General features: G+C 59.4%; 41 protein-coding genes and 3 tRNA genes (1 of these 44 only partly in view). 30 read left to right on the forward strand and 14 right to left on the reverse strand.

Translation table 11 applies throughout. The features are described 5' to 3' along the window. Window positions 1-140: 140 nt before the first annotated feature. Window positions 141-2,741: a bifunctional aconitate hydratase 2/2-methylisocitrate dehydratase gene (acnB, locus tag B3N48_RS07055; protein WP_296181170.1), complete on the reverse strand. Its 2,601-nt coding sequence runs from the start codon at window positions 2,739-2,741 to the stop codon at window positions 141-143. Window positions 2,742-3,147: 406 nt separating this feature from the next. Here acnB and B3N48_RS07060 point away from each other — a divergent pair, with 406 nt between their 5' ends. From B3N48_RS07060 to B3N48_RS07085, 6 genes are all read left to right on the forward strand, one after another. Beyond that, window positions 3,148-3,621 (forward strand): DUF1289 domain-containing protein, encoded by a 474-nt coding sequence (locus B3N48_RS07060; protein WP_296181173.1) that lies wholly within the window; start codon window positions 3,148-3,150, stop codon window positions 3,619-3,621. Window positions 3,622-3,833: 212 nt separating this feature from the next. Further along, window positions 3,834-4,439: a tRNA-(ms[2]io[6]A)-hydroxylase gene (locus B3N48_RS07065; protein WP_296181656.1), complete on the forward strand. Its 606-nt coding sequence runs from the start codon at window positions 3,834-3,836 to the stop codon at window positions 4,437-4,439. 259 nt (window positions 4,440-4,698) lie between these two features. Continuing rightward, window positions 4,699-5,172 carry a MarR family winged helix-turn-helix transcriptional regulator gene (locus B3N48_RS07070; protein WP_296181176.1) on the forward strand — a complete coding sequence of 158 codons (474 nt, stop codon included), beginning with the start codon at window positions 4,699-4,701 and terminating at the stop codon, window positions 5,170-5,172. After that, the gene (locus B3N48_RS07075) at window positions 5,169-6,665 is read left to right on the forward strand and encodes an efflux transporter outer membrane subunit (RefSeq protein WP_296181179.1); all 1,497 of its coding nucleotides are present in this window, start codon (window positions 5,169-5,171) and stop codon (window positions 6,663-6,665) included. The genes B3N48_RS07070 and B3N48_RS07075 overlap by 4 nt, the downstream gene beginning before the upstream one ends. Before the next feature lie 10 nt (window positions 6,666-6,675). After that, window positions 6,676-7,974 carry an efflux RND transporter periplasmic adaptor subunit gene (locus B3N48_RS07080; protein ID WP_296181182.1) on the forward strand — a complete coding sequence of 433 codons (1,299 nt, stop codon included), beginning with the start codon at window positions 6,676-6,678 and terminating at the stop codon, window positions 7,972-7,974. Window positions 7,975-8,037: 63 nt separating this feature from the next. Next, on the forward strand, window positions 8,038-9,570 hold the full coding sequence (locus tag B3N48_RS07085; RefSeq protein ID WP_296181185.1) for a DHA2 family efflux MFS transporter permease subunit: 1,533 nt from the start codon (window positions 8,038-8,040) through the stop codon (window positions 9,568-9,570). A 225-nt stretch (window positions 9,571-9,795) separates the two neighbouring features. On the opposite strand, the gene lpxH is transcribed toward B3N48_RS07085, so the two are convergent. Together lpxH and B3N48_RS07095 are read right to left on the reverse strand one after the other, a co-directional pair. After that, window positions 9,796-10,569, reverse strand: a complete 774-nt coding sequence (lpxH, locus tag B3N48_RS07090; RefSeq protein ID WP_296181188.1) for a UDP-2,3-diacylglucosamine diphosphatase — start codon at window positions 10,567-10,569, stop codon at window positions 9,796-9,798. Further along, window positions 10,566-11,069, reverse strand: a complete 504-nt coding sequence (locus tag B3N48_RS07095; protein ID WP_296181191.1) for a peptidylprolyl isomerase — start codon at window positions 11,067-11,069, stop codon at window positions 10,566-10,568. Before B3N48_RS07095 ends, lpxH begins: the two co-directional genes overlap by 4 nt. A 273-nt stretch (window positions 11,070-11,342) precedes the next feature. Between B3N48_RS07095 and B3N48_RS07100 the strand changes: the two genes are divergently transcribed. Both B3N48_RS07100 and cysS read left to right on the forward strand, forming a co-directional pair. Further along, complete coding sequence (locus B3N48_RS07100; RefSeq protein WP_296181195.1) at window positions 11,343-13,040, forward strand: glutamine--tRNA ligase/YqeY domain fusion protein; 1,698 nt, start codon at window positions 11,343-11,345, stop codon at window positions 13,038-13,040. A 24-nt stretch (window positions 13,041-13,064) separates the two neighbouring features. Continuing rightward, on the forward strand, window positions 13,065-14,447 hold the full coding sequence (gene cysS / locus B3N48_RS07105; RefSeq protein WP_296181197.1) for a cysteine--tRNA ligase: 1,383 nt from the start codon (window positions 13,065-13,067) through the stop codon (window positions 14,445-14,447). 184 nt (window positions 14,448-14,631) lie between these two features. On the opposite strand, the gene B3N48_RS07110 is transcribed toward cysS, so the two are convergent. After that, a complete protein-coding gene (locus B3N48_RS07110; RefSeq protein WP_296181199.1) occupies window positions 14,632-16,464 on the reverse strand; it encodes a sigma-54-dependent Fis family transcriptional regulator in 1,833 nt (610 codons plus the stop codon). 325 nt (window positions 16,465-16,789) lie between these two features. Here B3N48_RS07110 and B3N48_RS07115 point away from each other — a divergent pair, with 325 nt between their 5' ends. The 6 genes from B3N48_RS07115 to B3N48_RS07140 all read left to right on the forward strand — a co-directional run bounded on the left by B3N48_RS07115 (window position 16,790) and on the right by B3N48_RS07140 (window position 22,822). Next, window positions 16,790-17,884, forward strand: a complete 1,095-nt coding sequence (locus B3N48_RS07115; RefSeq protein ID WP_296181202.1) for an ABC transporter ATP-binding protein — start codon at window positions 16,790-16,792, stop codon at window positions 17,882-17,884. Next, window positions 17,884-19,014, forward strand: a complete 1,131-nt coding sequence (locus tag B3N48_RS07120; RefSeq protein WP_296181205.1) for an ABC transporter ATP-binding protein — start codon at window positions 17,884-17,886, stop codon at window positions 19,012-19,014. Before B3N48_RS07115 ends, B3N48_RS07120 begins: the two co-directional genes overlap by 1 nt. After that, window positions 19,007-19,873, forward strand: coding sequence for a carbohydrate ABC transporter permease (locus B3N48_RS07125; RefSeq protein ID WP_296181208.1), 867 nt, complete (start codon window positions 19,007-19,009; stop codon window positions 19,871-19,873). The genes B3N48_RS07120 and B3N48_RS07125 overlap by 8 nt, the downstream gene beginning before the upstream one ends. A gap of 9 nt (window positions 19,874-19,882) precedes the next feature. Further along, the gene (locus B3N48_RS07130) at window positions 19,883-20,683 is read left to right on the forward strand and encodes a carbohydrate ABC transporter permease (protein ID WP_296181211.1); all 801 of its coding nucleotides are present in this window, start codon (window positions 19,883-19,885) and stop codon (window positions 20,681-20,683) included. 12 nt (window positions 20,684-20,695) lie between these two features. After that, window positions 20,696-20,968, forward strand: a complete 273-nt coding sequence (locus B3N48_RS07135; protein ID WP_296181214.1) for a DUF2160 domain-containing protein — start codon at window positions 20,696-20,698, stop codon at window positions 20,966-20,968. A gap of 81 nt (window positions 20,969-21,049) precedes the next feature. Beyond that, window positions 21,050-22,822 carry an ABC transporter substrate-binding protein gene (locus B3N48_RS07140; protein ID WP_296181217.1) on the forward strand — a complete coding sequence of 591 codons (1,773 nt, stop codon included), beginning with the start codon at window positions 21,050-21,052 and terminating at the stop codon, window positions 22,820-22,822. 231 nt (window positions 22,823-23,053) lie between these two features. On the opposite strand, the gene folD is transcribed toward B3N48_RS07140, so the two are convergent. Further along, window positions 23,054-23,908: a bifunctional methylenetetrahydrofolate dehydrogenase/methenyltetrahydrofolate cyclohydrolase FolD gene (gene folD / locus B3N48_RS07145; RefSeq protein WP_296181219.1), complete on the reverse strand. Its 855-nt coding sequence runs from the start codon at window positions 23,906-23,908 to the stop codon at window positions 23,054-23,056. Between the two features lie 309 nt (window positions 23,909-24,217). On the opposite strand from folD, the gene B3N48_RS07150 reads away from it, so the two are divergent. From B3N48_RS07150 to B3N48_RS07190, 9 genes are all read left to right on the forward strand, one after another. Further along, window positions 24,218-24,294, forward strand: a tRNA-Arg gene (locus B3N48_RS07150). Between the two features lie 40 nt (window positions 24,295-24,334). Then, window positions 24,335-24,410: transfer RNA gene (locus B3N48_RS07155), tRNA-His, on the forward strand. 53 nt (window positions 24,411-24,463) lie between these two features. Beyond that, a tRNA-Leu gene (locus B3N48_RS07160) sits at window positions 24,464-24,548 on the forward strand. 373 nt (window positions 24,549-24,921) lie between these two features. Further along, the gene (gene tig / locus B3N48_RS07165) at window positions 24,922-26,232 is read left to right on the forward strand and encodes a trigger factor (RefSeq protein ID WP_296181221.1); all 1,311 of its coding nucleotides are present in this window, start codon (window positions 24,922-24,924) and stop codon (window positions 26,230-26,232) included. A 91-nt stretch (window positions 26,233-26,323) separates the two neighbouring features. Next, entirely contained in the window at window positions 26,324-26,965 is a 642-nt protein-coding gene (clpP, locus tag B3N48_RS07170) for an ATP-dependent Clp endopeptidase proteolytic subunit ClpP (RefSeq protein ID WP_296181224.1), read from the forward strand. Between the two features lie 115 nt (window positions 26,966-27,080). Further along, the gene (gene clpX / locus B3N48_RS07175; RefSeq protein ID WP_166593224.1) at window positions 27,081-28,364 is read left to right on the forward strand and encodes an ATP-dependent Clp protease ATP-binding subunit ClpX; all 1,284 of its coding nucleotides are present in this window, start codon (window positions 27,081-27,083) and stop codon (window positions 28,362-28,364) included. A gap of 182 nt (window positions 28,365-28,546) precedes the next feature. Continuing rightward, window positions 28,547-30,943 carry an endopeptidase La gene (lon, locus tag B3N48_RS07180; protein ID WP_296181233.1) on the forward strand — a complete coding sequence of 799 codons (2,397 nt, stop codon included), beginning with the start codon at window positions 28,547-28,549 and terminating at the stop codon, window positions 30,941-30,943. A gap of 144 nt (window positions 30,944-31,087) precedes the next feature. Next, window positions 31,088-31,360, forward strand: a complete 273-nt coding sequence (locus tag B3N48_RS07185; RefSeq protein ID WP_003183171.1) for an HU family DNA-binding protein — start codon at window positions 31,088-31,090, stop codon at window positions 31,358-31,360. Between the two features lie 258 nt (window positions 31,361-31,618). Next, a complete protein-coding gene (locus B3N48_RS07190) occupies window positions 31,619-33,493 on the forward strand; it encodes a SurA N-terminal domain-containing protein (protein ID WP_296181287.1) in 1,875 nt (624 codons plus the stop codon). Window positions 33,494-34,251: 758 nt separating this feature from the next. Here B3N48_RS07190 and fabI read toward each other — a convergent pair. The 8 genes from fabI to gloB all read right to left on the reverse strand — a co-directional run bounded on the left by fabI (window position 34,252) and on the right by gloB (window position 45,237). Then, the gene (gene fabI, locus B3N48_RS07195) at window positions 34,252-35,046 is read right to left on the reverse strand and encodes an enoyl-ACP reductase FabI (RefSeq protein WP_296181290.1); all 795 of its coding nucleotides are present in this window, start codon (window positions 35,044-35,046) and stop codon (window positions 34,252-34,254) included. Window positions 35,047-35,064: 18 nt separating this feature from the next. Continuing rightward, window positions 35,065-36,675, reverse strand: coding sequence for an ABC transporter ATP-binding protein (locus B3N48_RS07200; protein WP_296181292.1), 1,611 nt, complete (start codon window positions 36,673-36,675; stop codon window positions 35,065-35,067). A gap of 1 nt (window position 36,676) precedes the next feature. Beyond that, the gene (locus B3N48_RS07205) at window positions 36,677-37,696 is read right to left on the reverse strand and encodes an ABC transporter permease (protein WP_296181295.1); all 1,020 of its coding nucleotides are present in this window, start codon (window positions 37,694-37,696) and stop codon (window positions 36,677-36,679) included. A gap of 1 nt (window position 37,697) precedes the next feature. Then, entirely contained in the window at window positions 37,698-38,771 is a 1,074-nt protein-coding gene (locus tag B3N48_RS07210) for a microcin C ABC transporter permease YejB (protein WP_296181297.1), read from the reverse strand. Window position 38,772: 1 nt separating this feature from the next. Beyond that, window positions 38,773-40,665, reverse strand: a complete 1,893-nt coding sequence (locus tag B3N48_RS07215) for an extracellular solute-binding protein (protein WP_296181299.1) — start codon at window positions 40,663-40,665, stop codon at window positions 38,773-38,775. Beyond that, window positions 40,662-42,491, reverse strand: coding sequence for an extracellular solute-binding protein (locus B3N48_RS07220; protein WP_296181304.1), 1,830 nt, complete (start codon window positions 42,489-42,491; stop codon window positions 40,662-40,664). Before B3N48_RS07220 ends, B3N48_RS07215 begins: the two co-directional genes overlap by 4 nt. A 250-nt stretch (window positions 42,492-42,741) precedes the next feature. Continuing rightward, the gene (locus tag B3N48_RS07225; protein WP_296181307.1) at window positions 42,742-44,358 is read right to left on the reverse strand and encodes a LysM peptidoglycan-binding domain-containing protein; all 1,617 of its coding nucleotides are present in this window, start codon (window positions 44,356-44,358) and stop codon (window positions 42,742-42,744) included. A 99-nt stretch (window positions 44,359-44,457) separates the two neighbouring features. Next, the gene (gene gloB / locus B3N48_RS07230) at window positions 44,458-45,237 is read right to left on the reverse strand and encodes a hydroxyacylglutathione hydrolase (RefSeq protein ID WP_296181309.1); all 780 of its coding nucleotides are present in this window, start codon (window positions 45,235-45,237) and stop codon (window positions 44,458-44,460) included. Between the two features lie 96 nt (window positions 45,238-45,333). Here gloB and B3N48_RS07235 point away from each other — a divergent pair, with 96 nt between their 5' ends. From B3N48_RS07235 to B3N48_RS07250, 4 genes are all read left to right on the forward strand, one after another. Further along, entirely contained in the window at window positions 45,334-46,092 is a 759-nt protein-coding gene (locus B3N48_RS07235; RefSeq protein WP_296181312.1) for a class I SAM-dependent methyltransferase, read from the forward strand. Between the two features lie 47 nt (window positions 46,093-46,139). After that, entirely contained in the window at window positions 46,140-46,592 is a 453-nt protein-coding gene (gene rnhA, locus B3N48_RS07240) for a ribonuclease HI (RefSeq protein WP_296181314.1), read from the forward strand. Between the two features lie 206 nt (window positions 46,593-46,798). Then, window positions 46,799-47,542 (forward strand): DNA polymerase III subunit epsilon, encoded by a 744-nt coding sequence (gene dnaQ / locus B3N48_RS07245; protein WP_296181659.1) that lies wholly within the window; start codon window positions 46,799-46,801, stop codon window positions 47,540-47,542. A gap of 8 nt (window positions 47,543-47,550) precedes the next feature. After that, a complete protein-coding gene (locus tag B3N48_RS07250; protein ID WP_296181317.1) occupies window positions 47,551-48,123 on the forward strand; it encodes a GNAT family N-acetyltransferase in 573 nt (190 codons plus the stop codon). A gap of 122 nt (window positions 48,124-48,245) precedes the next feature. Here the strand turns inward: B3N48_RS07250 and B3N48_RS07255 are convergent, their stop codons facing one another. Then, a complete protein-coding gene (locus B3N48_RS07255; RefSeq protein ID WP_296181322.1) occupies window positions 48,246-48,458 on the reverse strand; it encodes a hypothetical protein in 213 nt (70 codons plus the stop codon). 316 nt (window positions 48,459-48,774) lie between these two features. Here B3N48_RS07255 and B3N48_RS07260 point away from each other — a divergent pair, with 316 nt between their 5' ends. The 3 genes from B3N48_RS07260 to B3N48_RS07270 all read left to right on the forward strand — a co-directional run. Then, complete coding sequence (locus B3N48_RS07260) at window positions 48,775-49,338, forward strand: NADPH-dependent FMN reductase (protein WP_296181325.1); 564 nt, start codon at window positions 48,775-48,777, stop codon at window positions 49,336-49,338. 367 nt (window positions 49,339-49,705) lie between these two features. Further along, window positions 49,706-55,069 (forward strand): dermonecrotic toxin domain-containing protein, encoded by a 5,364-nt coding sequence (locus B3N48_RS07265; RefSeq protein WP_296181327.1) that lies wholly within the window; start codon window positions 49,706-49,708, stop codon window positions 55,067-55,069. Window positions 55,070-55,241: 172 nt separating this feature from the next. Beyond that, window positions 55,242-57,671: the 5' portion of a dermonecrotic toxin domain-containing protein gene (locus B3N48_RS07270; protein ID WP_296181330.1), read on the forward strand. Its footprint extends 2,598 nt past the window's final position; only the first 2,430 of its 5,028 coding nucleotides appear in the window; the start codon lies at window positions 55,242-55,244; its stop codon lies beyond the right edge, outside the window.

Here is a 57,671-nt window from a genome sequence, read left to right on the forward strand (position 1 = left end):
TGGTAGATTCTATCGATAAAATCAAGCGTTGGTGAATGGCTTTACTTGTTACCATGCCGACGAACGCCGTCAGGGCTTACTTTATTTGATACATAAAAAACCCCGCCGAAGCGGGGTTCTTTCAACGCGGTGTTTCGATCTTACGCTTGAACAACCGGGATGTTGGCGTTCGCGGCGGATTCACGGAACTCGGCGATTTGGTCGAAGCTCAGGTAGCGGTAAACGTCGGCAGACATGCTGTCGATTTTGCCCGCGTAGACCATGTACTCCTCGACGGTCGGCAGGCGACCCAGGATCGAAGCGACGGACGCCAGTTCGGCCGACGCCAGGTAGACGTTGGCACCATCGCCCAGACGGTTCGGGAAGTTACGGGTCGAGGTCGAGACCACGGTGGCGTTCGGGTTGACGCGTGCCTGGTTACCCATGCACAGCGAGCAGCCTGGCATTTCCATGCGTGCGCCAGCCTTGCCGTAGATGCCGTAGTAGCCTTCTTCGGTCAGTTGGTGAGCGTCCATTTTGGTCGGCGGCGACAGCCACAGACGGGTAGGCAACTGACCTTTGACTTGATCCAGCAACTTACCTGCGGCACGGAAGTGACCGATGTTGGTCATGCACGAACCGATGAACACCTCGTCGATTTTCTCGCCAGCAACGCTGGAGAGCAGACGGGCGTCGTCCGGGTCGTTCGGCGCGCAGAGCACAGGCTCTTTGACGTCGGCCAGGTCGATTTCGATGACTTCAGCGTATTCCGCGTCTGTGTCGGCTTCCAGCAGCTCAGGATTGGCAATCCAGGCTTCCATCGCCTTGGCGCGGCGTTCCAGTGTACGTGGGTCGCCGTAGCCTTCCGCGATCATCCAGCGCAGCAGGGTGATGTTGGAGTTCAGGTACTCGGCGATCGACTCTTTCGACAGTTTGATGGTGCAACCGGCGGCCGAACGTTCTGCCGAAGCGTCGGACAGTTCGAAGGCTTGCTCGACGGTCAGGCTTTCCAGACCTTCGATCTCCAGGATGCGACCCGAGAAGGCGTTTTTCTTGCCTTTCTTCTCGACAGTCAGCAGACCTTTCTGGATCGCGTAGTACGGAATGGCATGAACCAGGTCACGCAGGGTAACGCCCGGTTGCAGCTTGCCTTTGAAGCGGACCAGGATCGATTCCGGCATGTCCAGCGGCATGACGCCGGTGGCGGCGGCGAACGCAACCAGGCCGGAACCGGCCGGGAACGAAATGCCGATCGGGAAACGGGTGTGCGAGTCACCACCGGTGCCGACGGTGTCCGGCAGCAGCATGCGGTTCAGCCAGCTGTGGATAATGCCGTCGCCCGGACGCAGCGAAACGCCGCCACGGGTCATGATGAAGTCAGGCAGGGTGTGGTGAGTCTTGACGTCGATCGGCTTTGGATAGGCCGCGGTGTGGCAGAAGGACTGCATCACCAGATCAGCGGAGAAGCCCAGGCACGCCAGGTCTTTCAGCTCGTCGCGGGTCATCGGACCGGTAGTGTCCTGAGAACCGACAGTGGTCATCTTCGGTTCGCAGTAGGTGCCTGGACGGATGCCGTCGGTGCCGCACGCCTTGCCGACCATTTTCTGCGCCAGGGTGAAACCCTTGGTGCTGGCAGCCGGGACTTCTGGCAGTTTGAACAGGGTCGAAGGCGGCAGGCCGAGTTCGGCGCGCGCCTTGCTGGTCAGGCCACGGCCGACGATCAGCGGGATACGACCGCCCGCGCGGACTTCGTCCAACAGCACAGGGGTTTTCAGTTCGAAAGTGGTGATCACTTCGTCGCTGTCATGCTTGGTGACTTTGCCTTCGTATGGGTAAACGTCGATCACGTCGCCCATGTTGATGTTCGACACATCGAATTCGATCGGCAGCGCGCCCGCATCTTCCATCGTGTTGTAGAAGATCGGTGCGATTTTGCTGCCGAAGCAGAAGCCGCCTGCGCGCTTGTTCGGCACGTAAGGGATGTCGTCACCGAAGAACCACAGCACCGAGTTGGTGGCGGATTTACGCGAGGAGCCGGTACCGACCACGTCACCGACGTAAGCGATAGGGAAGCCCTGGCCGCGCATTTCTTCGATCTGCTTCATCGGCCCGATGGCGCCCTGCACGTCAGGGACGATGCCTTCACGAGCCATCTTCAGCATGGCCAGGGCGTGCAGAGGGATGTCAGGGCGGGACCAGGCATCCGGTGCAGGCGACAGGTCGTCGGTGTTGGTTTCGCCGGTGACCTTGAACACGCGCAGGCTGATTTTGTCAGCCAGGGTCGGACGCTTCTGGAACCACTCGCCATCGGCCCAGGACTGCATCACGCCTTTGGCATGTGCGTTGCCGTTCTTGGCTTTTTCAGCGACGTCGTGGAAGGCGTCGAACATCAGCAGGGTGTGCTTCAGTTGCTCGGCAGCGACCGGCGCCAGCTCGGCGTCGTCCAGCAGTTCGACCATGGTCACGATGTTGTAGCCGCCCTGCATAGTGCCGAGCAGTTCTACAGCGCGTTTTTTATCCAGCAGAGGGGAGGAGACTTCGCCCTTGGCCAGAGCGGAGAGGAAACCGGCTTTGACGTAGGCAGCTTCGTCAACGCCCGGCGGAACGCGGTTGGTGATCAGATCAAGGAGGACAGCTTCTTCGCCAGCCGGTGGGTTCTTCAGCAGCTCGACCAGGCCTGCGGTTTGTTCGGCGTTAAGCGGCTGGGGCACGATACCCTGGGCGGCACGCTCTTCGATGTGTTTACGGTAGGCTTCAAGCACAGTATTACCCTCATCAGTGGTCCCAAATGGGTGTCCGGGACGCTCATCCGGAGAAAGTCCGCAGCCGTGCGCTCTGAAGCTTTTCGGGTTCGGGGGCAGGCAGCTGACGATCTCCAACAGAAGCTGTTTTCAAAGTTTTACGCCTGCATGAACGGTTCGGGGGAGGGGACGCAGGGCAAGCCTGCGTCATGGAACCGACTGCGGGGTGAGCTCTCTATAAGAGCCTGACTGTGCTCGTGACGCTTTGAAAACAGCTTCCAACGGACATTGGCGCCTTAAAAGGCCCGGTGATTCTACGGCAAAAAAAGGCGGAAGGTAAGTTAGCCCCTACATCTTCGGGGGTGTATGGCTTTAGACAAAGGGCTAACATGCGGGCTTGTTTCGTCCGCTGCCGTGTTTCCCCGCCATGCCCAATCACATCATCAAAACGCCCTGCGTGGGCCTGTGTTCTACCGTTTACGGGGATCTCGTGTGCCGTGGCTGCAAGCGTTTTCACCATGAGGTGATCCACTGGAACGGTTACACCGAGGACGAGAAACGCGCGGTCTGGCTGCGTCTCGAACAACTGCTGGTGCAAGTGATGGCGGCGAAAGTCGAGGTATTCGACCCCGGACTGCTGCGTCAGCAGCTTGAGCAACGCAAGATTCGTTTTGTACCGCAGCAGTCTGAATACTGCTGGGCGTACCAGCTGATTGCCCGCGGGGCGAGGGTAATCAACAACGTCGAGGCGTACGGCATGGCGCTGTTGCCTGAATTCAGAGGCTGGAGTCTGCCGGAATTGCGCGATGCCATCGATCGGGAATTTTTCCTGCTGTCCGAAGCCCACTATGAACGCTACATCGCGCCGAATTTCTTGAAAGATGCGATGGGCGAAAGCTGATCCGAACCCTTCTTCTGACGCTGTTTGCGACGCATGCTGCTTCAACGAGCAGCGCGGCGTAACCCCCTGTCCGCGCCGCAGTTCCGGTAGCGTCTCAGGGAGGCGGCGGCGGGTGTTGACCGGCGTCATCGGATTTACCTGCAAAGAGGCTGGTTCTGCGCCCCGAGCCCCGTATAATGCTGCGCCTCGCTCAGTCAGCCAGTCGTGAAACCATGCAGCTTTATCCCGATATCGACGCCTTCCTGCTTTGCCCGACCCCGGATGCCTGGGTTCAGGCCGCCTTGCAGAATCTGGACATCCTGCTGATCGACCACGCGAACAATGAAAAGAAAGCCGCCGGGGCGGCGTTTCAGTTCATGTTCCAGTACAACGACAAGTTCGACCTGCTGGCGAAGATGTCGCGACTGGCGCGCGAAGAGCTGCGTCATTTCGAACAGGTCATCAGCATCATCAAGAAGCGCAACATTCCCATGGCCAACATCAGCTCGGCACGCTACGCCGGGTCGCTGCGCAAACTCGTTCGCAATCACAACCCATACCGATTGACCGACGCGCTGATCGTCGGCGCTATCGTCGAAGCCCGCTCTTGTGAGCGTTTTGCCGCACTCGTGCCGCACCTGGACGCCGAACTGTCGAAGTTCTACGCCAGTCTGCTGAAGTCCGAAGCCCGGCACTTTCAGGATTACCTGAAACTCGCTTATCTGTACGGCGACGAAGCGGACGTTGCGGCGAAGGTCGAAGAAATTCGTCTTGCCGAGCGCGAGCTGATCGAAAGCCCGGATGAGGATTTCCGGTTTCACAGCGGCGTGCCCGCCTGACCAGCATCTATTGGTAGGCGCCGGCTTGCTGGCGAATGCGGTGCATCAGCCTCCAACGGGTTGATCGGCACGCCGCCTCCGCTTGCGAGCCGGCGCCTACACCAGATCTTCACCACCTCTTGTTCTCTGCACATTCCCCTACCCGACGAGCACATTCGTCAGAAACTCCGCATCCTGAAATTTGTTTCATTGTGTGTTTACTGCTTAGGCAGTAATATCCGAGTCATTCGCTGCCTAGGCAGCTAATCGGTGACTATCAATGGCGCACTTCACCCCTGAAAATTTTCAGAACAGTCTGCTTGGCATGCTGATTGGCCGAGCTGAACAGCTGAAAAATCGCATACTCGACAAATTGCTCGAACCCTATGAACTGACCGCCCAGCAATTCAAGGTGCTGCTCATCGTGGCGCTGTACGGCGCAGAGACGCCGGCAGATCTGTGCCGCGCCTTGTGCCTGGACAGCGGTTCCATGACCCGCATGCTTGACCGTCTGGAACAGAAAGACCTGTTGGTTCGCACCCGTTGCGAGTCCGACCGGCGCCAAGTGCGTTTGGTCTTGACCGACGCCGGTAAGGCGCTTTCTGACCTACTGCCGCAGATTGGCGCCTGCGCCATGAATGAGATGGTCGGCGTGCTGGAGCACGACGAACTGGTGACGTTGGAACGCTTGCTGACCAAGGTGCTGGTCGCGGCGGCGGATCCGATCACCCTTGCCCGGATGGCCGCCAAATGAACATTCGACTACAGCAGGGCTCGGCCTTGCGCACCTCATTCAGTCTTCTGTTCGCCGCGCTGGTTCTGGCAGGCTGCGCCAATTCCAAAGGCCTGAGCACCGCAGGCGTCGGCATCGATGCTAACCAATTACAGGCCGGACGCAGCCTCAGCGGCATCACTCTGTCGCCCGCGGCCTGGCCGAAGCGCGACTGGTGGACCCGTCTTGGCGATCCTCAACTAAACGGTCTGATCACCGAAGCCCTGCGCGACAGCCCCGACATGCAGATCGCCGCCGCGCGCGCCCATCAGGCCAATGCGGCGGCCTACGCCGCCGACGCCGAGCGCATGCCGACCGTAGACGCCGATGCCAGCATCAGCCGTTCGCGTCTGGCCAGGGATCAGGACCCGACGGGGTCGGGCAATCGTTACAGCACTCTGCGCAGCCTGGGTGCCAGCTTCAATTACAATTTCGACCTGTGGGGCGGCCAGCGGGCGGCCTGGGAAGCGGCACTGGGCCAGGCCCGGGCTGCCGAAATCGACCAGCGCGCGGCGCAGTTGACCCTGGCTGCCGACGTCGCCCGCGCCTACAGCGATCTCGGTCAGGCCTACATCGTTCGCGATCTGGCGGCCGACGATCTGAAGCGCACCGGGCAATTGCTGGAGCTGGGCGCTCGTCGCTTCAAATCCGGCATCGACAGTGAGTACCAATATCAGCAGACCGAGAGCCTGGAAGCAGGCTCCCGTGAAGCGTTGGTGGACGCCGAAAAACGCCTGCGCACTGCCAAGATCACCTTGGCGGTATTGATGGGCAAAGGACCGGATCGCGGCGAGGAGCTGGCGCGGCCCAGCGTTTTGAAACCCGCCGTCGTCGCGTTGCCGTCGGTTGTGCCCGCCGAATTGTTGGGTCGTCGCCCGGATCTGGTGGCTGCCCGCTGGCGTGTCGAGGCCGCCAACAAAGACATCGCTGCAAGCAAGACCAACTTTTATCCGAACCTGAACCTGAGTGCGTCGGCGGGTGTGGAGTCGTTGCTGGGCGACGCAATGTTCGGCTCGGCGAGCCGCTTCTTCAATGTCGCGCCGACCGTTTCGTTGCCGATTTTCGATGGCGGTCGTCGGCGGGCCGACCTCGATGCCAGAGATGCCGATTACGACCTGGCCGTCGCGCAGTACAACAAAAGTCTGGTACGGGCGTTGGGCGACGTCAGCGACAACATCGGCCAGCTGCGCGCGATCGGCAGTCAGGTCGACGCCCGCCAACAGGCCACTGACGTTATTCAAAAGTCCTACAACACCGTCGTTCAGCGCTATTCATCAGGCATCGGCAATTACCTCGACGTGTTGAGCGTCGAGCAGCAACTGCTGCAATCGCAACGCCAACTGGCTGATCTCAACGCGGAACGCATCGATCTATCGATTCAGCTGATGCAGGTCCTGGGGGGAGGCTTCGAAGAAAGCAAGCCCGGCGAAAACGCCGCCCCGGCCGTCCCATCAACTGCGTCGCTGACTCATTAAGGTAATCGTCATGGCCAACGCCGATAGCGAAAACAACACTGCAAACGAACAAAAGAACGACGCCCAACAACCGAGCGAGCAGAAGGCTCAGGGCGAGCAGGGCGGTCAGAAAGATAAAGGCGATCAGAAGGCCGCGCCCGGTCAGCCGCAGAAAAACCCGCGCAAACGCAAGCTGCTGCTGTTCGGCCTGCTGATCATCGTCATCCTCGCCGGGGTTGGCGTCTGGGCCTGGTATGAGATTTACGGCCAGTTCTACGAAAGCACTGACGACGCCTACGTCAACGGCAACGTGGTGGAGATCACGCCGCAGACGACGGGCACCGTGGTCAGCATCGGGGCCGACGATGGCGATCTGGTTCGCGAAGGCCAGGTTTTGGTGCAGTTCGACCCGAATGATGCCGAAGTCGCGCTGCAAAGTGCCGAGGCGAATCTGGGCAAGGTGGTGCGTCAGGTACGCGGTCTTTACAGCAACGTCGACGGCATCAAGGCGCAATTGGCGGCGCAGCGCGCGGAGGTCAAACGCGCCCAGGACAACTACAATCGTCGGCGCAATCTGGCGGCGGGTGGGGCAATTTCCCAGGAAGAGCTGTCCCACGCGCAGGATGACCTGACCAGCGCGCAAAACGCCCTCAACAACATCCAGCAGCAACTGGTGACCAGCACCGCACTGGTCGACGACACCAACGTGGCGTCGCACCCCGACGTCAAGGCTGCGGCCTCGCAACTGCGCCAGGCTTACCTGAACAATGCGCGCGCCACGTTGATCGCCCCGGTGACCGGCTATGTCGCCAAGCGCACCGTGCAATTGGGCCAGCGTGTTCAACCAGGCACCGCACTGATGGCCGTGATCCCGCTGGATCAGGTGTGGATCGACGCCAACTTCAAGGAAACCCAGCTGGGCAAAATGCGCATCGGCCAGCCGGTAGAGATCGAGGCCGACCTCTATGGCGGTGACGTGAAATACAGCGGCACCGTGGACAGTGTCGGCGCCGGGACCGGCAGCGCCTTCGCCCTGCTGCCTGCACAGAACGCCACCGGTAACTGGATCAAGATCGTGCAACGGGTGCCGGTGCGGATTCACATCAACCCCGACGAGTTGAAGCAAAACCCGTTGCGTATCGGCCTGTCGACGGTTGTCGACGTGAACCTGCACGACCAGAGCGGCCCGGTGCTGGCGCAACAACCGCCGAAGCAGGCGTCGTTCACCACCGATGTGTACGTCAAGCAACTGGCCGACGCGGACACCCTGATCGCGCGCTTGATTCATGAGAACAGCGCGTCCGGTCCCGACAAGGCCGCTCAGCGCTGACCCGCCAATCCATCGGCCCCGATCGTCACGTCGGGGCCACGTCCGAGATTCAAAGGATTCGCGATGAGTAACAACGCTCCCGCTTCTTTCACGCCGCCCAGTCTGGTCTTGAGTACCATCGGCCTGTCGCTGGCGACGTTCATGCAGGTGCTCGATACCACCATTGCCAACGTGGCGTTGCCGACCATTTCCGGCAACCTGGGGGTGAGCTCGGACCAAGGCACTTGGGTCATCACCTCATTCGCGGTCAGTAACGCCATTGCCTTGCCGTTGACCGGTTGGCTGAGCCGTCGCTTTGGCGAAGTGAAGCTCTTTATATGGGCGACGCTGCTGTTCGTGATCGCTTCGTTTCTCTGCGGTATATCGACTTCAATGCCTGAGCTCGTGGGGTTCCGCGTGGTGCAGGGGTTGGTCGCGGGGCCGCTGTACCCGATGGCGCAGACGTTGCTGATCGCGGTCTACCCCCCAGCGAAACGGGGGATGGCGTTGGCACTGCTGGCGATGGTCACGGTGGCGGCGCCGATTGCGGGGCCGATTCTGGGCGGCTGGATCACCGACAGTTATGCCTGGCCGTGGATCTTCTTCATCAACGTGCCGATTGGCCTGTTCGCCGCTGCCGTGGTGCGTGCGCAACTGGCGGCGCGTCCGGTGAACATCGTCCGGCAACCCATGGATTACATCGGGCTGATCACTCTGATCATCGGTGTCGGGGCCTTGCAGATCGTGCTCGACAAGGGCAACGACCTGGACTGGTTTTCGTCGAATTTCATCGTCATCGGTTCGGTGATTTCAGCCATTGGCATAGCGGCCTTCATCATCTGGGAATTGACCGACGAGCACCCGGTGGTGAATTTGCGGCTGTTTTCGTTCCGCAACTTCAGGGTCGGGACCATTTGTCTGGTGCTGGGCTACGCGGGCTTCTTCGGGATCAACCTGATTCTGCCGCAATGGTTGCAGACGCAGATGGGCTATACGGCAACCTACGCAGGGTTGGCAGTGGCGCCGTTGGGGATATTGCCGGTGCTGCTGTCGCCGTTCGTAGGTAAATACGCGCCAAAGTTCGACCTGCGGTTGTCGGCCGGCATGTCGTTCCTGGTGATTGGCGCCAGTTGTTTCATGCGCTCGAATTTCACCAGTCAAGTGGATTTCTACCACATCGCGATGGTGCAACTGTTCATGGGTGCAGGGATTGCGGTGTTCTTCATGCCGACCCTGAGCATCTTGCTGTCGGACCTCCCGCCGTCACAGATTGCCGACGGCTCGGGGCTGGCGACGTTCCTGCGTAACCTGGGCGGCAGCTTCGCGGCATCGCTGACAACCTGGATCTGGATTCGCCGGGCCAACATGCACCACGCGTACCTCAGCGAAAATGTGAACACCTACGAACCGACCACGCGCCACGCGCTCGACATGCTCGGAGGCCCAAGCACTCAGGCCTACGCGCAGCTCGACAGCATGGTCACCAGCCAGGCCTACATGATGTCCACGGTGGACTACTTCTACATGATGGGTTGGGGATTCGTGGCGCTGATTCTGGTCATCTGTCTGGCCAAACCGCCGTTCGCCGCCAAGGCCGGACCGGGGGCGGGGCATTAATGCACAAATCATTGTAAGAGCGCGCTTGCCCGCGATGTCGGTGTGTCGCACACATCTTCGTCGCAGGCCTGACGCGATCGCAGGCAAGCGCGCCTACGAGGTCTGCGTTCACCGCAGAGAGTTTGTCTGGCACCCATCTTCTGTAGGAGTGAGCTTGCTCGCGATGATGTGGTAGCAGTCAACGAAGAGGCGAGTGATAGGAGGCCATCGCGAGCAAGCTCACTCCTACAGGGTGGGTGGTGTCTGGCCGACCTGTGGCAACCCCAACGGCTGCTCCTGCACAAACCCGAACGAGGTCAGTTGAAAGCCCTGTTCGTCGACCTGCAACACCCAGCCTTCCCGGTCCCAATCCCCCAGTACGATCCGCTGCGCGGTGTCGTCGCCGATTTGCAGCTTGTGAATGGCGGGGCGGTGAGTGTGGCCGTGAATAAGGGTTTTGACCCCGTATTCGGACATGATGCGCGGGACTTCCTCCGGCGTCACATCAACGATGTCATTGGCTTTCATGCGGGTCTGCGCGCGGCTCTCACTTCGCAACTTGCGCGCCAGTTTATGCCGGGTGCTCAAGGGCAGGTGGCGCAAGACCCATAAAGTCAGAGGATTGCGCAGGTAGCGGCGCAAACGCATGTAGGCTTCGTCGCGGGTGCACAGGCTGTCCCCATGCATCAACAACACCGGCTCACCGTTGAAGGGCACCACACTCGGGTCGTTCAACAGCGTGCAGCCAGCTGCCTTGCAAAAGGCTTTGCCGATCAGAAAATCGCGATTGCCGTGCATCAGGAACACCCGCGTGCCGCTGTCGCTCAACGCGCGCAGGGCTTCGCAGATCGAGCGCTGGAAGGGCGACATCGCGTCATCGCCGATCCAGGCTTCGAAAAAATCCCCGAGGATATACAGCGACTCCGCCCCACGGGCGCGGTCGCGGAGCAGATCCAGAAACGCCCGGGTAATGTCCGGGCGTTCTTCTTCCAGATGCAGATCGGAGATCAGCAATATCACTCAACGATCTCGGCTTTCTCGATGATCACGTCTTCAGCCGGCACGTCCTGATGGCCTGCTTTGGACGTGGTGGCGACGCCTTTGATCTTGTCGACCACGTCCGAACCTTCGACCACTTCGCCGAACACCGCGTAGCCCCAGCCCTGAACGGTCTTGGCGCTGTGGTTCAGGAAGCTGTTGTCAGCGACGTTGATGAAGAATTGTGCGGACGCCGAATGCGGCTCCATGGTGCGGGCCATGGCAACGCTGTATTTCTTGTTCGGCAGGCCGTTGTCGGCTTCGTTCTGGATGCTCGGGCGCTTGTCTTTCTTCTCTTTCATGCCTGGCTCGAAACCGCCGCCCTGGATCATGAAATTGCCGATGACGCGGTGGAATACGGTGTTGCTGTAGTGGCCAGCGTTTACGTATTCGATGAAGTTAGCGACGGTGATCGGCGCTTTTTCAGCGTTCAATTGCAGGACGATGTCGCCGTGGTTAGTGGTCAATTTTACTTTGGACATGTGCTCGGTCGCTCTTTTGAAATGCGTGATTGGACGTGTCGATCGCAGCGTGGAGCATTGGCTGGCCGCTGCGATTTCACCCTGGCGCGCAGTTTACAGAGGGTCATTGCTCGACGGGTAGCGACTATTCATGTCGCAGCCGCAAATGACCCGCGGTGGATCTTGGCAGTTTTGTCACGGCGCGCTGTCAGGGGCTTGACAGGTTCGGCTATGATAGGCGCTTTGATTTATTCGGCCTACCCTGGCCAAGACTGTCAGGTTTTCAAGGATCCTATGAGCAAGCCCACTCAAGACGCTGCTGCCAACACCAAGGCAGGCCCTGCCACTCCAACCAACTTCCTGCGCCCCATCGTGCAGGCAGACCTGGATTCGGGTAAGCACACCCAGATCGTGACCCGCTTCCCGCCAGAGCCCAACGGCTACCTGCACATCGGTCATGCCAAGTCGATCTGCGTCAACTTCGGTCTGGCTCAGGAATTCGGCGGTGTCACGCACTTGCGGTTCGACGACACCAACCCTGCCAAGGAAGATCAGGAATACATCGATGCCATTGAAAGCGACGTCAAATGGCTGGGCTTTCAATGGGCCGGTGAAGTGCGCTATGCCTCCCAGTACTTCGATCAACTGCACGACTGGGCCGTCGAGCTGATCAAGGCGGGCAAAGCCTACGTCGACGACCTGACACCCGAGCAGGCGCGCGAATACCGCGGCACCCTCACCGAACCGGGCAAGAACAGCCCGTTCCGTGAGCGCGGCGTCGAGGAAAACCTGGACCTGTTCGCCCGCATGAAGGCCGGTGAGTTCGAAGACGGCGCCCGCGTGCTGCGCGCCAAGATCGACATGGCCTCGCCGAACATGAACCTGCGCGACCCGATCCTCTACCGCATTCGTCACGCCCATCACCACCAGACCGGCGACAAGTGGTGCATCTACCCGATCTACGACTTTACCCATGGTCAATCGGACGCCATCGAAGGCATCACCCATTCGATCTGCACCCTCGAATTCGAAAGCCATCGGCCGCTGTACGACTGGTTCCTCGACAACCTGCCAGTGCCGTGCAAACCGCGTCAGTACGAGTTCTCGCGGCTGAACCTGAACTACACCATCACCAGCAAGCGCAAGCTCAAGCAACTGGTGGATGAACAGCACGTCAACGGCTGGGACGACCCGCGCATGTCGACGCTGTCGGGCTTCCGTCGTCGCGGCTACACCCCGGCGTCGATCCGCAACTTCTGCGAAATGATCGGCACCAACCGTTCCGACGGCGTGGTCGACTTCGGCATGCTCGAATTCAGCATCCGTCAGGACCTGGACGCCAATGCGCCCCGTGCCATGTGCGTGTTGCGGCCGTTGAAAGTCGTCATCACCAATTACCCGGAAGACAAGGTCGACCATCTCGAACTGCCGCGTCATCCGCAGAAAGAAGAGCTGGGCGTGCGCAAGCTGCCGTTCTCCCGCGAACTCTACATCGACCGCGACGACTTCATGGAAGAGCCGCCAAAGGGTTACAAGCGTCTGGAACCGAACGGCGAAGTGCGTTTGCGTGGCAGCTACGTGATCCGCGCCGACGAGGCGATCAAGGACGCCGAGGGCAACATCGTTGAGCTGCGCTGCTCTTACGACCCGGACACCCTGGGCAAGAACCCGGAAGGCCGCAAGGTCAAGGGTGTGATCCACTGGGTACCAGCCGCTGAAAGCATCGAATGCGAAGTGCGTTTGTACGATCGCCTGTTCCTCTCCGCGAATCCGGAAAAAGCGGAGGACGGCAAGACCTTTCTCGACAACATCAACCCAGGCTCCCTGCAGGTCCTGACCGGTTGTCGCGCTGAACCTTCGTTGGGTGAAGCTCAGCCGGAAGACCGTTTCCAGTTCGAACGCGAAGGGTATTTCTGCGCCGACATCAAGGACTCGACACCCGGCAAACCGGTATTCAACCGCACGGTGACGCTGCGCGATTCCTGGACCTGATGCAGTACAGATAAGAGGCAGACAGTGCTTTCGATCTACAACACGCTCACCAAGAGCAAAGAAGTTTTCAAGCCGCTGGATGGCAACAAGGTGCGCATGTACGTCTGCGGCATGACCGTGTACGACTACTGCCACCTGGGGCACGGCCGCAGCATGGTCGCGTTCGACCTGGTTACCCGCTGGCTTCGTTTCAGCGGCTACGACCTGACCTACGTGCGCAACATCACCGACATCGACGACAAGATCATCAACCGCGCCCGCGAAAACGGTGAGGCCTTCGATGCGCTGACCGCGCGCATGATCGACGCGATGCACGAAGACGAAGCGCGGCTGAACATTCTGAAGCCGGACCTGGAGCCGCGTGCCACCGATTACATCAGTGGCATGCACGACATGATCCAGCGCTTGATCGACAAAGGCTACGCGTACGCGCCGGGCAACGGCGACGTGTACTACCGCGTCGGCAAATTCCTCGGCTACGGCAAGCTGTCGCGCAAGAAGATTGAAGATTTGCGCATCGGCGCGCGGATCGAGGTCGACGAAGCGAAAGATGACCCGCTGGATTTCGTGCTGTGGAAAGGCGTGAAACCGGGCGAGCCGAGCTGGGAGTCGCCGTGGGGGCCGGGCCGTCCGGGCTGGCACATCGAATGCTCGGTCATGTCCACCTGCTGCCTGGGCGAGACCTTCGATATTCATGGCGGCGGTTCCGACCTGGAATTTCCGCACCATGAAAACGAAATCGCCCAGAGCGAAGCGGCCACCGGCAAGACCTACGCCAACGCCTGGATGCATTGCGGGATGATCCGCATCAATGGCGAGAAGATGTCCAAGTCCTTGAACAACTTCTTCACCATTCGCGACGTGCTGGATAAATACCACCCGGAAGTGGTGCGTTACCTGTTGGTGTCGAGCCACTACCGCAGTGCGATCAACTATTCCGAAGACAGCCTGAAAGAGTCGAAGGGCGCGCTGGAGCGTTTCTACCACGCGCTCAAAGGCTTGCCGGTGGCTGAACCCGCTGGTGGTGAAGCGTTCGTCGAGCGTTTTTCCGCAGCAATGGACGACGACTTCGGCACGCCGGAAGCCTGTGCGGTGCTGTTCGAGATGGTCCGCGAGATCAACCGTCTGCGGGACAGCGATATCGACGCCGCAGCCGGACTGGCAGCGCGTCTGAAGCAATTGGCCAGCGTGCTGGGCGTGTTGCAGCTCGAAGCCGATGACTTCCTGCGTGCCGGGGCTGAAGGGCGGGTCGATGCGGCAGAAGTGGAGGCGCTGATTGCCGCGCGTCTGCAAGCTCGCGCCGACAAGAACTGGGCCGAATCCGACCGCATTCGCGATCAACTCACCGCCATGGGCGTGGTGTTGGAAGATGGCAAGGGGGGAACGACCTGGCGTTTGGCGGATTGATTTCTGCCGGGTGATACGCATCCTCGTGGGAGCCGGCTTGCTGGCGAAGGCGTCAGGTCAGTCAACATTGATGGTGTTGACCCTCCGCGTTCGCGAGCAAGCTCACTCCTACAGGCTCAATGCGATCACCTGTAGGAGTGAGCTTGCTCGCGATAAGGCCGTCCCCGGCCACACACATCCACAATCAGAAACCCTGCTCCCTCAACCGCTTGTACAACGTATTGCGACTCACCCCCAGCCGCTTGGCCAGCTGCGAAATATTCCCCCCGGCCGCCTGCAGTAATTCATTCAATGCCTCCGGCGTATCCAGCGCAGCCTTGCGATTGAAAACAATGGACGGCTCGTCGTTGCCGTTATCCATCGCCAGATCGGCAAAAAAGTCCTCCGGCAGATGCTCCATCGAAATCGGCTCGTCATCCGCCAGCGCCAACGCCACTTGAATCACGTTACTCAACTGACGCAAATTCCCCGGCCACGGGTGCCGTTCGAACAGGGCCAATACCGAGGATTCAAAGCCAGCCGTCTGCTGAGGCTCGCGATGCTGTTCCCAGAGCGCTTGCACCAGTTCGGCCTTGTCAGTGCGGTCCCGCAGGGGCGGCAGTTCGAGGTTCAGGCCGCTGATGCGATAGTACAGATCCTGCCGGAAGCGGCCGCTTTGCACTTGGTCTCGCAGTGAGCAATGGGTCGCGGAAATCACCCGGATGTCCACCGGGAACAATTCACTGCTGCCCAGCGGTTGCACGCAACGTTCCTGCAATACCCGCAGCAGACGGGCCTGAACTGGCAGAGGCATATCGCCGATCTCGTCCAGAAACAGCGTGCCTTTGTCGGCTTTGCGAATCAGGCCGATGCTGCCCTTATGATGCGCCCCTGTGAACGCGCCTTTTTCGTAACCGAACAGTTCAGCCTCCACCAGTTCCGACGGAATCGCCGCGCAGTTCACCGCAACGAACGGCTGATCCGCCCGAGAACTCCCCCGATGCAGGCTTTTTACGAACACCTCTTTGCCTGCGCCAGTTTCGCCGAGAATCAGCAGCGGCACATTCTTCTCCAATAAGCGCTGAGCCTGGCGCGCCGCCTTCGCCACTTTTTCATCTCTGGGACCGGGTGCAGGCGCGTCGACTTGCTTGGACGTCGGGACGGTCCGGAGTTTCAACACTGGCGCTTTCGGCCGTCTGATCACCCCATGAAAACGGTTATGCCCCGACGCCTGCAGCGCGAAGGGTTGGCCCTCGGGTTGATCCAGCAGGTAAGCAATTGGAGCCTTGAACAGCTGTTCAATATTGGCCTGTAACAGGCTGACCCCCAGCAGGTTATCGGCGCGGCGGTTACCGCAGACGATGCGGCCGCTCTCATCGAACACCAGCAGCCCGGCCCACTGACTGTCGAGGTTGTTCAGGCCGGTGTTGAACGTCATCTGAAAATAGCCGTGCTGGAACTGGTCGAGAATCAGCCGGTTTTCGATGGTCTGGCTCATCATCTTCACCATCCCCAGCGTGTGGGAGGGGGGCAGGAAGCTGTCGCTGGACACGTCGAGCACCGCGATCATGCGTCGCGACGCGTCGAAGATCGGCGCTGCCGAGCCAGTCATGAAGCGGTTGGCCTTCAAAAAGTGTTCATCGTGTTCAATGTGAACAGCTTGTTCGCAGGCCAGCGCGGTGCCGATGGCGTTTGTGCCAACGCCACGTTCGAGCCAGCTGGCGCCTGCAATGAAGCCCCGTTGCTGATCAGGCTCGACGAAGCGCTGGGTGCCCCAGGAATTCAGGACCTGGCCCTGTTGGTTGGCCAGCAGAATCAAACAATTGGAGTTGCTGAGGATGTTCTCGTAAAAGGGCAGGACCTGCTGATGAGTGGTCTGCACCAGGGAATGATGACGTTCCAGCAGTTGCGAAACCTGCGGGTCGGGTAGCCGATCAAAGGCCGGGCGGGACTGGTGGTCCAGGCCGAACTCGCGGCAGCGGGCCCAGGAGTCTCGAATGATGGTGTCGTGAGCAGTGGATGCGCCTGTCGCGGCCATGGTCTGGCTCCGTGCTGTGGCTTTTATTGTTTTTGGGGTACGGCGTGGGCCAAGCATCCGTGCTCGAAACGTTCACCCATTGTTGTTCAGATGTGTTCAAAGTCAATGTTCATTTTGTTCAGGTGTTCAGTGTTTCCTGTTCACTTATGTTCACCAACGAATATGCAGCAGCCGGTTCGTTTGTCTTGATCGCTCTATCTCAATGCTTTTGGCGCAGTGTTCGGTACTGAACGTCAACTGGCATGATTGTCGCTATCCAACAATCGGTCAGTAAAAAACAGACCAACCGCTTCACCCCGAACAAGACAAATAAAAAGGGCACGCCATGTCTCTCACGCTTGAGCACGTCAGCCGAGCCGTCGACGGTCAAATCTGGATCGACGATGCATCGCTGAGCTTCGAACCCGGCTCATTCAACGTATTGCTGGGGCGCACCTTATCAGGCAAAACCAGCCTGATGCGCTTGATGGCCGGTCTGGACAAGCCAGACAGCGGCCGCGTACTGATGAATGGCAAAGATGTCACCCACGTCGCGGTGCGCCATCGCAATGTATCGATGGTCTATCAGCAATTCATCAACTACCCGAGCATGACCGTCTTTGACAACATCGCCTCGCCGCTGCGTCAGGCGAAGATGTCGAAAGACGAAATCGACAGCCGCGTGCGGGAAACCGCCAAGATGCTGCGGATCGAAAAATTTCTCACCCGTTACCCGCTCGAACTCTCTGGCGGCCAGCAGCAACGCACGGCCATGGCCCGCGCGCTGGTCAAGGACGCCGAGCTGATCCTGTTCGATGAGCCACTGGTCAACCTCGACTACAAGCTGCGCGAAGAACTGCGTCAGGAAATGCGTCAGCTGTTCGAAACCCGCAACACCATCGCGGTCTATGCCACCACCGAGCCCAACGAAGCATTGGCGCTGGGCGGCACCACGACAATCCTGCACGAAGGTCGGCTGATCCAGAGCGGCAGGACCCCCGAGGTCTACCACCAGCCGAAAACCGTGCTGGCCGCTGAGCTGTTTTCCGAGCCGCCGATCAACCTGATGCCGGGCCGCATCGATGGCAACGAAGTCAGCTTCGCCAACTTCGTGCATTTCCCGCTCAACGTCGACCTGCGCAAGATCGGCGACGGCGACTACCGCTTCGGCGTGCGCCCCAGCCACCTGAGCCTGGTGCCGTCCAACGACGATGATCTGGAATTGGCGGTCACCGTGGAGCTGGCGGAAATCAGCGGCTCTGAAACCTTCCTTCATGTGCGCAACGAGCATTTTTCGTTGGTGCTGCACCTGCCGGGCGTGCATGAGTACGACGTTGATACGCCGATCCGCGTGTACATCCCGACCCACAAATTGTTCGTATTCGATCAGCAGGGCGGGCTCATTCAGGCGCCCGGTCTGCGCATGGCGAGGGTTGCCTGATGGCCGAGATCCGCTTGCAACAACTCGCGCACAGCTACAGCGCAAACCCCAGTGGCCCCGAGGATTACGCGATCCGCGAGATGACCCACATCTGGGAGCAGGGCGGGGCGTACGCCTTGCTCGGGCCATCCGGCTGTGGCAAATCGACCTTGCTCAACATTATTTCCGGCCTGCTCAGTCCTTCTGAAGGCAAGGTGATGTTCGACACCACGGTGGTTAACGACATGTCGCCCGAGCAGCGCAACATCGCTCAGGTTTTCCAGTTCCCGGTGGTCTACGACACCATGACGGTGTACGACAATCTCGCGTTCCCGCTGCGCAATCAGGGCATGGACGAGGCGAAAATCCAGACCAAGGTGCAGGAAATCGCCGATGTGCTGGACCTGCAGCCGCTGCTGAAAAAGAAAGCCAAAGGCCTGACGGCGGACGAAAAACAGAAAGTGTCCATGGGCCGCGGGCTGGTGCGCGATGACGTATCGGCGATCCTGTTCGACGAACCGTTGACCGTGATCGACCCGCACCTGAAGTGGAAACTGCGGCGCAAGCTCAAGCAGATCCACGAGCAATTCAACATCACCATGGTCTACGTCACCCACGATCAGCTCGAAGCCTCGACCTTCGCTGACAAGATCGCGGTGATGTACGGCGGCCAGATCGTGCAGTTCGGCACCCCGCGGGAATTGTTCGAGAAGCCCCATCACACCTTCGTCGGCTACTTCATCGGCAGCCCTGGCATGAACCTCATTGAGGTCAAGCCCGAGGCAGGTGGGGTGGGCTTTGGCGGCATTCACCTGCCGTTGTCCGAGGCCTTGCAGCAACGCCTGGCATCGACCCCGTGGAAAACGCTCAAAGTCGGCATCCGGCCTGAGTTCGTGCATGTGTGGGACGGGCCGTTCGACGACGCGATGTGCGCGGACGTGACCTACGTCGAGGATCTGGGGACGTACAAAATCCTCACCCTCACCCTGGCGGGGCAGTCATTGAAGGTCCGTCTGCAGGAAGACAAACCGGTGCCGCAAGGCCAGGCCTGGATCAGTTTTCCCGCCCAGTGGCTGATGCTGTACGCCGATGAATTTCTGCTGGAGGCCGACGCGAACACGGTGTCGGCCAGTGAGGTGCCCCATGAGTAAGGTGCAGAACAACAAAGCCTGGTGGCTGGTGCTGCCGGTGTTTCTGCTGGTGGCGTTCAGCGCCATCATCCCGATGATGACCGTGGTCAACTACTCGGTGCAGGACATCTTCGACCAGTCCAGCCGCTATTTTGTCGGCGCCGACTGGTTCAAGCAGGTGCTGCAAGACCCGCGTCTGCACGACTCGCTGTTGCGTCAGTTCATCTATTCGGGCTGCGTGCTGCTGATCGAAATCCCGCTGGGTATCGCCATTGCCTTGACCATGCCGACCAAGGGTCGCTGGTCGTCGGTGTGCCTGATCGTCATGACCATCCCGCTGCTGATTCCCTGGAACGTGGTTGGCACCATTTGGCAGATCTTCGGCCGCGGCGACATTGGCTTGCTGGGCTGGTTTCTCAACAACGTGCTGCACATCAACTACAACTACGCGGCCAACGCCTCGGACGCCTGGGTGACCGTGCTGATCATCGACGTCTGGCATTGGACCTCGTTGGTGGCGCTGCTCTGCTACTCGGGCTTGCGGGCGATTCCTGACGTGTACTACCAGGCAGCACGGATTGATCGGGCGTCGAACTGGGCGGTTTTCCGACACATTCAGTTGCCGAAGATGAAGAGCGTGCTGCTGATCGCCGTGATGCTGCGCTTCATGGACAGCTTCATGATTTATACCGAGCCTTTCGTGCTCACCGGGGGCGGCCCGGGCAACTCGACGACCTTCCTCAGTCAGACCCTGACGACCATGGCCCTCGGCCAGTTCGACCTGGGCCCTGCGGCAGCGTTCTCGTTGGTGTATTTCCTGATCATCCTGCTGGTGTCGTGGGTGTTCTACACCGCCATGACCCACGGCGAAAAGAACTGAGGAGCGGCCATGAATCTTCGTAAAGTCGTGCCGTTGTGGATCTACCTGCTGTTTCTGCTGGTGCCGATCTACTGGCTGGTCAACATGTCCTTCAAGACCAACACCGAAATCCTCGGCGGTCTGACGCTGTTTCCGCAGGATTTCACCCTGGCAAACTACAAGGTGATCTTCACCGACGAGAGCTGGTACAGCGGCTATATCAACTCGCTGTACTACGTGTGCCTGAATACCGTGATATCGCTGAGCGTGGCATTGCCTGCCGCGTATGCGTTTTCCCGCTATCGTTTCCTCGGCGACAAGCACTTGTTCTTCTGGCTGCTGACCAACCGCATGGCCCCGCCGGCGGTGTTCCTGTTGCCGTTTTTCCAGTTGTATTCGTCCATCGGGCTGTTCGACACCCACATCGCCGTGGCGCTGGCGCACTGCCTGTTCAACGTGCCGCTGGCGGTGTGGATTCTCGAAGGCTTCATGTCCGGCGTACCGAAGGAGATCGACGAAACAGCCTACATCGATGGGTATAGCTTCCCTAAGTTCTTCGGGAAGATTTTCATCCCGCTGATTGGCTCGGGCATCGGTGTAACGGCGTTTTTCTGCTTCATGTTCTCATGGGTCGAGCTGCTGCTGGCTCGCACCCTGACATCGGTCAACGCCAAGCCGATCGCGGCGGTGATGACCCGCACGGTATCGGCATCGGGGATCGACTGGGGCGTGCTGGCGGCAGCGGGGGTATTGACCATCCTGCCGGGCATGCTGGTGATCTGGTTCGTTCGCAATCACGTGGTCAAGGGTTTTGCCCTTGGTCGTGTCTGAGGAGTCGAAAAAATGGAGTGGATGTCCTGGACATTGCCGACTGCTATTTTCTTCGCGTCCATCGCTGCCATTCTGGTGGGGATGACCGTTTGGGAATTGCGCTCGGCGAGCATCGAACGTCGCGGTTTTCTGCCGATCGCCACCACCCGTGGCGACCGGTTGTTCATCGGTCTTCTCGGTAGCGCCTACCTGCATTTGCTGGTCATAGGCGCGACCGACTGGAGCATCTGGGTCGCGTCGGGGCTGTCCCTGGTCTGGCTGTTGGTGGTAATGCGTTGGGGTTGAAGGCTGGCCGGCCTGTTGTGGCAGGTCGATTGGCGGGATTTGCAAAGCGGGACTACATAAGAATCAACACTGGAGGTGTCTATGTTCAATAAGAAAAACAAGCTGCGACATAGTGTGACGGTTGCGACGATGGTCATGCTCAGTGGCCTGAGCGTGTCGGCGTGGGCCGATCAATACGAGGATGCCGCGAAGAAATGGGCAGCCAGCGAGTTCAAGCCGACGACCCTGTCCGATGCTGATCAGCTCAAGGAACTGGAATGGTTCATCAAGGCTGCGGAACCGTTCCGTGGGATGGACATCAAGGTCGTGTCCGAAACCCTGACCACCCACGAATACGAGTCGAAAACGCTGGCCAAAGCGTTCACTGAAATCACCGGCATCAAAGTGACCCACGACCTGCTGCAAGAAGGCGATGTCATTGAGAAGCTGCAAACCGCCATGCAGTCGGACAAAAGCATCTACGACGGTTGGGTTAACGACTCCGACCTGATCGGTACACACTTCCGCTACGGCAAGGCGCTGTCTCTGACAGACCTGATGGCCAGTGCCGAAGGTGCGAAAGTCACCTCGCCTACGCTCGACATCAAAGACTTCATCGGCACCTCGTTCACCACTGCGCCCGACGGCAAGCTGTATCAGCTGCCCGACCAACAGTTCGCCAACCTGTACTGGTTCCGTGCCGACTGGTTCGAGCGTCCTGACCTGAAGAAAAAATTCAAGGACAAGTACGGCTACGAGCTGGGCGTTCCGGTGAACTGGTCAGCCTATGAAGACATTGCCAAATTCTTCAGCGAAGACGTCAAGGAAATCGACGGCAAGAAAGTCTATGGTCACATGGACTACGGCAAGAAAGACCCGTCTCTGGGCTGGCGTTTCACTGATGCCTGGTTCTCCATGGCGGGCAGCGGCGACAAAGGCCTGCCCAACGGTCTGCCGGTGGACGAGTGGGGCATTCGCGTCGAGGACTGCCATCCGGTCGGCTCCAGCATCACCCGTGGTGGCGACACCAACGGCCCGGCCGCTGTCTACGCGACTCAGAAATACATCGACTGGCTGAAGGCCTACGCGCCACCTGAAGCGGCGGGCATGACCTTCTCCGAGTCCGGCCCGGTGCCTTCGCAAGGTAACGTTGCGCAACAAATTTTCTGGTACACCGCGTTTACGGCCGACATGACCAAGCCTGGTCTGCCGGTGATGAACGCCGACGGCACGCCGAAGTGGCGGATGGCGCCGTCGCCGAAAGGGCCGTACTGGAAAGAAGGCATGAAACTGGGCTATCAGGACGTAGGGTCGTGGACCTTCCTGAAGTCGTCTGACGAGAAAAAACGTCTGGCCGCCTGGCTCTACGCGCAGTTCGTGACCTCCAAATCGGTTTCGCTGAAGAAAACCATCGTCGGTCTGACGCCGATTCGCGAGTCGGACATCAACTCCAAGGAGATGACCGCGCTGGCGCCGAAACTCGGTGGTCTGGTGGAGTTCTATCGCAGCCCGGCCCGTGTGCAATGGTCGCCGACCGGCACCAACGTTCCGGACTACCCGAAACTGGCGCAACTGTGGTGGAGCCACGTGGCTGAAGCGGTAACCGGCGAGAAAACTGCCCAGGCGGCACTTGACGGTCTGGCCAAGGATCAGGACGCGATCATGACCCGCATCGAGCGCTCCAAGGTTCAAGAGGCGAGCAATTGCGCGCCGAAAATGAACCCGGAAACGTCGGCGGAAGAGTGGTACAGCAAAGCTGAGCAGAGTGGCGGCAAGTTCCTCGCGCCGCAACGCAAACTGGCCAACGAAAAACCGAAGGGCGAAACCATCGCTTATTCGGACCTGCTGAAAAGCTGGGAAGCGGCCAAGAAGTAAGCGCTGACGAAATGAAAAAACGGCACCTTCGGGTGCCGTTTTTTTTTGCCAATAACGCTTATCTCTCCAACACATCCGTACCTGTAGGAGTGAGCTTGCTCGCGATTGCGGTGGCAGATGTTACATCGAGGGGAGCTGGCACCACGCTGACGCGGGCAAGCTCCCGCAGGGCTTGCATGCCCGCCAGATCAATCGCCTGGCGCCGACATGTTGTGCGTGGGTGAGGGGCGGTCAGCTGTGCAGCGTTTCTGCTGCATACAGGGTGTTCTCCAGCAAACCGGCACGGGTCATCGGGCCCACACCACCAGGCACCGGCGTGATCCAGCCAGCGCGGGGCAGGGCGGTCTCGTAGACCACGTCGCCCACCAGCTTGCCGTCTTCCTGACGGTTGATGCCGACATCGATCACAATCGCGCCTTCCTTGATCCACTCGCCCTTGACCAGTCCCGGCTTGCCCGCCGCCACGACCACCAGATCCGCGCGGCCCACATGGCCCGCCAGATCCTGCGTGAAGCGGTGCGTGACGGTGACCGTGCAACCCGCCAACAATAGCTCCATGGCCATGGGGCGACCCACGATATTGGATGCGCCCACGACTACGGCGTCTTTCCCGTACAGGTCCACGCCGGTGCTTTCCAATAGGGTCATGATGCCTTTCGGGGTGCAGGGGCGCAGCAGCGGAATGCGCTGGGCTAGCCGCCCGACATTGTAGGGATGGAAGCCATCGACATCCTTGTCAGGACGGATGCGCTCCAGAAGCGGCGAAGAATCGAGATGCGCCGGTAGCGGCAATTGCAGCAGGATGCCATCGATGGCCGGGTCTTCGTTGAGGCTGTCGATCAGGTCGGTCAGCTCGGTCTGGGTGGTTTCGCTGGGCAGGTCGTAGGCCCGGGAAATGAAGCCGACCTCTTCGCAGTCTTTGCGTTTGTGCGAGACGTAAACCTGAGAGGCGGGGTCGCTGCCGACCAGAATCACCGCGAGGCCCGGCGTACGCAGCCCTTGCTCGCGACGTTCGGCAACTCGTTGAGCGATCTGCTGGCGCAGTTTGGCTGCGATCGCTTTGCCGTCTATTAGTTTTGCAGTCATTACGCGTGATTAACCATCGGAAGGGTGGGAAAAAGAGCGCGCATTCTCGCATGACCTGACGCATGGGCAAAGGCGGTTGGTCCGCTTAATAAGCTAAGCCCTTTAATTAACTGAATTTTTTAGAAAAAAGTGTTGACGACCCTCAAGGCCGTCTATAAGATTCGTCGCACTTGTCGGGCACAACCCCACACAGGATAAGCCGGAAGCGGCGAATCAAGTCGAAAGGTTGATTAAGTCAGGTAGAGTTCAGATCGGCTCAGCGTGATTGAAAGCTCTTAATTTGCAGTCTCAGGAATGCAGATTAACCAAGCGCCCGTAGCTCAGCTGGATAGAGCATCCGCCTTCTAAGCGGATGGTCGCAGGTTCGAGTCCTGCCGGGTGCGCCATAAAGGCAGCTTTGGCACAAGTCAGCAACAACGCAATATGGTGGGCGTAGCTCAGTTGGTAGAGCACAGGATTGTGACTCCTGTTGTCGTGGGTTCGATCCCCATCGTCCACCCCATATTCAAAAGGCGCCAGATGCACAATCTGGCGCCTTTGCTTTAAGCGCTACATGCGGACGTGGTGGAATTGGTAGACACACTGGATTTAGGTTCCAGCGCCGCGAGGCGTAAGAGTTCGAGTCTCTTCGTCCGCACCAGCTACAGCCTTGAGAAATGCCCTGTGCATTCCAGGGATCGAAAAGCCGCCTAGTGCGGCTTTTTTTGTTTCAACGTATTGGTTTCATGCCGGTACGAGCTCGTCAGGCTATTGAGTGGCGGGCTTTTTCCGGAGTGTTTCCAGGGACTGGATCGACATTCGGTCGTGCTTCGCTTCCTTTATATAGGTGCGCGGAAAGTGCGTTCCAGACCGCTTGCGAAGACTTGAATCTTCGTTCATCTGTTCCTGGTTGCATTCCACTGTATTTACCCTTCGTCAGTAGGGTGACTTCTTGAGTTTGACCCACTAGAATGCTTGCCCTTGATTCTGGGGTCGGAAACGGCCGGCTAACGTCTGTGCAACGAGGAATATCCATGCAAGTTTCTGTTGAAAACACTTCCGCTCTCGAGCGCCGCATGACCATTGGCGTGCCTGCTGAGCGCATCGAGACCGAAGTCAACAAGCGTCTGCAGCAGACCGCACGTAAAGCCAAGATCCCGGGCTTCCGCCCTGGCAAAGTGCCTATGAGCGTGATCCGCCAGCGTTACGAAGACGGTGCTCGTCAGGAAGCACTGGGCGACCTGATCCAGGCGACCTTCTACGAAGCTGTCGTAGAACAAAAACTGAACCCGGCCGGCGCCCCTTCTGTCGAGCCAAAGACCTTCGAAAAAGGCAAGGACCTCGAGTACGTCGCGACTTTCGAAGTGTTCCCTGAATTCTCCGTTGCCGGTTTTGAATCCGTGACCGTCGAGCGCTTGTCTGCTGATGTCGCCGATTCCGATCTGGACAACATGCTTGAAATCCTGCGCAAGCAGAACGTCCGTTACGAAGCCGCCGACCGTGCCGCTGCCAATGAAGATCAACTGAACATTGACTTCGTGGGCAAGATCGACGGCGAAGCCTTCGCTGGCGGTTCGGCCACCGGCACTCAGCTGGTGCTGGGCTCGGGCCGCATGATCCCCGGCTTCGAAGACGGCCTGGTGGGTGCTAAAGCAGGCGAAGAGCGCGTTCTGAACCTGACGTTCCCCGAGGACTATCAGAACCTGGAACTGGCCGGTAAAACTGCCGAGTTCACCGTCACCGTCAACACCGTTTCGGCACCGACTCTGCCAGAGCTGAATGAAGCGTTCTTCACGCAGTTCGGCATCAAGGAAACGGGTATCGAAGGCTTCCGTACCGAAGTCCGCAAAAACATGGAGCGCGAGCTGCGCCAGGCCATCAAGTCCAAGGTCAAGAACCAGGTCATGGACGGTCTGCTGGCTGCCAACCCGATTGACGTCCCCAAAGCCCTGCTGGAAAACGAAGTGAACCGCCTGCGTGTTCAAGCCGTTCAGCAATTCGGTGGCAACATCAAGCCTGACCAACTGCCAGCCGAGCTGTTCGAAGAGCAGGCCAAGCGCCGCGTCGAGCTGGGTCTGATCGTCGCTGAAGTGGTCAAGCAATTCGACCTCAAACCTGACGAAGCCCGCGTTCGCGAGCTGATCCAGGAGATGGCTTCCGCATACCAGGAGCCAGAGCAGGTCGTGGCCTGGTACTACAAGAACGAACAGCAAATGAACGAAGTGCGTTCGGTTGTGCTGGAAGAGCAAGTTGTGGATACTGTTTTGCAGAAAGCGAGCGTGACCGATAAAGCGGTCTCGTACGAAGAAGCCGTCAAGCCGGTGGAAGCTCCACAAGCCGCCTGATTTCTTTCTCTCGTTCGAAAACACCATAAGCCAGCCTTCGCGCTGGCTTATGCGTATTCAAGACATGACTATTTGGGAGTGAATGCGAGACATGTCCCGCAATTCTTATATTCAGCAGAACTCTGACATCCAGGCCGCTGGCGGCTTGGTCCCGATGGTTATCGAGCAGTCCGCCCGTGGCGAACGTGCCTATGACATCTACTCCCGTTTGCTCAAGGAACGCGTCATTTTCCTGGTCGGCCCGGTTGAAGACTACATGGCCAACCTGATCTCGGCGCAGTTGCTTTTCCTTGAAGCGGAAAACCCGGACAAGGACATCCATCTCTACATCAATTCACCAGGCGGTTCGGTGACTGCAGGCATGGCGATTTACGACACCATGCAGTTCATCAAGCCGGACGTTTCGACCACCGTAATGGGGCAGGCCTGCAGCATGGGTGCGTTCCTGCTGGCCGGTGGTGCCAAGGGCAAGCGTTTCGCCCTGCCGAATTCCCGCGTGATGATTCACCAGCCGCTGGGCGGTTTCCAGGGGCAGGCGTCGGACATTGACATTCACGCCAAGGAAATCCTGTACATTCGCCAGCGTCTGAACGAGCTGCTGGCTCACCATACCGGCCAGTCGCTGGAAACCATCGAGCGCGATACCAATCGCGACAACTTCATGAGCGCCGAACGCGCTGCTGAATATGGTCTGGTGGACGCGGTGCTCGACAAACGTCAAATGATCAAATGATTGTGTGACAGGCAGTAATCCCGGGTGGTCGGCAGTGCCGTGCCACCTGCGGGCTTGAAAAAGCCTGCAATTGCCTTCATCTTGTGTTGCAAGCCTACCGGATTGGATCGATCGAATGACTGACACCCGCAACGGCGAGGACAACGGCAAACTGCTTTATTGCTCCTTCTGCGGCAAAAGCCAGCATGAAGTGCGCAAATTGATTGCCGGCCCCTCGGTATTTATCTGTGACGAGTGCGTCGACCTGTGCAATGACATCATCCGCGAGGAGGTGCAGGAAGCACAGGCAGAGAGCAGCGCGCATAAATTACCATCGCCGAAAGAAATCAGCGGCATCCTTGACCAGTACGTCATCGGTCAGGAGCGTGCTAAAAAGGTGCTCGCAGTAGCGGTGTACAACCACTACAAGCGCCTGAACCAACGCGATAAGAAAAACGATGATGTCGAATTGGGCAAGAGCAACATTTTGCTGATTGGCCCTACAGGCTCCGGCAAGACGCTGCTGGCTGAGACGCTGGCACGATTGCTCAATGTGCCGTTCACCATCGCCGACGCCACCACCCTGACCGAAGCCGGTTACGTGGGTGAGGACGTGGAAAACATTATTCAGAAGCTGTTGCAGAAATGCGATTACGATGTCGAAAAAGCCCAGATGGGTATCGTCTACATCGATGAAATCGACAAGATTTCGCGCAAATCTGACAACCCTTCAATCACCCGCGACGTGTCGGGCGAGGGCGTGCAACAAGCCCTGCTGAAACTGATTGAAGGCACCGTGGCTTCCGTTCCGCCGCAAGGCGGTCGCAAGCATCCACAGCAGGAATTCCTGCAAGTGGACACGCGCAACATCCTGTTCATCTGCGGCGGCGCATTCTCGGGCCTGGAAAAGGTCATCCAGAATCGCTCCACCAAGGGCGGCATCGGCTTTGGTGCGGAAGTTCGCAGCAAGGAAGAGGGCAAGAAGGTTGGCGAATCCCTGCGTGAAGTCGAGCCTGACGATCTGGTTAAGTTCGGTCTGATCCCGGAGTTCGTGGGCCGTCTGCCGGTTTTGGCGACCCTGGACGAGCTGGACGAAGCTGCGCTGATGCAGATTCTGACCGAACCTAAAAACGCCCTGACAAAGCAATACGGCAAGCTGTTTGAAATGGAAGGTGTGGACCTCGAATTCCGCACTGACGCACTGAAGTCGGTTGCCCGTCGCGCGCTGGAGCGCAAGACTGGCGCCCGTGGCCTGCGTTCCATCCTCGAAGGCGTGTTGCTCGACACCATGTACGAAATCCCGTCGCAATCTGACGTGAGCAAGGTGGTGATTGACGAAAGCGTTATCGAAGGGACATCCAAGCCGTTGTTGATCTATGAAAACAGCGAGCCACCTGCGAAGGCGGCACCTGACGCGTAAGCCCGACGGCTGACTTCGGGCGACTGGAAAACGGAAAAGGGCCCTCGGGCCCTTTTTGCGTTTCAGGGCTTGCTTTGGCATTAAGTCGAAGCGGTGCTTGTTTTTTTGAAGTGCTACCCCCATCTTGGTTTTCAGCTCATTTCTATCTGTCCATGGCCTAAGGCCGCCGTAGAGGCGAAATCATGAAGACGACCATTGAACTGCCTCTTTTGCCATTGCGCGATGTCGTGGTGTATCCGCACATGGTGATCCCACTGTTCGTGGGGCGCGAGAAGTCGATTGAGGCCCTTGAGGCTGCGATGACGGGTGACAAGCAGATCCTGCTGCTCGCGCAAAGAAATCCCGCAGACGATGATCCGGGTGAAGACGCCCTTTATAGCGTAGGGACCATTGCAACCGTATTGCAGCTGCTCAAGCTGCCGGACGGCACTGTCAAGGTGCTGGTCGAAGGCGAGCAACGTGGCTCCGTCGAGCGTTTCATTGAAGTTGACGGCCATTGCCGCGCGGAAGTGGCACTGATCGACGAAGTCGATGCCCCGGATCGTGAATCCGAAGTATTCGTGCGCAGCCTGCTGTCGCAATTCGAACAATATGTGCAGTTGGGTAAAAAAGTCCCGGCTGAAGTCCTGTCGTCGCTCAACAGCATTGATGAGCCTGGCCGCCTGGTGGACACCATGGCCGCCCACATGGCGCTGAAGATCGAGCAGAAGCAGGAAATTCTCGAGATTATCGACCTGGGCGCCCGGGTCGAACACGTGCTCGCCTTGCTGGATGCTGAAATCGACCTGCTTCAAGTCGAGAAGCGCATTCGTGGTCGCGTGAAGAAGCAGATGGAGCGCAGCCAGCGTGAGTACTACCTGAATGAGCAGATGAAGGCCATTCAGAAAGAGCTTGGCGACAGCGAAGAAGGCCACAACGAAATCGAAGAGCTGAAAAAGCGCATCGATGCTGCGGGCCTACCGAAAGACGCTATGACCAAGGCCACTGCCGAGCTGAACAAGCTCAAGCAGATGTCACCGATGTCGGCTGAGGCCACGGTGGTGCGCTCGTACATCGACTGGCTGGTGCAGGTGCCTTGGAAGGCGCAGAGTAAGGTGCGTCTGGACCTGGCGCGCGCGGAGGACATCCTTGATGCCGATCACTACGGTCTGGAGGAAGTCAAAGAGAGGATCCTCGAATACCTCGCTGTACAAAAACGCGTGAAGAAAATTCGTGGTCCGGTGCTGTGCCTGGTTGGCCCGCCTGGCGTGGGTAAAACCTCGTTGGCCGAGTCGATCGCCCATGCGACCAACCGCAAGTTCGTGCGTATGGCATTGGGCGGCGTGCGTGACGAAGCTGAAATTCGCGGTCACCGCCGTACCTACATCGGTTCGATGCCAGGCCGTTTGATCCAGAAAATGACCAAGGTTGGCGTGCGTAACCCGCTGTTCCTGCTCGATGAAATCGACAAAATGGGCAGCGACATGCGTGGCGATCCCGCGTCGGCGCTGCTGGAAGTGCTCGATCCCGAGCAGAACCATAACTTCAACGATCACTATCTGGAGGTCGATTACGACCTGTCTGACGTGATGTTCCTCTGCACCGCGAACTCGATGAACATCCCGCCAGCGCTGCTGGATCGGATGGAAGTGATTCGTTTGCCGGGTTACACCGAAGACGAGAAGATCAACATCGCGACCAAATACCTCTCGCCCAAGCAGGTCGCTGCCAACGGCTTGAAGAAAGGCGAAATCGAGTTCGAAGAAGAGGCCATACGCGACATTATTCGGTACTACACGCGTGAAGCGGGCGTGCGCAGTCTGGAGCGTCAGATCGCCAAGGTCTGCCGCAAGGCGGTCAAGGAACACGCAGGCGAGAAGCGTTTTGCCGTGGTGGTGACTGCCGCTACGCTGGAACACTTCCTTGGCGTGCGTAAATTCCGCTACGGTCTGGCCGAGCAGCAAGATCAGATCGGTCAGGTGACGGGGCTGGCCTGGACGCAGGTCGGGGGTGAACTGCTTACGATCGAAGCCGCCGTGGTGCCAGGTAAGGGTCAGTTGATCAAGACCGGTTCGCTGGGCGACGTGATGGTCGAATCGATCACTGCGGCATTGACGGTCGTGCGCAGCCGTGCGAAAAGCTTGGGCATCCCTCTGGACTTCCATGAGAAGCGCGACACCCATATCCACATGCCGGAAGGGGCAACGCCTAAAGACGGCCCTAGCGCGGGCGTAGGCATGTGCACGGCATTGGTTTCAGCGCTGACACAGATTCCGGTCCGTGCAGACGTCGCGATGACTGGTGAAATCACTTTGCGGGGCCAGGTGCTGGCGATTGGCGGCTTGAAGGAAAAACTGCTGGCCGCACACCGTGGAGGAATTAAAACGGTCATCATTCCGGAAGAAAACGTCCGTGATCTGAAGGAAATTCCGGACAACATCAAGGCAGATCTGCAAATCAAACCTGTTAAATGGATTGACGAAGTCCTGCAAATTGCGCTGCAATACGCGCCGGAGCCCTTGCCGGATGTGGCTCCGGAGATGGTTGCAAAGGATGAAAAACGCGAGTCTGAGTCCAAGGAAAGAATTAGCACGCATTAGTCTGTGGGGCCTTCCTTGACAGCTTTTTAGAGCCCTTGTTATAAAGCGGCTCTTCAGGTGCCAATAGGCCACTCAGCGTTCGTTTCGCTTCATCAAAAAACTTAGAAAATATACTCAATATAGATAGATATAAGGGGACTTAGAGTGAACAAGTCGGAACTGATTGATGCTATCGCCGCATCCGCTGACATCCCGAAAGCTGCTGCTGGCCGTGCGCTGGACGCAGTAATCGAATCCGTCACTGGCGCTCTTAAGGCTGGCGACTCCGTTGTACTGGTTGGCTTCGGCACTTTCTCCGTAACCGATCGTCCTGCCCGTACCGGCCGCAACCCTCAGACTGGCAAAACCCTGGAAATCCCGGCTGCCAAGAAGCCAGGTTTCAAAGCCGGTAAAGCACTGAAAGAAGCGGTCAACTAAGTCTCTTCGTACCTTTGCCCGCCCAGCGCAGCGTTATGTCTGTTCTGGGCGTGAAGCGGCAAGTGCGGTTGGTCAAGCGCTGGCCTGTCACTCCGGGGTACGCCACATCGAACCCTGTCCGCTTCACCTGGTTTGATCGATTTTGAAAGTTACGAGAAGGCGCATCCTCGGATGCGCCTTTCTTCTATCCGGAATACACCCACGCTCCGCTCCGTGTGTCGCAGCTTGGTGAGTTGAGTACAGCCCTCTGGGGGACGCATGCTGCAGAATATCAGGGACAATTCACAAGGCTGGATTGCCAAGACCATCATCGGTGTAGTCATGGCGCTGATGGCCCTGACCGGTTTCGACGCCATTTTCAGGGCCACCAGCCACAGCCAGGACGCTGCCAAAGTCAATGGCGACGAAATCAGTCAGACAGATCTGGGGCAGGCCGTCGAGATGCAACGTCGCCAGCTGTTGCAACAATTGGGCAAGGATTTCGATCCGTCGATGCTCAATGAGCAAATGCTGCGTGACTCGGCGCTCAAGGGCCTGATCGATCGCAAACTGCTGCTACAAGGTGCAGCGGACGCCAAGTTCAGCTTCTCTGAAGCGGCGCTGGATCAGCAGATCCTGCTGACGCCTGAATTTCAGGTGGACGGCAAATTCAATGCTGATCGTTTCGATCAGGTCGTGCGTCAGCTGGGCTACAGCCGCATGCAATTCCGTCAGATCCTGGGTCAGGAGATGCTGATCGGCCAGATTCGTGCTGGCATCGGTGGCAGCGCGTTCGTCACGGACGCCCAGGTCGATGCGTTCGCCCGTCTGGAAAAACAGACGCGGGATTTCGCCACGCTGACACTGCCCGCCGATCCGTCCAACGTGAAAGTCAGCGAGGCCGAAATCAAGGCGCACTACGACCAGCATGCCAAGGAGTTTTTGAGCCCTGAGCAGGTCGTGCTTGATTACATCGAACTGAAGAAGTCGTCGTTCTTTGACAAAGTGTCGGTCAAGGATGAAGACCTTCAGGCCGCTTATCAGAAGGAAATCGCCAACCTGGCCGAGCAGCGTCGTGCGGCTCATATCCTGATCGAAGTCAACGATAAGACCACCGACGCGCAAGCCAAGGCGAAGCTCGAAGAGATCCAGCAGCGTCTGGCCAAGGGTGAAGACTTCGCCGCATTGGCCAAGGAGTTCTCGCAAGACCCGGGCTCATCGGCCAAGGGGGGTGATCTGGGTTACGCAGGGAAGGGGGTTTACGATCCGGCCTTCGAAGATGCGCTGTATGCGTTGAACAAGGATCAGGTCTCCGCCCCGGTCAAGAGCCAGTTCGGCTGGCATTTGATCAAGCTGCTGGGGGTCGAGGCACCGTCGGTGCCAACGTTCGCCAGCCTGAAAGAGAAGCTGACGCATGACCTGAAATCGGAACAGGTCGAGCAGAAGTACGTCGATGCCAGCAAAAAACTGCAAGACGCCGCGTACGAAGCGTCTGATCTGACCCAGCCTGCGCAGGACTTGGGGCTCAAGGTTCAGACCACCGCGCCGTTCGGTCGCGAGGGTGGCGAGGGCATTGCCGCTAACCGTGCCGTCATTCAGGCCGCTTTCAGCCCTGAAGTGATGGAAGAGGGTTCCAACAGCTCGGCGCTGGAACTCGATCCCGAAACCGTGGTGGTGGTGCACGTGAAAGAACACCGTCAGCCTGAGCAGCTGCCGCTGGAAGCGGTCTCTGACGCCATTCGCGCGCAGCTGGTGAAGAACCATGCCAGCGACGCCGTCAAGGGCAAAGGCGAGGCGCTGCTGGCCGGTCTGCGTGACGGCAAGGTGCCGTTTGTTGCGACCAAGCAGGAGGGCCAGAGCTGGAAGGTCGTTGAAGCGGCTTCCCGCAGTCAGGAGGGCGTCGATCCTCAGGTGCTGCAGGCATTGTTCCGCATGCCTAAGCCGGAAGGTAAAGACAAACCGGTCTACAGCAGCCTGACGGCGGCAGACGGCAGCTTCGTGATCGTGCGCTTGAATGGCGTGAATCAGGCAGCGCCAGCGACCGATGCCGAGAAGACCCAGTATCGTCGCTTCCTGGCGTCTCGTGAGGGCCGTCAGGACTTCGAGTCCTACCAGGCACAGCTGAAATCAGCGGCGAAGATCGAGAAGTATTGATCTGCTGTAGTAGCTGCTGAAAATGAGAGGCCCCGGTTCGAGAGAATCGGGGCTTTTTGTTTTTTGTTTTTGTGGCGGCGTTGAAACAGGGGGCATCTCCGTTGCCGTGGGTGGCGCTGACATCGGTTTCGCTCTTACAGCGGGTCACTTTTTTCAAGCGTCGGAATGCCGAACCGCACAAAAGTAACCAAAAAGGCCCTGCTCCTGGTTGGGCCTTCGTTCCTGGGGTTCCCTGCATTCCGGCGACGCCCCGTGGGCCCGCGCCGACGGACATCCATGTCCTAGCGGCGCTCTCGCGGCATCCATGCCGCTCGACCCGCTCCGCGCCGCCTGCGTTCGGCCTGCACCCAAGTCGCGTTCTGCGGCGTCTGAACTGACGCGCATGAAGAGCAACGCGGGGCAGGGGCTAACGCCCATCGCATTCTGGTGTTGAGCAGAAGATCTTTCACTTACCGGATTTACTGTGGGAGCCGGCTTGCTGGCGAAGGCGGTGTGTCTGTTACAGATGAACTGCTTAATACACCGCTTTCGCCAGCAAGCCGGCTCCCACAGGAGGATTGCGCCAAGTTGAGGATTTGCCTTTGCCTTTGCCTTTGATCTTCCCCACTTTCCCGCCTTTCGGAAGTGACCCGCGTAAGGGCGGAATCATCCTCCGCAACGTCACCCCGAATGGATATTCACACCGCCCAAAAAAGCAAAAAAAAGCCCCGACTCTCAAGAATCGGGGCTTTTCCAGTCATCGCGAAACGCTCAAAACATCAGCCTTCCAGATCACCCATCGCCGTGGTGTTGAAACCACCGTCGACGTACATGATTTCACCGCTCACACCCGACGCCAGGTCCGAACACAGGAACGCGCCTGCGTTGCCCACTTCGTCGATGGTGACGTTACGACGCAGCGGGGTTTGCGCTTCGTTGGCGTCCAGCATTTTGCGGAAGTTTTTGATGCCGGAAGCGGCGAGGGTGCGGATCGGGCCGGCCGATACGGCGTTGACGCGGGTGCCGTCCGGACCAAGGCTGCGGGCCAGGTAGCGAACACCGGCTTCAAGACTCGCTTTGGCCATGCCCATGACGTTGTAGTTTGGCATGGTGCGCTCGGCGCCCAGGTACGACAGGGTCAGCAGGCTGCCGTTACGGCCCTTCATCAGCTCGCGACCGGCCTTGGCCAGCGCGACGAAGCTGTAGGCGCTGATGTCGTGGGCGATGCGGAAACCCTCACGGGTGGTGGCCTGGGTGAAATCGCCGTCCAGTTGGTCGCCTGGCGCGAAGCCGACGGAGTGCACGATGCAGTCCAGGCCATCCCACTTCTTGCTCAACTCTTCGAAAACCTTGGCGATCTCCTCGTCGCTGGCGACGTCGCAAGGGAAGCACAGATCAGCGCTCGAACCCCAGCCGGCGGCGAATTCTTCGACGCGGCCTTTGAGTTTTTCGTTCTGGTAGGTGAAGGCAAGCTCAGCGCCCTCGCGATGCATGGCGGCAGCGATACCGGATGCGATGGACAGTTTGCTGGCGACACCGACGATCAGGACGCGCTTACCGGCGAGAAAACCCATGGTTTTTTCCTCTTCAGGTTAATCGACAGTTGCTGGGGCCAGAAACGCGGCCTCCAGCAGCTGTTGTGTATAAGGATGTTGCGGCGCAGCGAAGATGTCTTCTGCCACACCCTGTTCGACCACTTGGCCTTGCTTGACCACCATCAGTTGGTGGCTCAGCGCTTTGACTACCGCCAGGTCATGGCTGATAAACAAATATGTCAGGTTGTACTTGGTTTGCAGTGAGCGCAACAGCTCCACCACTTGGCGCTGAACGGTCCGGTCGAGGGCCGATGTCGGCTCGTCCAGCAAAATCAGCGCCGGTTTTAACACTAATGCCCGTGCGATGGCGATCCTTTGCCGCTGTCCGCCGGAAAACTCATGGGGGTAGCGGTGCCGGGTTTCCGGGTCCAGACCCACTTCCTTGAGCGCTGCGATCACCGCCGCTTCCTGCTCGACCGGCGTGCCGATCTTGTGAATGCGCAGGCCTTCGCCCACGATGTCACACACCGACATGCGCGGACTCAGGCTGCCAAAAGGGTCCTGAAACACCACCTGCATCTGCCGCCGCAACGGTCGCACCTGGTCCTGTTTGAGGCAGGCCAGCGAATCGCCTTGAAAGCGTATCGCGCCTTCACTGCGAATCAACCGAAGAATGGCCAGGCCCAGTGTCGATTTACCCGAGCCGCTTTCGCCGACGATCCCCAGCGTCTGGCCCTTGGGCAGACTGAAGTGGATGCCGTCCACGGCCTTCACGTGATCGACAGTGCGCTTGAACACGCCTTTCTTGATCGGAAACCAGACCCTGAGGTCATCGACTTCCAGCAGCGGGGCGCCCGGCACGTTGTTCGCCGGACCGCCTTTCGGTTCGGCACTGAGCAATTCTTGGGTGTACGGATGCTGTGGCGCGCAGAACAGTTCTTCGCACGACGCCTGTTCGACGATGCAACCGCGCTGCATGACACATACGCGGTTGGCTATTTGTCGAACAACGTTCAAATCGTGGCTGATGAGCAACAAAGCCATGCCCAGACGGGCCTGCAATTCTTTCAGCAGCTTGAGGATTTTTAGCTGAACCGTGACGTCCAGCGCAGTGGTCGGCTCGTCGGCGATCAGCAGCTCAGGCTCATTGGCCAGGGCCATCGCGATCATCACCCGCTGACGCTGGCCCCCGGACAACTCGTGGGGCAGGGCCTTGAGACGCTTGCGCGGCTCGGGAATGCCCACCAACTCCAGCAACTCCAACGTGCGCCGTGTCGCAGCTTTGCCGGTGAGACCTTTGTGCAGGCCCAGCACTTCGTTGATCTGCTTCTCGATGGATTGCAGCGGATTGAGCGAGGTCATCGGCTCCTGAAAAATCATCGCGATGCGGTTGCCACGGATGGCGCGCATGCGCTTCTCGCTGACCGTCAGCAGCTCGTTGCCTGCGTACTGGATCGCTCCGGTCGGGTGCCGTGCCAAGGGGTAGGGCAGCAATCGCAGAATGGAGTGGGCGGTGACGGACTTGCCCGATCCGCTTTCGCCTACAAGGGCCAGGGTCTCGCCCTTGCGAATGTCGAAGCTGACACCTTCGACCACCCGTTGGGTTTTCTGGCCGGTGACGAACTCGACGGACAGGTTACGGATTTCGATCAGATTGTCCTGGCTCATCTCATTTCCTCGGGTCGAAGGCGTCACGGGCGGATTCGCCGATGAACACCAGCAGACTCAACATGATCGCCAGCACGGCGAAGGCGCTGATCCCCAGCCATGGCGCTTGCAGGTTGGATTTGCCTTGGGCGACCAGTTCGCCCAGTGAAGGCGAGCCCGCGGGCAGGCCGAAGCCCAGGAAATCCAGCGCGGTCAGCGTGCCGATCGCGCCGGTGAGGATGAACGGCATGAAGGTCATGGTCGACACCATGGCGTTGGGCAGGATGTGGCGGAACATGATCGCGCCGTTCTGCATGCCCAGGGCGCGGGCCGCGCGCACGTATTCAAGGTTACGCCCGCGCAGGAATTCGGCGCGCACCACGTCCACCAGGCTCATCCACGAGAACAGCAGCATGATGCCCAGCAGCCACCAGAAGTTCGGCTGCACGAAGCTGGCGAGGATGATCAGCAAATACAGCACCGGCAGGCCCGACCAGATTTCCAGAAACCGCTGGCCGACCAGATCGACCCAGCCGCCGTAGAAGCCCTGCAAAGCGCCGGCGATCACGCCGATGACCGAGCTGAGCACCGTCAACGTCAGGGCGAACAGCACCGAAACGCGAAAACCGTAGATCACCCTGGCCAGCACATCGCGGCCCTGATCGTCGGTGCCGAGCAGGTTTTCTCTGGACGGCGGCGCGGGAGCTGGGACTTTCAAGTCGTAGTTGATGCTCTGGTAGCTGAACGGAATTGGCGCCCACAGCGTCCATCCGTCTTTCGCCGCGATCAGTTCCTTGATGTACGGACTTTTGTAATTGGCTTCCAGTGGAAATTCGCCGCCAAAGGTCGTCTCGGGGTAGCGCTCGAACACCGGGAAATACCACTGGCCGTCGTATTTGACGATCAGCGGCTTGTCGTTGGCGATCAGCTCGGCGCCAAGGCTCAAGCCGAACAGGATGAGAAACAGCCACAACGACCACCAGCCGCGCTTGTTGGCCTTGAAACGTTCGAAACGGCGTCGATTGAGAGGGGACAACGTCATATCAATGATCCCTGCGGTCGAAGTCGATACGGGGGTCAACCAGGGTATAGGTCAGGTCGCCAATCAGTTTCACCACCAGCCCCAGCAAGGTGAAGATGAAAAGGGTGCCAAAGACCACTGGGTAGTCGCGGTTGATCGCAGCTTCGAAGCTCATCAGGCCGAGGCCGTCGAGGGAGAAGATCACCTCCACCAGCAGCGAACCGGTGAAGAAAATGCCAATGAACGCCGACGGGAACCCGGCGATTACCAGTAGCATCGCGTTGCGGAACACATGGCCGTAGAGCACGCGGTGTTGGGTCAGGCCTTTGGCTTTGGCGGTGATCACGTATTGCTTGCCGATTTCATCGAGGAAGCTGTTCTTGGTCAGCAGGGTCATGGTGGCGAAGTTGCCGATCACCAGCGCCGTGATCGGCAGCACCAAGTGCCAGAAATAGTCGCCGACCTTGCCCAGCAGGCTCAGCTCATCGAAGTTGCTGGAGGTCAGGCCGCGCAGCGGGAACCAGGCGAAATAGCTGCCCCCCGCGAACACCACGATCAGCAAAATGGCGAACAGGAATGCCGGGATCGCGTAGCCGACGATGATCGCCGAACTGGTCCAGACGTCGAACTGACTGCCGTGCCGCGTGGCCTTGGCGATCCCCAGCGGGATCGACACCAGGTACATGATCAAGGTGCTCCAGAGGCCCAGCGAGATCGACACCGGCATCTTCTCGACGATCAGGTCGATGACCTTGGCGTCGCGGAAGAAACTGTCGCCGAAATCCAGGCGGGCGTAGTTCTTGACCATGATCCACAAGCGTTCCGGCGCTGACTTGTCAAAGCCGTACATGTGCTCGATTTCCTTGATCAACGCCGGGTCCAGGCCCTGTGCGCCGCGGTAGGTCGAGCCCGCCACCGAGACTTCGGCGCCACCCCCGGCGATGCGGCTGGTGGCGCCTTCGAAGCCTTCCAGCTTGGCGATCATCTGTTCGACAGGGCCACCGGGGGCGGCCTGAATGATCACGAAGTTGATCAGCAAGATGCCGAACAGGGTCGGCACGATCAGCAGTAAACGCCGCAGAATGTACGCCAGCATGTTATTGCTCCGTGTCCTTGGAGGGCGCTTCAGGCTCGGCGGTGTCCTGCGCGGTTTGCACCGGAATCGCAGGGGTCGCGTCGGGTTTGACCCACCAGGTCATGCTGCCGATGTCGTACAGCGGGGATTTTTTCGGATGGCCAAGATGATCCCAGTAGGCCAAACGCCAAGTCTTGATGTGCCAGTTGGGGATCACGTAATAGCCCCAGAGCAGGGCGCGGTCGAGGGCGCGGGTGTGATCGATGAGGCTCTGCCGCGAATCGGCGTTGATCAGCCCGCTGACCAGTGCGTCGACCGCCGGGTCTTTCAGCCCGATCAGGTTATAGCTGCCCGGTTTGTCGGCGGCGGAGGAATCCCAGTATTCGCGCTGTTCGTTGCCCGGTGAGCTGGATTGCGGAAAGCTGCCGACGATCATGTCGTAGTCCCGCGAGCGACGGCGGGTGATGTACTGCGAAACGTCCACCCGGCGAATCTCCAGGTTGATGCCGATGTCAGCGAGGTTGCGTTTGAAGGGGAGCAGCACGCGCTCGAACTCGGTCTGGGCCAGCAGGAATTCAATGCTGACCGGCTTGCCTTCGGTGTCGACCATCTTGTCGCCGACGATCTTCCAGCCGGCCTCTTTCAACAGCGCAAAGGCCTTGCGTTGTTGCTCGCGAATGATGCCGCTGCCGTCGGTGACCGGCAGTTTGAATTCCTCGGTGAACAGCGCAGGCGGCAGCTTGTCACGCAGCGGGTCGAGGATTTTAAGCTCGGCCTCTGATGGCAGGCCTCGCGAGCCCATGTCCGAGTTATCGAAATAGCTTTTGGTACGGGTGTACATGCCGAAGAACAGTTGCTTGTTGGTCCATTCGAAATCCAGCAGCAGGCTCAGCGCCTGGCGCACGCGCACGTCCTGAAACATTGGTTTGCGCAGGTTGAAGATGAAGCCCTGCATGCCCTGCGGGTTGCCGTTGGGAATTTCTTCTTTGATCAAGCGGCCTTCGCGAACGGCCGGCACATCATAAGCGGTGGCCCAGTTCTTCGCGGTCATCTCCTGCCAGAAGTCGAAGGCACCGGCTTTCAAGGCTTCGAGGGCCACGGTGTTGTCGCGGTAATAGTCGGTGGACAGCTTGTCGAAGTTGTAAAAGCCTTTGTTCACCGGCAGGTCTTTGCCCCAGTAGTCCTTGACCCGCTCGTAACGCACCGAGCGTCCGGGTTTGACCTCCACCACCTTGTACGGCCCGCTGCCCAGCGGGATTTCAAGGTTGCCTTTGCTGAAATCGCGACTGGCCCACCAGTGTTTCGGCAGCACCGGCAGTTGGCCGATGATCAGCGGCAGCTCGCGGTTGTCGTTGTGCTTGAACTTGAACAGCACTGTGGTCGGATTTTCCGCGACCGCCTGGTCGATGTCCGCGTAATAGCTGCGGTACAACGGCGAGCCGTCCTTGATCAGCGTCTCGAAGCTGAACACCACGTCTTCGGCGCGCACCGGGTGGCCATCGTTGAATCTGGCTTCGGGGCGCAGATAGAAGCGCACCCAACTGTTGTCCGGCGCCCGTTCGACTTTCTCGGCGATGAGCCCGTATTCGGTAAACGGTTCGTCGAGCCCCTGACGCATCAGGGTGTCGTAGATCAGGCCGATATCGTCGGCCGGTACGCCTTTGCTGATGAACGGGTTAAGGCTGTCGAAGCCGCCGAACCCGGCGCTGCGCAGGATGCCGCCTTTGGGGGCGTCGGGGTTGACGTAGTCGAAGTGCTTGAAGTCGGCCGGGTACTTCGGCGCTTCGTTGTACAGCGTGATGGCATGTTGCGGCGCCGCCAGGGCTGAGCCGGTCATCCCGAGCAGCAAAGGGGCCAGCAGGAACGGGCTGAGCAGCAAGCCGCCAGCCCGCGTCAGGGAGCGGAGGGCAGTCATGGGTTTTTCTCCGAAGGCTTGAGCCACCACGCACGCAGGCCCAGGGTGTAGGGCGGGGTGGTGACGAAGGCGAATCTGTTGCGGTACGCCAGACGATGGGTGCTGAGGTACCAGTTGGGGATCATGTAGTGCTGCCAGAGCAGGACGCGGTCCAGTGCCTTGGTCGCGGCAACCTGGTCTTCACGGGTTTTCGCCGCCAGTAGCTGGCTGAGCAGGTTGTCCACCACCGGATTGGCGACGCCTGCGTAGTTTTTGCTGCCTTTGATGCTGGCCTGGCTGGAATGGAAGTATTGCCATTGTTCCAGCCCCGGACTCAGGGTCTGGCTAAGGGTCATCAGAATCATGTCGAAATCGAACTGGTCCAGGCGCTGTTTGTATTGGGCGCGATCGACCGTGCGCAGCCGAGCCTCGATGCCGATTCGCGTGAGGTCTTCGATGTAGGGTTGCAGGATTCGTTCGAGGCTGGGATTCACCAGGAGTATTTCGAAACGCAACGGTTGGCCGGCGGCGTTGGTCAGACCGCGGTCGGTGAATCGCCAGCCGGCGTCGGCGAGCAGCCCGAGGGCACGGCGAATGGTGTCGCGAGGTACGCCGCCGCCATCGGTTTTCGACACCGAGAACGGCTGGGTGAACAATGGCGCAGGCAATTGGGTGCGGTAGGGCGACAGCATCAGGAATTCGCGACCGGAGGGGAGGTCGGTCGCGGAAAACTCACTGTTGGGGTAATAGCTGGTGGAGCGCGCGTAGGCGTTGTTGAACAGTGTGCGGTTGGTCCACTCGAAATTGAACATCAGACCCAACGCTTCACGCACACGGATGTCGGCGAACGTTCCGCGCCGGGTGTTCATGAACAGGCCTTGGGTCTGGGTCGGGATCTGGTGCGCAATCTGCGCCTTGATCACCTTGCCTTCATTGACGGCGGGGTAATCGTAACCCGTGAACCAGTTTTTGGCCTGATGCTCGATGTAGATGTCGAATTCCCCGGCCTTGAACGCTTCGAAGGCCACGTCGGCGTCGCGGTAAAACTCGACGTCCACGCGATTGAAGTTGTATTTCCCGCGATTGACCGGCAAGTCCTTGCCCCAATAATCCCTGACCCGCTCGAACACCAGGCTGCGACCCGGACGCACTTGGGTGATGCGATAAGGCCCGCTGCCCAGCGGCGGTTCGAAGGTCGTGGCTTTGAAGTCGCGGTTTTTCCAGTAATGCTGGGGCAGCACCGGCAATTCGCCGAGGCGCAAGATCAGTAATGGGTTGCCGGACCGCTTGAACACGAAACGGATGCGGTGGCGGTTGAGAATGTCGACCCGCTGCACCTCTTGCAACGCCGTGCGGTATTGCGGGTGTCCGTCTTTCAACAGGGTTCTGTAGGAAAACGCCACGTCGTAAGCCGTGATCGGCTTGCCGTCATGAAAGCGCGCTTCTGGCCGCAGGTTGAACACGACCCAGCTGCGGTCTTCGCTGTATTCGACGGTCTTGGCAATCAGGCCGTAGCTTGAGGTCGGCTCGTCGCCGGAAGGGTCGTATTGCCCGGTGCCGACCATCAGCGGCTCGTTCAGCTCGTTGACCCCGTATTGGCCGAAATTCGGCGTCGAGATCGGGCTACTGCCTTTGAAGGTGTAGGGATTGAGCGTGTCGAACGTGCCGTTGGCCATGATTCGCAGGGTGCCAGCCTTCGGCGCCTCGGGATTGACCCAGTCGAAATGGGTGAAGCTGGCCGGGTACTTGAGGACACCGAACTGCGCGTAACCATGGCTTTCGGCAATGGTCGCGGCGGCTGTCGTGCTCAAGACCAGGCTGAAAGTCAGCAGCAAGAGGCGTATCAAATGACGGTCTGTCCAGGCAGCGGTCGGTCACAGTAACAGCTTGTATGGGCTGGAAAAAGAGTGGGGGCCAGCATCGAACCTGTAGGGGTGAGCTTGCTCGCGATAGCGGTGTTTCAGACGACCAATGTGCCACAGACACACCGCTATCGCGAGCAAGCTCACTCCTACAGGGTTCAGGGGTGCGTCTACGAATGAGGCGTTGAAGGATCCAACGCAATCGTGCTTCTGCCGGGCATGCGGTGTCGGTAGATCAATGCGGCAGATAGACCGTCAATGTCTGACCCGGCTTCAATGCCTGACCGCTGCGCGGGTTCCAGCGCTTGAGGTGCTGCATTTCAACGTTGAAGCGTTTGGCCACGGCGTACATCGAATCGCCTTTCTGGATCTTGTACTGCATGGCCTTTTGCTCGCTGTCCTTGGATTTGCTGCCGGTGTCGGACTTGGCCACTGCGCGTGCGCTGGTTTTGGCGGCGGGCTTGCTGGTGTCCTGCATCACCAGCGTCTGGCCCACTTTCATGTTATGGCCGGTGAGCTTGTTCCAGTGCTGCAGGTCTTTGGCGTCGACCTTGTTGACGCGAGCGATCTGGGCGAGGGTGTCGCCTTTCTTCACCTTATAAGTGCGCATGCGCACGGGCTTTTCGTCCACCTCAGCCACTTCTTCGAAGACTGGCAGGGCGGTTTTCATGCCCGGTTGCACGGGGATGGTCAGCGCTTGGCCGCGTTTGAGGTGATTACCCGACAGCTTGTTCAGGTCCTTGAGCGTGCTGGTCGACACCTTGTAGCGGCTGGCAATGCTGGCCAGGCTGTCGCCGGGACGCACGCGATATTGCTGCCAGTCCACCAGCTCTTCGGGCTTCATGTTCGACAGGTTGGCGGTCAGCAATTGCGATTTGGAGGTCGGCACCAGCAGGTGCTGGGGGCCATCGATGGTCAGACGCTTCTTGAACGCCGGGTTGAGCTGCATTAGCTCGTCTTCGTCGATGTTGGCCATCTGCGCGACTTTGGACAGGTCCATGCGCTGGTTCAGCTCGACGACTTCAAAGTACGGCTTGTTATCGATCGGATTGAGGTTGACGCCATAGGCTTCCGGCGACATGACCACCTGCGACAGGGCCAGCAGCTTGGGCACGTAGTCGCGGGTTTCCTGCGGCAGCGGCAGGTTCCAGTAGTCGGTCGGCAGGTTGAGCTTTTCGTTGCGTTCAATGGCGCGGCTGACCGTGCCTTCGCCGGCGTTGTAGGCCGCCAGTGCCAGCAGCCAGTCGCCGTTGAACATGTCGTGCAGCTTGGTCAGATAGTCCAAGGCGGCGGCGGTGGACGCCGTAATGTCGCGGCGGCCATCGTAGAAGTTGGTCTGACGCAGGTTGAAGTAGCGGCCGGTGGACGGGATGAATTGCCAGATGCCCGCCGCATCGCTGCGCGACAGCGCCATCGGGTTGTAGGCGCTTTCGATCACCGGCAGCAGCGCCAGCTCCAGCGGCATGTTGCGTTCTTCGAGGCGTTCGACGATGTAGTGCATATAAAGGCTGCCACGCTCGCCGGCCGTTTCGAGGAACGACGGGTTGTTGGCAAACCACAGGCGCTGTTGGTCGATACGCGGATTGAGGCCGTTGCCGTCTTGCAGCTGGAAGCCTTGACGCATGCGCTCCCACACATCATGGGGCGGGGCCAGCGGCGCAGGTTTGCGCGCCACGAAAACGGGTTGGGGTTTGGCGACGGCGGGGGTGTGAGCGACCTTGGACGAGGTGCCGGGCTCCAGGCTGCTGGTGGTCTGACAACCTGCCAACGTTGCACTCGCGACCACCGCGATTGCTTGCGCCAACCGAGTCAATGCGTCGGAATTAAAGGTTCTGCGTATGGATGACGACATTGGCTGGGGGATAGTTCCAGTCGAAAATGTCGGGCGATTCTAGAAAGCGTCTTAACAACGGTCAACCTTTCAGAATTTTTGTGCCGATCCGCCACCCGTTTAGAACTTATCTTTCCAGGCGCGCAAGGCGGCAAAAACCGCGACGGGCGACGTATTGTCGGTGCCGGTCCGTTCGTCCGCTTTTTGTTTTACCGAAGGTTGCGACGCCCGAAGGAACGGATTGGTCTTGCGCTCCAGCCCCAATGTCGAGGGCAGACTGATGCGGTTTTCCTCGCGCCAGCGGGTCACTTGCTCGAACCGACCGGTAACGTCCGGATTCTCCGGCTCCACAGCCACGGCAAAGCGCAGGTTGCTGAGGGTGTATTCGTGGGCACAGTAAACGTGGGTGCTGTCGGGCAGTTCCGCCAGACGGCCCAACGAATGGTGCATTTGTTCAGGCGTGCCTTCGAACAGGCGACCGCAGCCTGCCGCGAACAGCGTGTCGCCGCAGAACAGCAACGGCGTCTGCGGATCAGCGTGGTAGAACGCGATGTGCCCGAGGGTGTGGCCGGGAACGGCATGGACGACGAACGTCAGGCCGAGTACGGTGACTTCGTCGTGGTCGACCAGGGCGACGTCCCGCGCCGGAATCTTTTCGTTCGCCGGTCCATGGACTTTCGCGCCGGTCAGGTCTTTGAGTTCGGCCACCCCGCCCACGTGATCGGCATGGTGATGGGTGATCAGAATGTCGCTCAATGTCCAATCGGGATGCTGACCGAGCCAGGCCACCACTGGCGCGGCGTCACCGGGATCGACCACGGCACAGCGTTTTTTGGCATTGTCTTGTAACAACCAGATGTAGTTATCGGTGAAAGCGGGCAGGGCATCGATCTGTATCATGGCGCGATTCACTTGGCTGGAAACAAAGCGCAATCTTAGAGTCTGAATAGCGTCCACGCGAGCCTTCTCGCGCGGGCCATCTCATGGAGACCGGAAATGACCGATGAAGCGTTCGCCCAGGCCGACCCCGAGTGGCTTGAGTTGATCAGCGCTGCCCGTGAGTGGCTGTCCGCCCCTTTGGGGCAATTGTTGCTGGAAGAAGAACGACGGGTGCTCGAAGAAGAACTCGAGCGGTTCTTTGGCGGCTACCTGGTGCACTACGGCCCGTCGGCGCAAAACCCGCCTGAGGCCAAGCAGGTTCAGCGCAATGTGCGTCTGGGTGCGCCTCTGCCGGGGGTTGAGATCGTGTGCGAAGAACAGGCCTGGCCGTTGAGCGAGCACGCGGCGGATGTCGTGGTAATGCAGCACGGGCTGGATTTCTGTCTTTCACCCCATGGTCTGTTGCGCGAGGCCGCCAGCAGTGTGCGACCTGGTGGCCATTTGGTAATCGTCGGCATCAACCCTTGGAGCACGTGGGGCATCCGTCATTTCTTCGCTAACGATGCCTTGCGTCGGGCGCGTTGCATCTCGCCATCGCGGGTCGGCGACTGGCTTAATCTGCTGGGCTTCGCGCTGGAGAAACGCCGGTTCGGGTGCTATCGTCCGCCGCTTGCCTCGCCCAAGTGGCAGCAGCGTCTGTCCGGCCTCGAGCGTCTGGGCGGTGGCTGGCAGAGCCCTGGCGGTGGCTTCTATTTATTAGTGGCACGCAAAATGGTGGTGGGGCTGCGCCCGGTGCGCATGCCACGTCGCGAACCCATGGGTAAGCTGCTACCGCTGCCGATGGCCAAGGTCAACCGGCGCACCCCTGAGCCTTGATGCGTGATCGCTAATCGCCGGGCTTCATCAATTCTGGAACGAACGTAATGAGCGATACCGTAGAACTCTTCTCCGACGGCGCCTGCAAGGGCAATCCTGGCCCGGGGGGCTGGGGCGCATTGCTGGTGTGCAAGGGCGTGGAAAAGGAACTCTGGGGTGGTGAAGCCAACACCACCAACAATCGCATGGAACTGCTGGGAGCGATTCGCGGGCTCGAAGAACTCAAGCGGCCCTGCGACGTGACCCTGGTCACCGACTCGCAATACGTGATGAAGGGCATCACCGAGTGGATGGTCAACTGGAAGAAGCGTGGCTGGAAGACGGCCGCGAAAGAGCCGGTGAAGAATGCCGACCTGTGGATGCAGCTGGACGAGCAGGTCAATCGCCACAACGTCACCTGGAAATGGGTGCGAGGTCACATGGGGCACCATGGCAACGAGCGCGCCGACCAGTTGGCCAATCGCGGCGTGGATGAGGTGCGGGGGATCAAGCACGGATAGTGGCACACCGATTTTTTGTGGGAGCCAGCTTGCTGGCGAATGCGATGGGTCAGCCGCCATTGATGTTTCTGATCGGCCGAATTCGCCAGCAAGCCGGCTCCCACAGGTGTTGCGTCAGCCAATCGTTCTTGCGCACATCCCGAAAACTCCCGTGTTAATATCCGCGCCTGCAACCGAGGCGCCAGGCAATGACTGCACAGAACATCATCACTGAACGTCGAGTCGTACTCGACACCGAAACCACCGGTATGCCCGTCACCGACGGCCACCGGGTGATCGAGATCGGGTGTGTCGAGGTGATCGGTCGGCGGCTGACCGGGCGTCATTTCCACGTGTACCTGCAACCGGACCGGGACAGCGACGAAGGCGCCATTGGCGTTCACGGCATCACGGACCAGTTCCTGATCGGCAAGCCGCGCTTTGCCGAAGTCGCCGATGAGTTCTACGAATTCATCAAAGGCGCGCAGTTGATCATCCACAACGCGCCGTTCGACGTGGGCTTCCTGAATAACGAATTCGCCCTGATCGGCCAGCACGACCGCGCCGACCTGTCTGCGTATTGCTCGATCCTCGACACCCTGGCCATGGCCCGTGAGCGTCATCCAGGTCAGCGCAACAGCCTCGACGCCCTGTGCAAACGCTACGACGTCGATAACTCGGGTCGTGAGCTTCACGGCGCATTGCTCGACTCCGAGATTCTGGCCGACGTTTATCTTGCAATGACCGGTGGCCAGACGGCCCTGTCCCTGGCGGGTAACAACGACGGCGAGGGCGGTGCGGATCGTCCTTCCGAAGTACGCAAAATCGTCAATCGCACGCCGGGCCGAATCATCCTTGCCAATGAAGCAGAACTCGCCGATCACGAAGCGCGGCTTGCCGTGATCGCCAAGTCTGCAAATGCCCCGGCGCTCTGGACCCAATTGCTCGAAGTCCAGGCCCAGCAGGGCTGAGGCTCCCCGTGACAATGGCCAGCCCGACCTTAAGCATTCGTGTCGCAGACGAATGCTTCGAGGATTACATCCTCAACGGCGAGTTCACCTTCACGGTCACCGGCTACGCCCAAGTGCAGATCGACCAGCCCGTGGCGCAATGGCCGGTGATGCCGGTCGAGCCTTACCTGAAGAATTACGGAATCGATTCGGAAGAGTTCTGCAACTACCGTGACGGCGGGGAGGGCACGGTGCTGGTGGCTTGGCTGGACGAGAATCCGGTGGGGCATATCGTCATCAGCAAGCACTGGAATGGCTTTGCCCACATCGATGAGCTGGCGGTGGATACCGTCGCCCGGCGCAACGGAGTTGCCGTGAAATTGCTGGACGTGGCGCAGTTCTGGGCCCGCAAACACAACCTCCCCGGCATCGTGCTGGAAACCCAGAACAACAACCTGGCGGCGTGCAAACTGTATGAAAGCTACGGGTTTGAGGTCGGCGGAATCGACCACCTGCGCTACCGCGCCATCGATCCGATGACGCGAGAGTCAGCGATCTTCTGGTACCTGCTTTTCGACTCCGTCAACAGCTCCGAGCGATAAGCTGCAAGCCACAAGCTGACCAACGCATTCCCAGACACCGCGTACTGCTTCTGCTTGCAGCTCGCCACTTGCAGCTCGCCACTTGCAGCTCGTGGCTGCTTCTCCGGAGCTTGCAGCTGCTGTCAGCTGGTACGGGTGAGTTTGATCCCCGACTGAACCAGCTCGAATTCATCGCCTCCCAGATGGTTTACGCGGTCGCCAATGGCCAGGCGATAAGTGGACACGGGCTCCTTGCCGTCAACCTCGTCGGGCTGTGATTCGCGGAATTCATGCACCGGGTAGACGCGACCTTCCGCATCTCTGGCATGAAATTGCCCAACTAGAACTGAAGCCATTTGCTTTGTAACCTCTGGAAATAACTGCTCGTTATCGCCCGCATCGTACCACTGCGTGCCGTGAATCCGTGTCCGCTTGTAAGGCAATTCCGTAGGAACCGTAGGCGCCTTCTTCGCTCAAGCCTTTCAGACCGCTGTTTTGAGGGGGAGTTTTCGTCAGGGGAAAAAATACTCGCGACCAACGGTCAGGCGGAATTCGGCAGACCCGGGCCGAAGATCAAGAGATTCGATCAGTGGCAACCAAAAAACAGGGCGGACCAAACGGCATCTTTCATCTATAACTGTCCACTCCCCCCATCAGAAGAAGGTCAGCTTCATGAGCCAGCCCCATACCATTGCAGTGATCGTTGGCAGCTTGCGAAAGGACTCCCTCAACCGCAAAGTTGCTCGCGCACTGGCAGAGTTGGCACCGCCGAGCCTGAAACTCAGCATCATCGAAATCGGCGATCTGCCGCTGTACAACGAAGACATCGACCTCGATTCGCCTCCCGCTTCCTACACCGCATTCCGCCAAGCCCTGCAAGGCGCGGATGGTTTTCTGTTCGTCACCCCTGAATACAACCGCTCGGTGCCAGGCGCGCTGAAGAACGCGATCGACGTGGGTTCGCGTCCGTATGGCAAAAGTTCGTGGGGCAAGGCCAAGCCTGCCGCAGTGGTGAGCGTGTCGCCGGGCGCCATCGGTGGTTTCGGTGCGAACCAGCATTTGCGTCAATGCTTTGTGTTCCTCGATGTGCTGTGCATGCAGCAGCCTGAGGCGTATCTGGGCGGTGCCGGGAATTTCTTCGACGAGCAGGGCAAGCTCAACGAGAAAACCCGCCCGTTTTTGCAAAGCATCATCGATGCGTTTGCGGCCCATGTGGCGCGTACGCTCAAGGCCTGAGGTTTTATCGGGGCCGGATTGCTGCCGAGTACGTCGTATCAGCCGTTGCCGCGGTGGCTGATTCAACGATTTCGCCAGCAAGCTGGCCCCTCTTCCGGTGTCGCATGACCCGCCTCTGGCGAATGAACTCGCTCCCACACGACCCCCACCGCAATAGCCGCCATCTGCGGGTTGCAATCCCCGAATCGCAGAGCCCAACTTCGGATTCAAAGGCACTGCGTACCTGATTCAGTCAACCGCAACGGTCCACGCGGATGTACAGCATTATGTAACGCAGCCCGTTTGACGTTTCTCCCTACGCTCCCTGGCATTGGCCCATGACCGGTTCGAAAAAGCCGGTCATGGCTCTCTCAAGCAAGGAGCATTCATGTCTACAGTCAGCGTCAACTTTCTCCACAGCGCGTCGCTCAGGCAGCGTTTTCTCGATGACGTGCACGAAGCCGTGCGCGAGGGTCGTCTTTCCAATGAAGAACAGCTCTGGCTGCGCCGGCTCACTCAAGCAGCAGACGAGCAGGGCACCGACCCACTCCGGGTGGATAGCTTGCTCAGCAGCGATGGCGCGCACCGGCCTCTGGACCTGGCTACCGCGCTAATGATGAGCCATGCCCTGATCAATTCACGGGTGTACCTGCACACCCTCGCCAAAGGGATCGAGGTCTTCGACGATCGTATTGCTCTTTTGGCGACGTTGCGCAGGCGGTATGCGAACAATGACGGCGAGGTCGTGTTCGAGTATGAAAAGGTCGAGGGTGATCCGTTCAAAGCTCAGATGCTGGCTATCGTCGATCATCAGGTGGCGCAGGTAGGCCAGATGAAGACGCAATTGAGCGCCATGCCGTCCCTGCGCGATGCCGCCAAGGAGTCACTGGTACGGCAGCTGCGGGTTTCACTGCCGCACCTAAGCCTCGATCCCGACACCCATGTCGTGCACATCGCGCCGGTGGATGACGGGAATGCCGAGCCGGATCTGGTGGTACAGACCCTGACGCAAGCCGCGATCGACGATTGTGCTCAGGTGAAGATAGAAAACGGCTATGTTCGCCGCTTTCTGAACGCCCAGGGGCAACTGGCGACAGCGGCCGATCAAGCCTTGTTTACCCAGGCGTACGCCGCCCTGCCCAGCGTCGTCGCTGATTGCCACTCTGAACTGATGAACGCTTTCTGGAGCGCACAGGTGCAAGGGCAGCGTACCCGGCGCCTGTTGGCCATCGAAAGCTTCGAGAGCAGCCTGTGCCGTGAAGTCTATGACCGTACTCAGGACGCAACCCTGCATGTCGATACCCGACGCGCATTCATGGCATTGATTCAGAATGACCCTAGCGCTGGTGCCCACGGCCACACGCTGCAGGGCTACCGCCTGATGCTCAAGGTCGGGGAGGGTCCACGATGCCCGCTGGCGGGGACTTTCGTGGTCAGGCCTGCAGCCGATGCATCCGGTAGCCTGTTGTGGTTTTCGCCTGATCATCGCCTGCTGTCGTTTCCTGACCTGGCGGCGTTGACTGCTTTCCTGGCCGCGCCATCGGGTCGCTGGCAATTACGAGCGGCTCTGGCGTTGGCGGACCAGCCGATGCTGGATCGACCCGGGACATTGCACTTTGATCTGCACGTGATCGACACCTCGCTGTGCGCTGAGCGTGTCGATGCCATCATCGCCATGCAAAAGCGCAATCTCACGTATGCCTGGGGGCTGGCCTGCGTCGCGGAGAAACGCTCTGCGATGATTGACGATGCACTGGACGTTCGGCAATTGCTCGACCCACGTCAGTGCTCGTTCGGCTCGGGACGCTGGCTGGAAAGCGCTCTGGTCGACTTTCACGCGGTGTGGCCCAAACCCGAGGTGCCCGTTGCCCCGGTCGCTGCTGCTACGCCTGCTGCTACGCCAGTTGCGACCCCGCCCGCCGCGGTGCCGCTTGCGACCGAAGTAGCGCCGGTTGGCAGCGAACCGTCAGTGGTCAGTGCCGAGGCTGCGACAGATCAGCCGGGCCCCATCCGCGCCAAGGCCGCATCATGGGTGGCGTTCGTACAGGCCTTCGACTCACGTGCCGAGCAGTTGCGCAGATTTGGCAGTGTCGCCACTGCATGCACTGAAGAAGCGCTCAAGCAATATCTGTGTGTATTGCTCAACGGACCGGTCAGGGCCCGAAGCTTTCACATCCAGTGGTTGGAAGCCGCCCCGTTCGACACCACCGATGCGGAAAACCACGCTGTGTCGGTGAGTGAGTCGGTGCAAGTGATTTCCATGGACCTGGTGTCCCTGTTCATCGAATGCGTCACGGGGCATCGGTCCTCGACATTGGGCGCGAGCGCACAGATCAAACTGTATCCATCGCTGGCCTCCGCGCATATTGAGGTGGACCTGCTCAATCACATGCTGAGCGTCACGACGCGTCATTTCGAGAAGCGATATGTCGAGGCTTTTACGCAATCGCGTATTACCCCCCAGCGCCACGACAATCAGCAGTCCTTACCCTTCACTGAAGCCCAGGCTATCCGGGAAGACGCGATTCGCCTGGACACGTCGTTGGCCCACCGTCAGGGCCGAATCGACGGCACGGCCGTCACGATGATCCATCAAGTGTTGGACAGACCGTTCAGGGCCTTGCGCCAGACCTTGGGCGAGTCGCTGCCGGTGGAGGTTTATTCGGTGTCGCTACTGTACGACCAAGGCCCGGGCGCTCTGCTGTGTGACACGTTGGTGGTCAAACATCCTGAGGATTCGACCGATCGCGTATTGCTGTGGTCGTGTGAGTTCGGGTGGCGGCAGTTTTCCTCCCTCCAGAGACTGCGCGAGACGTTGCGTTACAACGTGTCTCTGGGTGGGCACGAACGCTGGTTGTCGTTATTGGGCGAGCGAGATCGCCGTGCGTTGCAGCAATGCCTGCGGGAGTCCGCCACGCCAGACATTCGATTTGAGTTAAACCGGATCGATGGCCACTTTGTCCATGCCTTGCAGACCAGCACGTCGGATCGCCAACAGCAGGATTTGCGAGAACTGTGCAAGCGCGCCCGGCGTTGTCATCTGGAGGCGAACCTGTTTCTGCATCTGGCCTCGATGACCGAGCTGGACTACAAACTGATCGATATGCTTGATGGTTTGTCGGTCAGGATCGACAACAGCATCTTCGATGCGATGTTGCCTGCCTGGGTTCGCGTCGCCAGCATCAGCGATCTGATGGAGTACTACACGATCTTCAGCCGTTACTACCAGAGCAGTGATGACGGCAAAGACTTTTTGTTTGGCATTCCCACCCTTGATGAACTGTCCAAAGAGCGTCTGACCCAGAAGCTCAAACGTGATTTTCCAGGGCAGACCCTCGACCCGGCGCATATCACGATAACGTCCCGGCGGTATGTCAGCCCGTTTCCGGCAACGGGTGAGCTGCCCTCAGCCATTGCGGCCGCCAGTGAAACCCATAGCGAAACGTTGGTCGATTACGCAATCAATCGGTACGTCGACGTTCCGGACGCGACATTGAGTGTCCAATCCGACTCTCAACCCCAAGCCAGTGCGTTGATTACGCCCGCCTACCTGCGATCACTGATTCGGGAAATCGATGTCGGCAGTGCTTACCTGAGGATATTGCGCAAGGCCTTTACCCCGACCGACGAACATTACCTCAAGCGCAAACACCTGTTTGTGGCTCAGTTACCGTCTGCTTTATTGGCCTCGGCACTGCCGGAAAAAGTCCAAGGCAAGCTCAGTGCAAAAGCCTATGCGTACATCGCTCGAATATTGGACATGCCCGATGGCATTGCCCGCGAGCCCATCGACGATCAATGGATCATCGTCAGCCCGTTGCAGCTGGTGGCCGACGCCGGCATGACGCCGGACGTCGTTTCCGGCATGTACGTCATCTGTCCCGCCGCCGTCGATGCGGGCCCGGTGGTGCTTTACGCGGTCTATCACGAGGATTTCGTATTCCGCGAGTACGCCAACCGGGGCGCGCTGATGAGCGCAATTCGCACCGATCAGTCACTGCAACGGTTGTTGTTGCAGCGGGTGGCCCCCGATGTTCACCGTCGCTATGCCCACGGTGGCTTTGTCGAGCCGCATCTGCCGTTCTCGGTCGAAGGCTTCAACGATTTGCCTTTCAGCGCACCGGGGCCGGTTACGTTGGCAAACGATGAAGACAAAGGCAACGTATTGCACACGCTTTTTGACGGAACGCTGAAGTTGTTGCTGGAGGTCGGCTTGTCCAACGCGGTCACCAATACTCAGGCCGATCAGGTGGGAAGGCGTTTTTTGACAAACCTGGTGTTCACTCAGGCCTTGACGCTTTTGCCCAATAAGCTCGCCGCCCTGGTGACGTTGTGGCAGACCCATACCCTGCTTCGCGCCTCGGCTCGATCAGCGCAAGGGCATCGCTGGGGCAGGGCGCTGTCAGAGTTCACTGCGGCGCTGGGGGTGATGGTCACCGCTAGAGAACAGTCGCTCGAAGAGGAGCCACCTGTGGAGCGCGAGGGTGTGTCGCCCACCCCTGGACCCGAGGAGCAAACCGCTGTTTCGTCGTTTTCCTGGAGCACGTCGACCTTGACGACCGAAATGCGCGCCAGGCTTCAAGGCCTTGAGGCGCAAAACGTTGCGCTGGACGAAATGCGCCATGACAAGTTGCTCAATCTTTATATCGATAGCGAAGAACAGAACACCTACGCCATCGTCTCCGGCAGGGTCTATCAGGTCAGGCGAATTGCGCAATCGGGCAATTGGAAAATCGTCGGCAGCGATGGTTGCCCTGGCCCTGATTTGACTCTGGACAGCGGGCAGAACTGGCAACTTGACCTGGAGCTGCGCCTGCGGGGAGGGGGTGGCGCCGTCACCCGCTTCCTGGACACCTCAGCGACCGCCAGCGCCCAGGGCAGCATGGTGGTTGAAGCCTCAGGGATGAGTGAGATCCGTCAGGCCTATCGGTTTCGGGCAAGACGCATCGGCGAGGCTCACGCGCAAGCAAAATACTACCTCGAGAATTGTCTGGATAACCTGAACGCCCGGCAGGCGGACGGTACGCTCGATCCCCGCGTGCAGCGCATCGTGGGCGATTTTTTCGGCACCCCTCAACCGGATCAGGCCTTGCTAACGCGCATTCAGGGGACCGTCAAAGCCTTGTTCGATGCCCTGATGGACCCCTCGCTGTCGCCTTTCACCTCTCAGCGTTTCGTGGTGGGCACCAATCATCCGGGCCACGGCCACGTCACAGCCTTCGTGATACCGATGGATCCTCAGAAAAGGCTGTTCCTGACCGATCGGTTTTTCCGCACGCCGCGTTTTCGTTTGACACCCCTGGCCGCCCAGGAAGGGTTCGAAGCAACCACGCACTTTCAGGCGTCCACGCTGTTGCATGAAATGTCCCATCTGGTACTGGACACCAAGGACATCGCTTATCTGGAGTCCAACGCGCCTTACCCCGACCTGTTGCGCGGCGACACAGCCGCTAACCTGCGAACACGCGCGCAGATCGAGCGTATGCAGGACTATCGCTTATCCCACCGTACGCCCAAGAACGATTTGTTCATCCAGTACGACGGCGGTCACTGGCGTGATGTCCGTCGCGACGATGTGCTGGGGTACTCGACCATCTTGCGCATCACCGGTGCCAAGACGCTCGATGATGCCCGCACGGTCTTTTTGGCCGATGTGGACAAGCGCAGCCAGATCATCCTCAAGAATGCCGATTCGGTGGGGCTGATGATCTTGCGCCTGGGTCGTCGCAACTACACGGCGCTCAATCCTTGACCCGTCGGGCGCAGCGCGGGAAGCGTTGCGCCCTTCATGAGTGAATCCGAAAACGAACGGCGGATGTGCAGCGATATGTAACGCAGAGCCCCCGGTCTTTCTCCCTACGCTCCTTCGATTATCGGCCTGCGTCGGCACATCGCCGAACGAGGCCTCATTCAAAGGAGCACTCATGCCTGATTCATCTGTCCCGTATCTGCATTCTTCCAGCCTGCGGCAACGTTATCGCCAATCGCTTCAGCACGCCCGGCAGCAGGCTCGTCTCGACGACGCAGCGTTGGCCTGGCTAGAGTCGGCGGTCGCCCCGGTGTCTGTCGGCAGTGGCGATCCGGTGCGCATCGACCGGCTGATACCCGCCCAGGCGGCTCATCGGCATGGTGAGCTGTCGGCTTCGTTATTGTTCAGTCATGCCGCCACCGATGCCCCTGAGGTGTACCTCTACTCCCTGAGTGCTGGCATTGAATGCATTGCCAGTCGTCATGAGCTGCTCGTGCAACTGCGTGCCCGCTACGCGGCGGGTGCCGAGACGGCATTGTTTGAATACGAAAAGATCGACGGCGATCCTTTTGAGACGCAAATGCTTGCCATCGTCGATCACCAGGCCGATGAGGTCAGGGCAATCAGTGCGTGCTTGAAGCAGATACCTGGGTTGCCTGATGCTGCTGGCCTCAGTCTCGATTCGTCGCTCAGTGTCGTACAAACCCACAGTGAGCGGCTCAAGACCTTCTGGCAGCGCATCCAGCCCGACGCTCGGAGTTCACGAGCGCTCGCGATTGAGACGCTCAAGAGCAGCCTGCGCGATCAGCTTTACCGCCGGGAAGCCAGCGGGTTGCTGAACAGCGCGTCACGCAACGCGCTGTTCGATGGGCTGCAGCTGCTGCCTGGAAGTGCCGCGGTTGATCCAGCGTTACAGTGCAGGCGCCTGGCGATCCGGGTGGGCGACAGTGCGTTGATGCCCTTGGCCGCCACCTTCGTGGTCATACCGTCTGCTCAGGCTCAGGAGCAATGGCTGTGGTTCGCGCCTGATCGTCAACTGCTCGGATTCTCGGGGCTGGCTGCGCTGACCGAGCACTTGAGCCGTGCTCAGGGTCGGGCGCAATTGAGTGGCGCATTGGCGATTGAGGATCGCCATGTATTGCAGCGTGAAGGCCTTCTGCAAGTGGTGCTGGAGCCCTGCTCGCAGTCGGCTGGCGCGCAATGCATCGACTCGATCATCGACCTGCAGGCACGCAATCTGCGCTATGCGAGCGAGCGAAATCTACCGGGCGCAGATCGTACGGCCATGATCGACGATGCCCTGGATATTCGTTCACTCCTTGATCCGCGGCAATTGGCGTTACCGGCAGGGCGTTGGCGTCGAGAAGCGCCGTTCGACTTCACTCTGGTCTGGCCCGATCCTCGCCCGGCTGAGGCCTCGACCCTACAGGTTGCCGGATCAGGGAACGCTCAGGACTACGTGGCTGACGCAGGCTCAAACCCGTCCTGGCGAGAGCAGACGCGGGATTTAGATAAGGCCGCCGAGCATTTGGGCGAGCTCGATAACACGCTGCTCGACTACGCCACCCAAGAACTGCTGCGTTATGTGTGTGTCTGGAACGCCGACGTGGTTGAGCTGCACATTACTCAGGTGCAGTGGGATGAACCGCCAACGGCAGTGGCCGATGGCGTGGCGCAGGCTTCCTCGATCAATCCGGTAGGGCCAGTGCGTTCCTGCGATGTGCGCTCATGGTTGCTTGAGTGCGTCACGGGTCTGCGAACGGCGCGATTGCCCCACGGTGCACGGGTGGTCCGGACGGGAGAGAGCCCTGGCCCCAGCTTTCCGGTCGCCCTGATCGAGCATGCCCTCTCCCAGGTGTGCAACGGGTTCGCTCAAGGATATGTCGCGTGTTTCGAGCAGTCGCGCCGCCAGGGCGTGCGGCAGGGCGACACCTACGTGAGGCCCTGTGAGCAGGCGCTTGCGTTACGCACCAAGGCCATGCGTCTTTATCTGTCACTTGCGGTACGGCAGGACTGGGTTGACAGCGTTGCGGCCGGGCTGATCACCCGCGTGCTGGACCAGCCCCTCGGCGCCTCGCGCAATCGGTCCGGTGCCCCTGCGGTGGAGGTGTTTACGCTCTGCGTGAACCGCGGAGGAGCCCGGTCGGCAGTGCTCAGCGACACACTGGTCATCAGGCAACCGCAGGTGGCGTTAGGTCCAGTAATCGTCTGGTCTGGCGTGTCGGGCTGGTTGTCGTTGCCTTCGCTGGAGCATCTGACGGCCAGGGTCGTCAACGGCCTGGGGGACGGCAGTCATGAACCCTGGCGCGAGCTGTTGGGCGAGCGCGACCGTCAATGGCTGTGTGACTATCACGAGCGTGCCGCGGATCACCCTGTGCAGGTCCGCCTGGAACGTGTCGAGGGCCATGCCTTGCAGGCCTTGCAGCGGGGCGTCTTGCAGCGTCAATTGCAAGACCTGCAACAGGTCTGTCTGCGTGCCACTCGCTCGCGATTGAAAGCCGATCCCTTCACCCAATTGGCGGCGCAGACCGAGGTCGACGCCTCGCTTTATGCGGTGCTCGACGGTCTGTCGCTCAAAGTCGAGATGAGTCTGCTCGAAGCGTTA

Source organism: Pseudomonas sp. UBA1879, from assembly GCF_002338065.1.
Classification (GTDB): Bacteria; Pseudomonadota; Gammaproteobacteria; order Pseudomonadales; family Pseudomonadaceae; genus Aquipseudomonas.

Bases quoted from the DNA above. Each gene is read 5' to 3' on its own strand.
- B3N48_RS07060 (WP_296181173.1), top strand. From the start codon at position 3,148: ATGCCCAATCACATCATCAAAACGCCCTGCGTGGGCCTGTGTTCTACC.
- B3N48_RS07065 (WP_296181656.1), top strand. From the start codon at position 3,834: ATGCAGCTTTATCCCGATATCGACGCCTTCCTGCTTTGCCCGACCCCG.
- B3N48_RS07070 (WP_296181176.1), top strand. From the start codon at position 4,699: ATGGCGCACTTCACCCCTGAAAATTTTCAGAACAGTCTGCTTGGCATG.
- B3N48_RS07075 (WP_296181179.1), top strand. From the start codon at position 5,169: ATGAACATTCGACTACAGCAGGGCTCGGCCTTGCGCACCTCATTCAGT.
- B3N48_RS07080 (WP_296181182.1), top strand. From the start codon at position 6,676: ATGGCCAACGCCGATAGCGAAAACAACACTGCAAACGAACAAAAGAAC.
- B3N48_RS07085 (WP_296181185.1), top strand. From the start codon at position 8,038: ATGAGTAACAACGCTCCCGCTTCTTTCACGCCGCCCAGTCTGGTCTTG.
- B3N48_RS07095 (WP_296181191.1), bottom strand. From the start codon at position 11,069: ATGTCCAAAGTAAAATTGACCACTAACCACGGCGACATCGTCCTGCAA.
- B3N48_RS07100 (WP_296181195.1), top strand. From the start codon at position 11,343: ATGAGCAAGCCCACTCAAGACGCTGCTGCCAACACCAAGGCAGGCCCT.
- B3N48_RS07110 (WP_296181199.1), bottom strand. From the start codon at position 16,464: ATGGCCGCGACAGGCGCATCCACTGCTCACGACACCATCATTCGAGAC.
- B3N48_RS07115 (WP_296181202.1), top strand. From the start codon at position 16,790: ATGTCTCTCACGCTTGAGCACGTCAGCCGAGCCGTCGACGGTCAAATC.
- B3N48_RS07120 (WP_296181205.1), top strand. From the start codon at position 17,884: ATGGCCGAGATCCGCTTGCAACAACTCGCGCACAGCTACAGCGCAAAC.
- B3N48_RS07125 (WP_296181208.1), top strand. From the start codon at position 19,007: ATGAGTAAGGTGCAGAACAACAAAGCCTGGTGGCTGGTGCTGCCGGTG.
- B3N48_RS07130 (WP_296181211.1), top strand. From the start codon at position 19,883: ATGAATCTTCGTAAAGTCGTGCCGTTGTGGATCTACCTGCTGTTTCTG.
- B3N48_RS07135 (WP_296181214.1), top strand. From the start codon at position 20,696: ATGGAGTGGATGTCCTGGACATTGCCGACTGCTATTTTCTTCGCGTCC.
- B3N48_RS07140 (WP_296181217.1), top strand. From the start codon at position 21,050: ATGTTCAATAAGAAAAACAAGCTGCGACATAGTGTGACGGTTGCGACG.
- folD (WP_296181219.1), bottom strand. From the start codon at position 23,908: ATGACTGCAAAACTAATAGACGGCAAAGCGATCGCAGCCAAACTGCGC.
- tig (WP_296181221.1), top strand. From the start codon at position 24,922: ATGCAAGTTTCTGTTGAAAACACTTCCGCTCTCGAGCGCCGCATGACC.
- clpP (WP_296181224.1), top strand. From the start codon at position 26,324: ATGTCCCGCAATTCTTATATTCAGCAGAACTCTGACATCCAGGCCGCT.
- clpX (WP_166593224.1), top strand. From the start codon at position 27,081: ATGACTGACACCCGCAACGGCGAGGACAACGGCAAACTGCTTTATTGC.
- lon (WP_296181233.1), top strand. From the start codon at position 28,547: ATGAAGACGACCATTGAACTGCCTCTTTTGCCATTGCGCGATGTCGTG.
- B3N48_RS07190 (WP_296181287.1), top strand. From the start codon at position 31,619: ATGCTGCAGAATATCAGGGACAATTCACAAGGCTGGATTGCCAAGACC.
- fabI (WP_296181290.1), bottom strand. From the start codon at position 35,046: ATGGGTTTTCTCGCCGGTAAGCGCGTCCTGATCGTCGGTGTCGCCAGC.
- B3N48_RS07200 (WP_296181292.1), bottom strand. From the start codon at position 36,675: ATGAGCCAGGACAATCTGATCGAAATCCGTAACCTGTCCGTCGAGTTC.
- B3N48_RS07205 (WP_296181295.1), bottom strand. From the start codon at position 37,696: ATGACGTTGTCCCCTCTCAATCGACGCCGTTTCGAACGTTTCAAGGCC.
- B3N48_RS07210 (WP_296181297.1), bottom strand. From the start codon at position 38,771: ATGCTGGCGTACATTCTGCGGCGTTTACTGCTGATCGTGCCGACCCTG.
- B3N48_RS07215 (WP_296181299.1), bottom strand. From the start codon at position 40,665: ATGACTGCCCTCCGCTCCCTGACGCGGGCTGGCGGCTTGCTGCTCAGC.
- B3N48_RS07225 (WP_296181307.1), bottom strand. From the start codon at position 44,358: ATGTCGTCATCCATACGCAGAACCTTTAATTCCGACGCATTGACTCGG.
- gloB (WP_296181309.1), bottom strand. From the start codon at position 45,237: ATGATACAGATCGATGCCCTGCCCGCTTTCACCGATAACTACATCTGG.
- B3N48_RS07235 (WP_296181312.1), top strand. From the start codon at position 45,334: ATGACCGATGAAGCGTTCGCCCAGGCCGACCCCGAGTGGCTTGAGTTG.
- rnhA (WP_296181314.1), top strand. From the start codon at position 46,140: ATGAGCGATACCGTAGAACTCTTCTCCGACGGCGCCTGCAAGGGCAAT.
- B3N48_RS07255 (WP_296181322.1), bottom strand. From the start codon at position 48,458: ATGGCTTCAGTTCTAGTTGGGCAATTTCATGCCAGAGATGCGGAAGGT.
- B3N48_RS07260 (WP_296181325.1), top strand. From the start codon at position 48,775: ATGAGCCAGCCCCATACCATTGCAGTGATCGTTGGCAGCTTGCGAAAG.
- B3N48_RS07265 (WP_296181327.1), top strand. From the start codon at position 49,706: ATGTCTACAGTCAGCGTCAACTTTCTCCACAGCGCGTCGCTCAGGCAG.